This is a genomic window from Tenacibaculum sp. SZ-18 (assembly GCF_002813915.1).
Lineage (GTDB): Bacteria > Bacteroidota > Bacteroidia > Flavobacteriales > Flavobacteriaceae > Polaribacter.
In genome coordinates this window covers 3,930,006-3,987,676 of record NZ_CP019335.1, presented here as the reverse complement: position 1 = coordinate 3,987,676, position 57,671 = coordinate 3,930,006, and the positions used below count along the sequence as shown (strand labels likewise).

At 31.0% G+C, this 57,671-nt stretch carries 43 protein-coding genes and 1 tRNA gene (2 of these 44 cut by a window edge); 6 read left to right on the top strand and 38 right to left on the bottom strand.

What is annotated here, in order from left to right; genetic code table 11:
- A protein-coding gene (locus BTO06_RS18130; protein WP_100926649.1) for a 2-oxoglutarate dehydrogenase E1 component crosses the window boundary here: on the bottom strand, positions 1–163 show its 5' end (the start). Its footprint begins 2,567 nt before the window's first position; 163 of the gene's 2,730 nt are visible here — the first part of the coding sequence; it begins with the start codon at positions 161–163; its stop codon lies beyond the left edge, outside the window.
- Positions 164–355: 192 nt separating this feature from the next.
- On the opposite strand from BTO06_RS18130, the gene BTO06_RS18125 reads away from it, so the two are divergent.
- Positions 356–429, top strand: a tRNA-Asn gene (locus tag BTO06_RS18125).
- 904 nt (positions 430–1,333) lie between these two features.
- Here BTO06_RS18125 and BTO06_RS18120 read toward each other — a convergent pair.
- From BTO06_RS18120 to BTO06_RS17945, 37 genes are all read right to left on the bottom strand, one after another.
- Positions 1,334–2,692: an ATP-binding protein gene (locus BTO06_RS18120; RefSeq protein ID WP_100926648.1), complete on the bottom strand. Its 1,359-nt coding sequence runs from the start codon at positions 2,690–2,692 to the stop codon at positions 1,334–1,336.
- Positions 2,693–2,695: 3 nt separating this feature from the next.
- Complete coding sequence (locus BTO06_RS18115) at positions 2,696–3,514, bottom strand: peptidoglycan-binding protein (RefSeq protein WP_100926647.1); 819 nt, start codon at positions 3,512–3,514, stop codon at positions 2,696–2,698.
- Positions 3,515–3,643: 129 nt separating this feature from the next.
- Positions 3,644–7,873, bottom strand: a complete 4,230-nt coding sequence (locus tag BTO06_RS18110) for a DNA/RNA non-specific endonuclease (protein ID WP_100926646.1) — start codon at positions 7,871–7,873, stop codon at positions 3,644–3,646.
- Positions 7,874–7,876: 3 nt separating this feature from the next.
- Entirely contained in the window at positions 7,877–8,443 is a 567-nt protein-coding gene (locus tag BTO06_RS18105) for a hypothetical protein (RefSeq protein ID WP_100926645.1), read from the bottom strand.
- Positions 8,444–8,451: 8 nt separating this feature from the next.
- A complete protein-coding gene (locus BTO06_RS18100) occupies positions 8,452–9,858 on the bottom strand; it encodes an eCIS core domain-containing protein (RefSeq protein ID WP_100926644.1) in 1,407 nt (468 codons plus the stop codon).
- Positions 9,859–9,861: 3 nt separating this feature from the next.
- Positions 9,862–10,320, bottom strand: a complete 459-nt coding sequence (locus tag BTO06_RS18095; protein WP_100926643.1) for a hypothetical protein — start codon at positions 10,318–10,320, stop codon at positions 9,862–9,864.
- A gap of 43 nt (positions 10,321–10,363) precedes the next feature.
- Positions 10,364–12,571 carry a contractile injection system tape measure protein gene (locus tag BTO06_RS18090; protein WP_100926642.1) on the bottom strand — a complete coding sequence of 736 codons (2,208 nt, stop codon included), beginning with the start codon at positions 12,569–12,571 and terminating at the stop codon, positions 10,364–10,366.
- 21 nt (positions 12,572–12,592) lie between these two features.
- On the bottom strand, positions 12,593–17,749 hold the full coding sequence (locus BTO06_RS18085) for a hypothetical protein (protein ID WP_100926641.1): 5,157 nt from the start codon (positions 17,747–17,749) through the stop codon (positions 12,593–12,595).
- Positions 17,750–17,800: 51 nt separating this feature from the next.
- A complete protein-coding gene (locus BTO06_RS18080; RefSeq protein WP_100926640.1) occupies positions 17,801–20,524 on the bottom strand; it encodes a hypothetical protein in 2,724 nt (907 codons plus the stop codon).
- Positions 20,512–23,703 (bottom strand): baseplate J/gp47 family protein, encoded by a 3,192-nt coding sequence (locus BTO06_RS18075; protein WP_100926639.1) that lies wholly within the window; start codon positions 23,701–23,703, stop codon positions 20,512–20,514. Before BTO06_RS18075 ends, BTO06_RS18080 begins: the two co-directional genes overlap by 13 nt.
- Positions 23,704–23,711: 8 nt before the next feature.
- Complete coding sequence (locus BTO06_RS18070) at positions 23,712–24,125, bottom strand: GPW/gp25 family protein (RefSeq protein ID WP_100926638.1); 414 nt, start codon at positions 24,123–24,125, stop codon at positions 23,712–23,714.
- A 2-nt stretch (positions 24,126–24,127) separates the two neighbouring features.
- Positions 24,128–24,418 (bottom strand): PAAR domain-containing protein, encoded by a 291-nt coding sequence (locus BTO06_RS18065; RefSeq protein WP_100926637.1) that lies wholly within the window; start codon positions 24,416–24,418, stop codon positions 24,128–24,130.
- A gap of 21 nt (positions 24,419–24,439) precedes the next feature.
- Entirely contained in the window at positions 24,440–26,185 is a 1,746-nt protein-coding gene (gene vgrG, locus BTO06_RS18060) for a type VI secretion system tip protein VgrG (protein ID WP_100926636.1), read from the bottom strand.
- Positions 26,186–26,872 (bottom strand): CIS tube protein, encoded by a 687-nt coding sequence (locus tag BTO06_RS18055; protein ID WP_100926635.1) that lies wholly within the window; start codon positions 26,870–26,872, stop codon positions 26,186–26,188.
- The gene (locus BTO06_RS18745) at positions 26,872–27,033 is read right to left on the bottom strand and encodes a DUF5908 family protein (protein ID WP_198517111.1); all 162 of its coding nucleotides are present in this window, start codon (positions 27,031–27,033) and stop codon (positions 26,872–26,874) included. The genes BTO06_RS18055 and BTO06_RS18745 overlap by 1 nt, the downstream gene beginning before the upstream one ends.
- Position 27,034: 1 nt before the next feature.
- Complete coding sequence (locus tag BTO06_RS18050; RefSeq protein ID WP_100926634.1) at positions 27,035–27,475, bottom strand: phage tail protein; 441 nt, start codon at positions 27,473–27,475, stop codon at positions 27,035–27,037.
- Positions 27,475–27,921, bottom strand: coding sequence for a phage tail protein (locus BTO06_RS18045; RefSeq protein WP_100926633.1), 447 nt, complete (start codon positions 27,919–27,921; stop codon positions 27,475–27,477). The genes BTO06_RS18050 and BTO06_RS18045 overlap by 1 nt, the downstream gene beginning before the upstream one ends.
- Before the next feature lie 44 nt (positions 27,922–27,965).
- The gene (locus tag BTO06_RS18040; protein ID WP_232731493.1) at positions 27,966–29,921 is read right to left on the bottom strand and encodes a phage tail sheath family protein; all 1,956 of its coding nucleotides are present in this window, start codon (positions 29,919–29,921) and stop codon (positions 27,966–27,968) included.
- 21 nt (positions 29,922–29,942) lie between these two features.
- On the bottom strand, positions 29,943–31,004 hold the full coding sequence (locus tag BTO06_RS18035) for a hypothetical protein (RefSeq protein WP_100926631.1): 1,062 nt from the start codon (positions 31,002–31,004) through the stop codon (positions 29,943–29,945).
- A gap of 3 nt (positions 31,005–31,007) precedes the next feature.
- Complete coding sequence (locus tag BTO06_RS18030; protein ID WP_100926630.1) at positions 31,008–31,583, bottom strand: DUF4255 domain-containing protein; 576 nt, start codon at positions 31,581–31,583, stop codon at positions 31,008–31,010.
- 258 nt (positions 31,584–31,841) lie between these two features.
- The gene (locus BTO06_RS18025; RefSeq protein ID WP_100926629.1) at positions 31,842–33,044 is read right to left on the bottom strand and encodes a cupin domain-containing protein; all 1,203 of its coding nucleotides are present in this window, start codon (positions 33,042–33,044) and stop codon (positions 31,842–31,844) included.
- Between the two features lie 293 nt (positions 33,045–33,337).
- Complete coding sequence (locus tag BTO06_RS18020; RefSeq protein ID WP_157811918.1) at positions 33,338–33,532, bottom strand: hypothetical protein; 195 nt, start codon at positions 33,530–33,532, stop codon at positions 33,338–33,340.
- Positions 33,533–33,548: 16 nt separating this feature from the next.
- Entirely contained in the window at positions 33,549–33,932 is a 384-nt protein-coding gene (locus tag BTO06_RS18015) for a TOMM propeptide domain-containing protein (RefSeq protein ID WP_100926627.1), read from the bottom strand.
- 26 nt (positions 33,933–33,958) lie between these two features.
- Complete coding sequence (locus BTO06_RS18010; RefSeq protein WP_100926626.1) at positions 33,959–34,342, bottom strand: class IIb bacteriocin, lactobin A/cerein 7B family; 384 nt, start codon at positions 34,340–34,342, stop codon at positions 33,959–33,961.
- 11 nt (positions 34,343–34,353) lie between these two features.
- Entirely contained in the window at positions 34,354–34,719 is a 366-nt protein-coding gene (locus BTO06_RS18005) for a hypothetical protein (protein ID WP_198517110.1), read from the bottom strand.
- A 468-nt stretch (positions 34,720–35,187) separates the two neighbouring features.
- Positions 35,188–35,526 (bottom strand): NHLP leader peptide family RiPP precursor, encoded by a 339-nt coding sequence (locus BTO06_RS18000; protein ID WP_100926625.1) that lies wholly within the window; start codon positions 35,524–35,526, stop codon positions 35,188–35,190.
- A 65-nt stretch (positions 35,527–35,591) separates the two neighbouring features.
- Positions 35,592–35,933 carry an NHLP leader peptide family RiPP precursor gene (locus BTO06_RS17995; RefSeq protein ID WP_100926624.1) on the bottom strand — a complete coding sequence of 114 codons (342 nt, stop codon included), beginning with the start codon at positions 35,931–35,933 and terminating at the stop codon, positions 35,592–35,594.
- A 100-nt stretch (positions 35,934–36,033) separates the two neighbouring features.
- The gene (locus BTO06_RS17990; RefSeq protein ID WP_157811917.1) at positions 36,034–38,013 is read right to left on the bottom strand and encodes an adenylate/guanylate cyclase domain-containing protein; all 1,980 of its coding nucleotides are present in this window, start codon (positions 38,011–38,013) and stop codon (positions 36,034–36,036) included.
- Between the two features lie 19 nt (positions 38,014–38,032).
- Positions 38,033–38,368: an NHLP leader peptide family RiPP precursor gene (locus tag BTO06_RS17985; protein WP_100926622.1), complete on the bottom strand. Its 336-nt coding sequence runs from the start codon at positions 38,366–38,368 to the stop codon at positions 38,033–38,035.
- Between the two features lie 103 nt (positions 38,369–38,471).
- Positions 38,472–40,625: a GAF domain-containing protein gene (locus tag BTO06_RS17980; protein WP_100926621.1), complete on the bottom strand. Its 2,154-nt coding sequence runs from the start codon at positions 40,623–40,625 to the stop codon at positions 38,472–38,474.
- Positions 40,622–41,758 (bottom strand): DUF7005 family protein, encoded by a 1,137-nt coding sequence (locus tag BTO06_RS17975; protein WP_100926620.1) that lies wholly within the window; start codon positions 41,756–41,758, stop codon positions 40,622–40,624. Before BTO06_RS17975 ends, BTO06_RS17980 begins: the two co-directional genes overlap by 4 nt.
- Positions 41,758–44,664, bottom strand: a complete 2,907-nt coding sequence (locus tag BTO06_RS17970) for an NHLP bacteriocin export ABC transporter permease/ATPase subunit (protein ID WP_100926619.1) — start codon at positions 44,662–44,664, stop codon at positions 41,758–41,760. The genes BTO06_RS17975 and BTO06_RS17970 overlap by 1 nt, the downstream gene beginning before the upstream one ends.
- A gap of 8 nt (positions 44,665–44,672) precedes the next feature.
- The gene (locus BTO06_RS17965) at positions 44,673–46,862 is read right to left on the bottom strand and encodes an NHLP family bacteriocin export ABC transporter peptidase/permease/ATPase subunit (protein WP_100926618.1); all 2,190 of its coding nucleotides are present in this window, start codon (positions 46,860–46,862) and stop codon (positions 44,673–44,675) included.
- Positions 46,863–46,875: 13 nt separating this feature from the next.
- Positions 46,876–48,141: an NHLP bacteriocin system secretion protein gene (locus tag BTO06_RS17960; protein WP_100926617.1), complete on the bottom strand. Its 1,266-nt coding sequence runs from the start codon at positions 48,139–48,141 to the stop codon at positions 46,876–46,878.
- 13 nt (positions 48,142–48,154) lie between these two features.
- Positions 48,155–49,708 (bottom strand): TolC family protein, encoded by a 1,554-nt coding sequence (locus tag BTO06_RS17955; protein ID WP_100926616.1) that lies wholly within the window; start codon positions 49,706–49,708, stop codon positions 48,155–48,157.
- Between the two features lie 12 nt (positions 49,709–49,720).
- A complete protein-coding gene (locus BTO06_RS17950; RefSeq protein WP_100926615.1) occupies positions 49,721–50,239 on the bottom strand; it encodes a cyclic nucleotide-binding domain-containing protein in 519 nt (172 codons plus the stop codon).
- A 405-nt stretch (positions 50,240–50,644) separates the two neighbouring features.
- Positions 50,645–51,292 (bottom strand): helix-turn-helix domain-containing protein, encoded by a 648-nt coding sequence (locus BTO06_RS17945; RefSeq protein ID WP_100926614.1) that lies wholly within the window; start codon positions 51,290–51,292, stop codon positions 50,645–50,647.
- Positions 51,293–51,583: 291 nt separating this feature from the next.
- On the opposite strand from BTO06_RS17945, the gene BTO06_RS17940 reads away from it, so the two are divergent.
- From BTO06_RS17940 to BTO06_RS17925, 5 genes are all read left to right on the top strand, one after another.
- Positions 51,584–53,806, top strand: a complete 2,223-nt coding sequence (locus tag BTO06_RS17940) for a lantibiotic dehydratase family protein (RefSeq protein ID WP_100926613.1) — start codon at positions 51,584–51,586, stop codon at positions 53,804–53,806.
- On the top strand, positions 53,806–54,651 hold the full coding sequence (locus BTO06_RS17935) for a thiopeptide-type bacteriocin biosynthesis protein (protein WP_100926612.1): 846 nt from the start codon (positions 53,806–53,808) through the stop codon (positions 54,649–54,651). Before BTO06_RS17940 ends, BTO06_RS17935 begins: the two co-directional genes overlap by 1 nt.
- Positions 54,644–56,374 carry a helix-turn-helix domain-containing protein gene (locus tag BTO06_RS17930; protein ID WP_100926611.1) on the top strand — a complete coding sequence of 577 codons (1,731 nt, stop codon included), beginning with the start codon at positions 54,644–54,646 and terminating at the stop codon, positions 56,372–56,374. Before BTO06_RS17935 ends, BTO06_RS17930 begins: the two co-directional genes overlap by 8 nt.
- Positions 56,375–56,502: 128 nt before the next feature.
- Positions 56,503–56,676 carry a hypothetical protein gene (locus tag BTO06_RS18640; protein ID WP_157811916.1) on the top strand — a complete coding sequence of 58 codons (174 nt, stop codon included), beginning with the start codon at positions 56,503–56,505 and terminating at the stop codon, positions 56,674–56,676.
- A 134-nt stretch (positions 56,677–56,810) separates the two neighbouring features.
- On the top strand, positions 56,811–57,671 hold the 5' portion of the coding sequence (locus BTO06_RS17925; RefSeq protein ID WP_198517109.1) for a prolyl oligopeptidase family serine peptidase. The gene runs 1,242 nt beyond the window's last position; only the first 861 of its 2,103 coding nucleotides appear in the window; its start codon is at positions 56,811–56,813; its stop codon lies off the right edge, out of view.

Sequence of the window (57,671 nt, the reverse complement as noted above, 5' to 3'; positions counted from 1 at the left end):
CTTCTTCCTCATCAGTTAACGAAAAATTCTCGTTAGCCAAATCATAACCTTGGAAAAAACTTCTCCAGCTTGGTTCTACTGCATCTGGGTTTTTTTGGTATTGTTCATACAGCTCACTAATAAAACCTACGTGTGCTGCATTTAAGAACGAAAACTTGTCCATATATACAATTGTACTTTTCTGTAATAAGAATAACAAGGACAAAAATACAATTTTTAGTACAATAGCATTCTATTTTTAAAATTTTAATTCTGATGATCTAAAAATAATTTTCCATTTTTTTTAGAAAAAAGCTTGCAGATTAAAAAAAGGGTGTTATATTTGCACTCGCAAAACACGAAAAGTGTCGCAAACTCCTCCTTAGCTCAGTTGGTTAGAGCATCTGACTGTTAATCAGAGGGTCCTTGGTTCGAGCCCAAGAGGGGGAGCAACAGAAGCATCGCAATCAGCGATGCTTTTTTTTTAATTTTCTTCATAATTTTAAACCAACGTTTACAATCTCTAGCTTTAAGTGTATTTCTATTCTTTTTATTTGACCTCTCATAATCAAGACAATCGATTATGCGATTTTAATACGTAACTAATAGTTTTAACTTTATGGTTACAGGTGTTTTAATTTACACTTTAGTAGAATACATAAATTTCATAACATTTATGACAAAGTAACTTTATTCCATTTTCGGATACTTAATTTTTGTGACTTAAATACAGATACTAACCTACCATTAAAATAACCAGATTTACCTTACAATATCTAACTATAAAAAACTGCTCTAATTACTGATTTCTCGTCATATTTTATAAGGTTAAGACAAATAATGGTTAACTGGCACAAATGATCAATAAAATTTTAACTAGTTACATTTATATAGATTTTAAACGATTCTTTAACACACTTACTGAATACGAAGAAATTAAATACTATATACCGAATTAAAAGATATTTATTTTAACGAACAAAATTAATGGTAGAAATTTATAAGGTTTAGGAAATCAAAAAGTAATATGGAAAGAATTGATGCAAATTTTAAAATAGATAATTGTCAATTGGACAATCATTATCGTTGAATTGTAATTAAAAAACAATTGTAGATGAAAATCAAACTTCCTAAAAACATAGTACTAAAAAAGAAGATTAGTATTATCACCTATATTCAAGGATCATAAATTTAACTATCTGATTATAAACCCCGCAACAAAAAAACATATCAATTTATTTTATCAGTATTTGTTAAAACCTGTCTTATGCTTCTCTTTGGCAGAAAGGTATAATCCAATCGTGGATTAACATAACTTGATTAAACACAAAAATTTAATGATTAAGGATCATTTTTAAAAGCTGATATTAATAGTTTTTCCTTCTTTAGAATATTCTCTTTTTACCCCTTCTAAAATATACTGACGTTGAATTTTATTCTTTTTATTCGCAAGTGTTTTTAGGCAAGCATAATGAATAATATTAACAATATTTGATCCTGTTATATTAAATTTTTTAGCCAAATCCTCAATTGTTAACGAATCCTCAAGTTCGATTCGTTTCGGTAAATTATTTTTCCATAAAATTGACCGTTCTTCATAACCTGGAGGTTTAAATTCAATTATATTATGAAAGCGTCGAGTAAACGCTGCATCAATATTATTTTTAAAATTAGAAGCTAAAATGATAAGTCCAGGGTGCGCTTCTATTCTTTGTAATAAATAAGAAACTTCTTGGTTCGCATATTTATCATGTGCATCTCTAACATTGGTTCTTTTTCCGAAAATAGAATCCGCTTCATCAAAAAACAAAATCCAATTTTTATGAATCGATTTATCAAAAAGTTTTGAAAGATTCTTCTCAGTTTCGCCAATATACTTAGAAACGACCATTGAAAGGTCTACTCGATAAACATCTTTACCTGTATATTTTCCTAGCAAACTCGCTGTTAAAGTTTTTCCTGTACCTGGAACTCCACAGAACAACACACGATATCCTGGTTTAATTTTAGATCGCATTCCCCAATCATTCATTAAAACATCATTGTATTCGAGCCAATTTTCTATTTCTCTTACTTCTGATAATGTTTTGTTACTTAAAACTAGATCATCCCAATTTAAATTAGTAGTAATTAAGCTTGCTGGGAATTCTTGACTTAATTCAGGTTTTATTTCATTTCCTGTTAAAAGTTTTAGCACATACTCTTGATTCAAAATAATTTTACCGCTCATAAAAGGTTCTCCATAAGGCACTCTTTCCATTTCTAAAACGCCATCTCTAAAAAGTACGCTATTATGAATAATTCTATCTAATATTTTTGCTCTTTCAGCAGTATTATTTCCGGCTAAGATATAAACCAAGGTTTCTCCTGTTGGTAATATTCCACGGTGATTTTTGCCTTTTACACCACCAAAACCAGGAAACTCTCCTCCGTTTGGAAAAAAATCTGCAATAATATCAGTGAAAAAACTTGGTAAGATATGAGGAACTAAAGCAATTAATAATACCAATACCTCTTGATAATTCAACTTATACCTCTTTGCAAATATTGAAAACTCAGACTCATCACTAATTACGTGATCAAATACAGGAAATAGTACATCGTCGTTAGCGAACTCCTTTTTTAAACGATAATGAATGACCTCTCTTAAATATGAGAATTTCTGGTCGTAATGCGAAGTATTAGTTAAATTAATGTGCGTTGTTTCTTTCATGTTTTACACTAAAGGTTCAATAGAAAAAACGTCTATTTTTGACTTCTTTAAATTTCTTGTTCTTTTCAATACAGCCACTCCATTTCTTGAACCAGCAATGTTTGTATTTCCTTCAATTGTTTCAATTACATCGTCATTTATCGATATAATTATTCCTGTATGTACCCAATCAAATGAAGATTTCTGAATTAAAAAAATATCTCCTGGTTTGATTAATGAAGTGTCCTTTCTAAGCTTTGTATATCTTGTTAAAAGTCCTTTATTTAAACCTATTGTTCCGACTGTATCACAACTGTAAGTGTTAGGCATTAATGTTTTGAAATTCTTATCTAAAACACTTGCTGCCTGATCGATAATTGCCTGAACAAATCCCATACACCAATACCAAGGAGTTCCATCGTTTCCATCCATGTAAGAACGAACCCAAGGTCCACTATTTGATTCGCCTCCAATAATAAGCTCAAATGGATGATTTTTTAAATGAGCCTCAGCAGCTTCTATAACTAAGTCTCTAAGATTATCACTTAATAAAGGTTTATCAAAGGCATCTTTCAAATTAAAACATAGCAAATCAAACATTTCCTGAGTGACTACTCCATCTTCCACTACGCCTTTTTCTCTTTGAAAATTTTTTACTGCTCTTTCAGTGGCAGGACCAAAATCACCATCAATATCTGTTGCAGTTCCGCTATGTGGATTTTGAATACTGTATAATGTTAACCAAGATTGTATTTTACGAACATCTTTTCGGTTATTGTTATCACCTCTGCGTTTTTGCGTGCTTTTAATAACTAGCTCTTTTTGATACCAGTTTTTTTTCATTGTATTAAGATTTTAAGTTTAATGGTCTTTAAAGTTAGTCAATCGATGTTTCAAATCATAAGGAAAACAATTAAATAAAAAGGGGAAAAGCACTCTTGTATATGTATATAAACGAATGGCAAAAAGCCACTATTTATTCTTAGATGCTAAAAATTGTTTTTTAGTCTCATCAAAACCCTTGTCCTCTCCTACTGTAATTGATTTATCTGATTGTACAGTTGTTGTCGCCTTTTCTTCTCTATCATCTCCTTTCATTGTAGTTTCCAATCCTGATGCAAACTCTTCTCCTAAACTCTCCGATTTATAATTTATACTCATAAATTTAGCAGGTACAGCCTTCATATCTTTATTTATAGCACTCTGAAGTGTACTTATAAGCTGATCTTTTGCCTTTTTATCTTCAGCGTCTTTAACAAACTTTATATTCTTAGAATTATCCTTAGTAAACTCATCATTTAATAGTTTCTTCAAGTGCCCCGTAGACTCTTTATCATCAACTAATTTTGCTTTCGCTGTAAGATTATATTTACCTCCTTTGTTTTTGAAATGAGATGCCATTTGATTTTCCACATTCAACATATCTTTGGTATTGTAATCAGGTGATGAAGGATGAATATTTAATGATGAATTTCTACCTGAACCTCCAAATTGATCTCCAATGATATGCGCATTATGGAAAACGCTAGCACTGTCTGTTTTACCTCTACCAATTCCACTTGGTTTGCTTGATAATTTTTTTGCCTCAACTTCTCTATACTGAACCTTATCTGGAACTCCATCCTCTGCTTGTTCATAAGATATATTCAACTTGAACTCTGGGCCTGCTTTTCCATCTGCAGTTTTTGTTTTATAAGACGCCTCATATTTTCCTTTCTCTGTACTCTTTATTTCTATTTTTCCAGGTATAAAGTTTTCGTGCTCTGGCTTGCTTGATGTACCTGAACCTTCTTTTAAAACTTTCGATGAACTTTCAATCGTTAAAGGTGGATTAGTTTTAGCTTTTCCTGAAGCTCTCTTTATTTGCTTTGCCAAATTAGGATCGTCAACAGTAAAAAATTCATATCCTACTTTTTTCGCTGCCTTTTCAAAAACTTTATTTAACCTTTTTCCAGACTTAATGTATACATTCTGATTCAAATATTTACCTAAGAAAGCTTTAACTTCAGCATCTCCTTCTACCATTATTTCAGACATTAGGACAGATAGCGTATTTAACTTTCGTTGTAAATCTAAATCTTTCTGTTTTTGTTTTGCCCCTTCTACCTTCTCTATTTCTATCTGTAAATTTTCTGTTTCTTTATGCAGATTTATTGCTTGCAGAATTTTTCCTTTCTGAGTATCGTCTGCTGATTTTAATTTATGGTTTAGCATTACCTCGACAACTGTAGGAGTACTAGCAACCATCATTTTAGCAGACTTACCTCTTCCTTTATAATATAAAGTATGCGATTTACCATCTTTAGCTTTGAACTTTTTCTTCTTTTTCCACCATTGTAACAGTCCTTTTACTCCTTTCTTAATTTTTGGTTTTCCATTCTTCAATAATTTTCGGAATACCTTTCTTGCTTTCTTAATTATTTTATTGATGGCTTTGTCTATTTTCTTACGAACCTTCTTTATAATTTTTTGGATTTTCCCTGTAAGCCCTGTAATTCCAACTAATGCTGCTAAGAAACTTATTAGTACAGGTAATGCTTTTGCTAATGCTGTTTCTATTCCTTTTGCTACGGCTTTTACGTTACCGGCTGCTAATGCTTTAATACTATTAATAAATGCTGTTACTAATTCAAATATTTGCGCAGCACGTTCCACGAAGAATTTTACAATATCAATAATCATCATTGCGGCTTTCACAAAAGCTCCTGCTGGACTCAATAATCCCATAATCCATTTAATTCCCGCTTCAATTACTTTAGTAATTACCATATCGCGAATCGCATCCATCACCATTTCTTTCAAATTCGTAAACTGATCTTTGATATATTCCCACAAACCAGTAACCCCATCTTTCTTCACAATCTGGAACACCTCAACAGCTTTTTCCATTCCTTCTACAACTGGTTCTCCTAATAACTTAACTGCCTTACTTCTAAAATAATCCCAGGTTAATCCAAGCATTTGTGCCACTAAACTGAATATTCCTGATAAACTAAATAGATTATCTGGCATTGTAATACCAACATTTCCTAATGAACCTGTTAACCATTCAATCAAACCTTTAATCATGTGTTTCTTGATATTGTTTCCAAAATCAACAAAACCTTGTTTAACTCCACTAATTAAATTACTTAAGAATCCGATAGGATCAGAAATGATTGCACCAATTGCACTAACGGCAGCTGCTAATAAATTCAGAAGTAAATCTTTAATTTTTAAGATTGCTTTTACAACACCCGCTAAAGCATTTAATGCTGCTCCAATCCATCCAGCACTTACTTTTTCTTTGATTTCATCAAACTTTTCTTGAAGTACATCTACATTTTCTTTGTAAGACTGTGCTAAATTAGCGGCTAATTCCTCTTGTTTTTCATATACACTATCTTCTAAATCTGCATATTGATCATTAAAATCATTATACGCATCTTCAGCCAATTTCTTTTGAGATTCATCAAGACTATCAAACTTCTCTTTAGATTTCTTTTTTCCATCTTCAATAGCATCTAGTGCTCCATTCAAGCCATCTGCGATGATTACAGAAATATCATCTAAAACAGTATTCATAGTAGATACGAACTTCCTTTTCTCTGATCTAAATAATCGATCTATTGCTTCTGTATCTTCTCCAAAAATCCAATCATCAATTACCGTCCAACCATAAATTTCACCCAAACCATCTTCTACATTTTTTTCGAATGTTTTCTGAGCACTTTCTGCTTCTTTACTGAACTTTTTATCTACATTTTCAGATAACTTCTCTAAACTTTCTGTCACCTTTTGCTTTGTTTCATTATAAATAGTTTCAAACTCTGCGTAGATTTTTTCCTGCTCGGTTTTATCGTTTGTTTTATTGGTTGTTTGATTCGTTAGAACTGTATTTTCAGAAAGTAATTTAGCCGCTTGCATTTGGTCTAAACCTTCCTTACTTGTAGATGTTGCTGTTTTTTGAGCCGCACCTAATTGTGCTTGTTCCTTTTTTCTATATTTCGTTGGAGCTAATTTCGCTTCAGTTTGCGCTTTATTTTTCTCGTCTAAAGCTCCTGTAAATTTAGGTTCGTTTGATTTTGCTAATTGCTCATCAGTAACCTCGTTTTCGCTCATGTAATCATCAAGAGATTGACTTTCTTTTTCCATAGAAATCTCTTGACTTGTTTTTGGTTTTGGAATTGAAGCTTTTGCATCTAATGGTTTTGGTGGTGCTCCAGCATCTGCAACAGGTAACGGTGTTGCTTCCAATGTTGGTTGTCCACTATCAGGAGCAGGTTTATCCGCTTCTTTTTTCATTGGCCCAGCAAGTTTATCGCTCTCAGCAGTTACTTGTCCTGAAATATTTTCTTTAATTCCATCAATTGGTTTTTCATCTCTAAATTCTTGAGCTTCTTCTGAATTTCTTGGCAACTGATTTTCTAATTCGTCAAGATTTTTCTCTAATAATTTCTTGAAGGATTCAGGTGTAAATGGCTCTCTTTTCTTTTCTTGTTCAGAAGTAGACTCCATAGAAGCTGCATGCGCTTGTTGATTATTCTTAGCCGTTTGAGTTGCAGGAGAAGCGTGACCAGCCTCTTTCTGTTCATTTACTTTTGTATCTGGCTCAGGATGCTGTGATTTTTCTTCCTTTGCTTTTTCAGTAGCATCAATTTGAGTTTGAAAAGCTGGATCATCTTCTGGTTTCGTAGGTGCTTTTGGTATTTTAGCTTCTGCTACTTCACCTTCTTTATTTTGCTCTTTCTCGTTATTTTTTTCCTGACCTTTTTCTCCATCTTTAGCCATTCCTTTGTTAGGAATTGAAGAATTTGAAGAAGCACTAATATTTTTAGGTCCTACAGAAGATATAACTGAACCCTTTCCAATGTTGGATACATCAATATTTACTCCTGTATTTGATACATCATTACGTTTTAAATTTACTTCTGTTTTTGCAACATCATTTTCCTTTGTTTCGTCCTTCTTTTCGTTCTCTTTTTTATCTCCTTTTAATTTTTGAGAGGGAATGACATGTTTTTTTGGTGCAAAGAAAGCAGATGTTTCCTTCTTTACTGGAGAAATCACTTCATTTTTAGACTCTCTAGATGCTTCTTTCCCTAACTCTTCAGCTTTTCTAACATCAGGTTTAATTACTTTCATTTTGGGCTGAATAAAAGAGTTTCCTGATTTCGAGTTACGGGTATTAGGCTTTTTATGTCGAGCTTTCGGTGCAAACATGTTTTACTGCTTTTGTAGTTTTAGTTCTGCAGTAATACCTGCATTAAAATCTTTTACCTGTCCATCTATTATTTTTCCATTATTCGTGATTTTTCCCGTGAATTTTCCATTTGTTCCGACATAGGTTGTATATGGAATATTTACACTCATTGAATTCACCTCTCCTGATCCTTCAGCAGTTGCTATCCATTCTCCAAAAATTAATGAGTATTCAGTAAAAGTTATACCTCTTGAATTATCATGCGTAATTTCATATCTTCCAGTTGGATTATTTATATCTATCCATCTTCCAGTTAAATTAAACTCTTTGACTGCTACTTTTTTTTGAACTTTTAATTCGTCTTTTGTAATTATTTTTACTTCTTTTTCTTCGATGATATTAGGAGTTATTTCTTCTTTAACTACAACCTCCTTAGGAATATTCTTTTGAAGATCTTGACGTTTATCATCTCCTTTATTACCTATAATTCCCACATTAAAAAGTATTGTAATAATACTTCCAATGGCCGTAATTAAACCTGTAATTGCCATTACCGAAGTTGAAAATTTTGTATTGGTTGTGTTTGCCATCTTCTCTTCTATTTAATTATTCTAGGTATTGGCGGAAGTACACTTTTATCGATTACGGAAATATCTTTTTCTACCTCTTTTAATGTAGTAGGATCAAGATATATTCCTTTTGCATGGAAAGCGTAATTTTGTAGTCCATCTCTCATAGAGCTTCCGTAAAACTTAAAAATCTCAGCGACTGCCTCATTTCCTTCATCATACTTAGATGTGAAATTCCCTTCTGCTCCTTCTCCTGGTTCCATATTGTTTACCACATTTCCTTTTTCATCTTTAATCGCATCGATTCCATCTATTGCATCTCCATAATGCGTAAACTCATTAATGAGTACTTGATTTAAACTAATACTTATTGCATTTTTTTGTTCAGCACTTGCATTAGGATTTGACATAATTTCTTCATATTTCTCAACCAATCGATAGTCAAGTTTTATGGTATTTCCTTGATAAAAATATTCTCCATGTTGATTAGGATTCGAGAATTCGACAAGTTCAATTGCAGGTCCATTTCCTTTTTCAAAATCAGTTGTTTCTTTTATCTTTTCCTCAGTTAAAATACCTACAGAATTTTTCAACAATGCTTTTTTAATTTTTTCACTCCCTGTTAAATACTCTCCAAAATGACTTGTCATGTATTTATAGAAATACGGAAATGCTGTTTTGTATTTCTTAAGTTTATTTTTGTCTTTATCTTCAGTTCCTGGAACGACAGATTTTTTTTGAATAGATCTTTCTAACCTTCCTTTTTGCTGAATCGTATGTGTTAATTCATGAGCTAACAAATGCTTACCTTCCTTGCTCTCAGGATTGTATTTTCCCTTATTAAAGTAGATATCATTTCCGTGTGTAAATGCTTGCGCACCAATTTCTCCACTTAATTCTCTAGAGTTCCCATCATTATGAATTCTTACATTTGAAAAATCAACACCAAATCCTGACTCCATTTCTTGTTTGATTGAAATATCCATTTTTTGCCCTCCATTTCCTCTTTTCAATCTACTTTCAAAAGAATTCGAAGTTGTACTTTTTTTTGTGTTATTCTTTTTCGTTTGAACCTCTTCTTCTTTATTCTGAACAGCCTCTTGCTCTTCCATTTTCTGAATCTCTTCCTCTTTACTTTGAACAGCCTCTTCTTCTTCCATTTTTTGAATAGGCTTATCTTCCTCAGAACTTTCTTTCTTTTGAACAAATGTTGTTATCTCGGATGCTAAAGGTTTTTTCTGTACTTCGTCTTCACTTCCTTTTGATTGTATATTTTTATTTCCAGTTGATTTATTTACAACTTTATCAGCCATTTTATCGGCTTCAATTTCATATTTATCTCCGGGTTGTCCCATTTTCAACTTTGGCTGGATAAATGTTTTATTTTCTTTTACCGTTTGGAATTTTCTTCCGTGCTTTTGATCCCTTGTAAACATAGATTACACAGTTTTAGTTGATTTTGTTTCTTCTCTTTTCGACTTTGTAATGTCTCGTATTAAGCCAACTATTTGATGCCAACCATCTGTTCCTCCAGCAATAACCACTGCCGTTAAAATAGTATCTATAAATTTGAAAATGATTACTTGAATTTCAAAAGCTTCCGAAGGAACTTCCATAAACCTTTCTAATATGCGAAAGCCTGCAATTGCTAATAATATTCCAACACTAAAAGATGCCAATGTTGTTTTCCTTATGTTACTATCTCTAGTTTCGGATTTACACACAATAAAAACTTCATTAAATCTTTCTGTTAATGCTAAAATGATTGGAAAAGACATGAATAATGTACTTAGCTCTACTTCTTCAATCGGTTTTAAACTGATTAACTCTAAGTTGATATTTACAAGTACGAAACCTGTAATAATAATTGGAATTAGGTAGGTTAATTTAGTTTTCATTTTTAACTTGGTTAATTATAATGTGCTACTTAGAATGACCGATTTACCAGTCTGTAAACAATAATTTTTTCATCCAAGGAAGTTTGCATAAGCTGTAGTTCCATGGTAATTTATCTAATAAAATATCTTGTGTTTTTCTTTCAATTGTAATTTGTGGGTTTTCCTTTGTTAGATCTAATTTTCCTTGTCTTTGTATAAACTCGTTTCGAATTAAATCTGGCGAAGAACTTTTCAAAATCTCCCAATTAAACACCACCGACTCTAAAAGATTTTCTGCACTTTCTTTCATCTCATCGGTAAGTGTAATATTTCTATCAATAGACTCCTCAATTGGCACATTGCATAAGAACTTTTCAAAAATTAAATTGCTCTCAATTTGCTTTTCTTTTTTTGTTGCAACATAATGCAAAAGATGAACAGCCTCAGTTGTTTTTATAATTTGGTTGTGATCATTAAGTAAATTATTAGAAGCGAAAAACTGTTTGAGAAATGGATGAATTAATATAAGTCCAGCATTATTAATTATGTACGATTTAGACATTGTAAATCCGTTAAATAGTTCTTTCAAGTTTCTCAATGTTGCTGGTTTTTGATTCGTTTGATGTTTCATATTCTTTCTCGAAGAAACCTCAGCTACTTCTTTCATCAACACATTATTTGGCCTTGTTGATTTTGGTGTTGAAACATCAATTCTTTCATTACTCTTAGCAACTTTTTGCGAGTTTGAAATCGATGAATTCTCTTCATTATTTTCTTTTGTAAGCAACTCTTTATCATTTTTGGAAATCAATAATTCCTTTGAAAAATCATCTCCATTTTTTAAATCGAAACTATTATTTGAGGATGGCGAAATTACACTAGCATTTTTTTCATTTTGAATAACTTTATTTTCACTAGATTCTTCTGCAACCTTTTTGACTAACTCTTCATTTTCTGGCTTTTTATTTTCAATATTACTTGAACTATTTGCTATTATAGTAGTTGAATTTCCTTCCAACAATTCAGTTGGTTTTACTGAATATTTCTCTTCAAATTCTGAAAATGTTTGCTCAGAATTTTTTATGTTACTTGTAGAAACTTCCTCATTTCCAGAATCAGATTCAATTCTATCATTCTCTCTCTGTAAATTAAAATCATTATAAAACTGAGCATCAATAATTTCAATATTTTCTAGCTTTTTTTTAGTTTCAAAAGAATTCAAAAGGATTGAATTCTCTTCTGTTTTATTTAATGTCAATTCAGTTTTTTCGATATCTTTTTTTTCTTTAGAATTTCGCTCTAATACAGATTGTAAACTATTTTCTTCTGATAACTCAGTGTTTATTTTTATATCTTGATTCTTATCTGTTTTTTTATACTCAGGTTTTACATTTAAATTGGGTGAACAGAACTTTACTTCTAAAAGATTATCTAGGAAACTTGTTGGCAATAAATTCTTTACTTCAGGTTTATTTTGAAAAATAGACTTTATAAATAAATGAATTGTTTCTTTTTCTATTTGAAGATTATTGTTTTCAAAAAACAATTGATTTTCCAACAATAACTCGAATAATATTTGAATGTTTCCTTGAATTGTTAACTCTATAAAAGCGTTCCATATTTCTTTTCTGAACTCATTGTTAGTTTGATTTTTCTTATTAAACGAGATAATTTCATTTAAAAGAAAAACATATTCTTGTGGCTTTTGAGAAACACCTAAAAACAATAGTTGTAATTCCTCATCTAAAAACTGATTCAACAATCGAATTCTTGCTTTTACCGATTTCAAAAGATTGAAAAAGCTAGAATTGTAATTTACAGTTTCGGTTATTTCAAATAAGTCTTTTCTAGTAAAATTGTAATTCTCCGTATAATTATTCCACCAAGAAAAAGTTCCGTTTTCCATAAAATAAAAGAACGTATCAGCTTTCGATTTCTCTACAGATTTTTCCGTGATTTCAATATTATGAACCTCTGGTTGGTTTATGATTTCTTTTAATTGATCAGAAATATTTCGTTTTACTTCAATTTTAAAACTCTCGGAAGATACCGATGAAGTAAAACCGCTCAAATCAATATTTAAATTAAGTTTAGGAATTAATTTTATGATTTGATCTGTTGTGGAAATAGACTCAAAAAAGGATTCAATAAGAGGAAATATTTCCTCTTTTAAAAAAGTATCTACAGAATTTTTAAGCTCTTCAGCTACCTTTTTAGAACTCGTATTTATATCTACAACAACTTTGTTGATTATGTGTTCTTGAATCCTCATTTGAATCTCCCTCAATTTTTATCAAATAGAATTTTTTAAAGTCTCTACTAATTGTAATTGAATTACTTCTGCTATCAACTTTGAGTTGATTGTTTCAGCACACAGTTCTAAGAAAGTTTGTAAATTACCTCCACCAGAATCGGTTTTAATATCTATTTTAATTCTTCTTTTCTGAAACTCTATTAAATCCGTATCAATTTCGTTTAATACTCTACTTATTTGAAATGTGATAATATTTCCATTATCGCCTTTTGTTTCTAGAGTTTCCGGAGTTTGACAGTGAATAATAGCAAAGTATATTTTCACCTGAGCTCGATAATATTTCTTTAGAGTTTCATTCTCTGGATCTTTTTTAATTGCCTCTGCTGTATTATTTAATAAAGTTGAGAATGGCTTTTCAATTGTAGCATTGTTTTCTCCACTTGAATAATTGGTAAAATTCTTCAGAACTCCGTTATATAAATTGATTGTTGGATTTATAATTGTCTCTACAAATTCAGTAGCAAGTTCTTTATCTTCTGCTAAGAATAACTTTTGTTCTTCGAGTAAGATCTGTTGCATTTCCTCTTCACAAGTTTTTGTAATAATTGTAGGAATTTCAACAACTTCGGTAATAGTATTTGTACCACAATGACTTTGAACAGATAGTGAAACTCTAACCGAACTTCCTGTGAAATCCGATAAATCAACTGTAATTGTTCTTCTCGTAGTTTGAGGTTGTCTCTCAATTCCATTTATACTCCAGATATATTGATTTCCAATTTCTGATGTATTCGTTAATGACAATACTCTTGTTTCTGAATTAAAACTATGAGTAAAACTAGCTTTTGATCTTTCTGTTACTTGAATTATTCCCGTAACATTTGTTCCAACCAAACTAACTGTAATTGTTCCAGCAGAAGACAATCCCGCAGCCGCTGGAATAAATTCCCAAACTCCTCTTTCTTCATTAAACTTAAGTCCGTTTGCTTTCAAAACACTTCCTTGAACTACTGGTTTTATGGAAATTACATGAGGATTTTTATCTTCCAGACAGAAAGTTGCATCTGGAATGTCAATAATAAAATCTGGATAAGAAATTGTAATATCTTTCGTGTCTTCTGAAGTACAGCCTGTTTTTCCTTCAACAGTCACATTTACCTTGATTGTATTTACTGAATCTGGTTCAATAACAAAATTCGGTGTAAACATTTCAGCATTGCTTGTTTGCCCTTCTGCTTCCCATTTAATATTCAATGAATTTGCATCTGTTCCATTAGGTAATTCTACCGAGAAATCAGCACGATAAACTAGTTTCTCATCTTCCCAAACAAAACCTGAATTTTTACCTTCTATAATTTGAATTTGTTGTACTTCATAAATAACAATTCTTGCGTTTGTAGTTTGACCATCTTCATTAAATCTGATTAATTGGTCATATGCATTAAACTCAGCCGCATTAATTACTAATTCACTCCCCTCAATTGAAACGCCAGGAATAGGAACACCATTAATTGTAATTGCGCCACCTACGTTTATAAAAGGAATTCTTGCATTTGAAGTTGTTTCTGAATTTAAACAATATGATGGAACAATGGATAGTTCTGAAGGTGTTTCACTATCAAAAATAATCGGCTCAATAATTATTGATTTTGTACATGGACCTAACGATACTTGCAAAGTTGGTGTGATGATATTCAACTCATTGACTGGTAATGTATACAAGTGCGTAAACTGATTATCAACAGGTGTTTGTTCTTTTTGTAATCCGTTTCCTATAAAATCCCAATTAAACTTTACTTGATTTATAAAATCAGAAGTAATCAATGTATCATCATCCCATTTTAGTGAAAAAGCAACGGTTGCTTCTGTTTTATCCTCATTATAAGAAATTGGTTCTACAACAACACTTAAATTAACATCGGGATATACAATTATTTGACAATCCGTTGGCTCGCCATTTACGGTAAAGTTGATTGTTTTACCAAGGTAATTTTTATCGATTTTAGTGACATCTAATTTCGTTTTATTATCTGTAGGATCCACGAAAATTCCCGATTCAAAATCTTCTGGAATATCCGAACCTATGACTCCATCGATAGGTAACTTATTAAATACTAATGGTTCAATTGAAGTACTATTATCCAAACAAATATAGCTTACCGGTAAGCTTAAGAAAACAGGCTCTTTTGGAACAATAAAGTTTACTGGAGCACAATCTGAACAGCACATATATGGTAAAGAAAAATCAGCCACTACAGTATTTCGTAATGTTTCATTTTTACGTATCACTTCATTATCATCGAAATACAATCTTTTATTTGTTCCTAAAACATTTGGATTGTAGATTTGGAAATAAAATTCGTCTTTAGGAATCAATCGGTCTTTAATTGTGATTCGCATTCCAACTGAACCATCTTTATACATTAAAGTTTCTTCAGCAGAAATAATGTTTCCTAAACCTGCTCTGGACCAAGTTCTATTTAAAAACGCAGTAAAATTTACTACTGTATCTCCCAGTGTTTTTCCAACCAAAACAACATCATCGTCTAAAAATAATCGTTTGGTAAATTCTGGATACTTTGCATCTACAAAAGAGAAATTAATTGTTGAGCTTTTATCCCAAAGACTTATTAATCCTCCATTCTTATAACTAATTAAAGCGTCTTTTGTTAAGAGTTCATCTTTATCTGAAAAAACATCATCCCTAACCGAATCAAAAATACTATCCTCAATAGATTTCCGGTCAGTTGGTTGTTCTCTGAAAATTATGTCTAAAACAACATTATTAAACGTATTTGCATCTGTCGCATTTTCAGTAACGTAAACCATTACAAAAGTTCCCCCTGGAATCACTCCTGCTTTATGTTCTAACCCTGGATGATGTTTAACAAATTCTGATAATTGGATCTTATCCAAAATTTTCTCTTTTCTATTTTCTATTTCCGCAAGTAGTGTTTCTAGTTTTTTACCCGAACAACAAACTATTGATAATTGATTGATCATTAAACCTAGTATTTGCTTTGTAGAATCTGCTAAGTTTGTAACATTATATTTTGCTTGTAGTTTTTTTACTTGTTGACATAACTTTTCGATTGTTAGTTTATAACTCACCAAAATTGTGTCATTAATATCTCGAATATTTAAAGGAACTTTATTATCTAAAACATAAGCATGCACCAATGTTTCTGTAATATCTGTTAAAATAAAATCAGATAACTCTGGTTCTTGAATCCAAACATCTTTATCTCTTATTGGCGCAATTTCTTTTTCAAGCTCTACAATAATATCACTTGAAGAACCACCTTTGTTTTTATCTAAAAAATTTCCAATGATAAATCCTAAAGTTTCATCTTCTTTTGTAAGATTATCTTCTATAATATTTCTTTCATAAGATTTATGAAGTTCTCTTTGATCTTGAAATAGCACGTCGCTTTTACCATATACAACTTCCTCCTTGAAGGTGAATTCTTTATTCTCAATTACACTCTTTGTTGAAAACTCTCTTGCTGCTAAATCGTCTACAGCACCTATAATACCGTCGTTAATTGCATCTTTAACTGTTTTATACTTATCGGCAACAACATTTACTTTTGGATCTGTAAATTTAAAAGCGGAAAATGTTTTACTAACTTCTGAAAGAATACAGTTTTGCTCAGCTTTCCATGCATTCAATAACATTTTTAAATCTTCAAACTCACATTCATAATCATTGATATTAATAGTTTGAGACGTTGCATTTATTGAAAGTGTTTTAACATCAAAACTTAATCCGTGATCTTTTTTAAGTTTTTGAATTTTAGCCAAAGCTTCTCCGTACATTTTACCTTGATGACCTTCAATTCTATAAAAGTCATTCTTATCAATATTGTAGTGTAAAGGTCTTTGAATTGGTAAAGATTTATCTAGATTATCCTTGTGATAACTTAGGTTTTCATCAGACTTATAATTTACTGTTTTGTTATAATTCCAATTTTTCAACAACTCATTATTGACATTATAGTAAAACGGAACCGCTTTTTCACTTAACGAAGCATGCGCCATGGATGGAGTAACTTCAATGTCATCAGTTTTTGATGTACCAATATAATTAGTAGCAATTGAAATTGCTCGCTGAAGTAATATGTGAATTTTACTTAAATTCTCATCTTCGTTACTAATAATCGGTGAATTATAAAAACGATGTCTTAATTCCGGAAACTCTGATTTTTCAATTTTTCCTAGCATTAAATGCTTTGGAAAAGCACCAATATTTGGACAACAATTTACATTGATATGTAATAATAATTGCTTGATTTCATTGTATGTGTCAATCAAATCTTTTAAAGTATCATAACGATATTGGAAATCTAAAGGAATATTTAGCGCGCTAAAACTAAAAAGTGATTTTATCTTATTTGTGATGGTTGGAAGTCCAAATTTATTAAGAATTACTTCGTAACCTAAAATTAAATCAGTTGCAATACTTTCATCTTTAACTGCTGTATTATATAATCCTTTAAGAGAAGAAAATGTTTCTGTATTGTCTTCATTTAAAACAACTCTTCTTGCTTCAACAACAGGTAATGTATCATTGATTTTGAACCAATCATGCTGAGTAAAAATATCATCTTTGGTAGCAATTGCTTCTAGGACTTCATAACTAATTAATAAAACTCGTAAGTTGTTGATTTGCTCGATACCTTGATTATCACAATTCAATTTATTACATAAAGCATCTTCATTCGGATATTGTTCTAGATACAATATCGCAGCCATTTTTTTTATATCACTAAGCTCAACTAAATTCGAATATGTTCCATCGTTATCGGTAAAAACTTCCCATAAATCATATTGATTTGATTGGCTACTAAGAAACTTTGGATACTTAGCTTTATCGTCTTCAAATTTCCTGTAAAACCTAAACTTTTTTGATTTTAAATTCTTCTCAAGTAAATCATGAAACTGAACCAAATCCCCATCAGTTGTAACTCCTACACCTTGCGAAATTATTAAACTTTGAATAGCAGAATTATCAGCATTATATTCTGGAGTAAGTTGAAATCCACAAGCAATTCCAATGCCATTTAGGGCAATTCTTGATAATCGATCTTGATCATCAAAATAATCTATAAAAGCATTTAATTGTTTTGCTGTTAATACCTGGTTGGTATTAAACTTACTATATTCTGTCGTGATATCTTTTAGTTTAGTTTCCATACCGAATGTGTTTTGGCTGTGTCGTTAAACACCTTGTCTTTTTGATTCTATTTAGTTGTTATTCGTGCTTTTTTCTGTGTCTTGTTCAATCATACCAATACTTGATTGACCTAGTATGACCCTTCCGTCAAGTGCTTCATTTTCAGCATTACAATCCGTTAATCTTCCTGCTGGATATACTGTATTTAATTCTTGCATTGCCATTATTACGTTTTTTAATTCCAGAGTAGGCTGTTCTTGTTCAAGTTTGGTTTTTTCGAACAAGTATTCTTTAAATGCTTTTTCGAATCGGAACAAGTCATTATCCTCAGATATTCCTTTTCTCGCTCCAACCCAACAAATTCTAGGAAGTATGTGAGCTGGTAGTTCTTCTCGGATTATATTTTCCATGTATATTCTGAAATCAGGATTTGAGAAACGATATGTAAATCCGGGAAGTACAATACTTACGCGATATGAATACGGATCTATCGTTCCATAATCATCGCAATTATCGGTACAAATTGGAAGAAATTCTTTGGTTGTATTGGTTGTAACATCTGGACGTAACAACATGTGTTCCACTAGAAAAATTCCTTCTTCAGTAAACTCCACTTTCATGAACTTAATGATATTCAATATACCCTCTTTCAATTCATCTAAATTGTCATAATATTTGAACTGTCTAGCGATGATAAAATCTGTACTATCTTCTGATTTTTTAGGATTTATAATGTTAAATGAGTAACGAATTGGGGTTTTAGAATCTTCAGGTTCTGTTTCATTAATTATAAAGAAACCTACTTGAGACCCATCAATAAATGATTCTTCAAAAGCATTTTCAACTTCCTTTTCTGAAGTCTGAACAATTTGTAATGCGGTAAAGTATAATTCTTCGATTGCAAGTGCTGTAGTTGCATAGTCCTCAGTAGCAGATAGTACAATATTTCCTTGATTATCTTTTATTCGCCAGCGATATACAAGTTCATTATCACTGTTAATTAAGTCATATACCTCAACATTAGAATCTGTTAAATGTCTTCTTTTTTCATTAGTTACTCCCATCAATCGCGCAATTCTTTTTTGAAATCCAGAAATATTCGAGGTATTCCAAAGGTTTGCTTTTGATTGATCATAGTAATTGAAAGCTAGACCTCTATTGGCACTTATAACTTTATAATCCTTTAAGAAAGCTTCTTTATTTGCTAATACAATTTCATCAGTAGCTGTTCCGTATAAAGCTTTCATTAAAAATGTATACTCCCCAAATCTTTCAGCAAACCGAGCAATTAAATGATCTAAAACAGTATTTCTTCTTTGAATATTATTATCGAATTGATTTAGTAAAAGATGCGTTAACTCGAAATCATTTGATTGTGGGTATTCATTTACTAAATCATCGAAATCTTTAATATCTTTTATCGCCTGTGTAAAATAAGAGCGAGTTTCAACACCTGATACAGAAAGCATTGTGCTTACCTCAGATAAATGTTTGAAATATGTCGCTAATATTTGATCAAAAAATGTTAAGTAACCTTTTAATTGTTTCGCCTTTGCTCTTCTTTCCTCTGTAACATGTATTGATAAACCTTCTTGCCCTATTCCGTACGTATCAGGAAAATCGTTTTGAATTGTCGTATATTCCTCTGAATTCAAAGGAACTCCATTGGGAATTTCTAGTTCTAAATCATCTGGAGTGATTTCTTGCGCTACAAAAGCGTCCTTTTCTATTTGAGTTTTATATTCATAAACTCGATCGTAATTTAAGTTCAGTGGTAAAAATCCTTTTGTAAAGTTAAACGAACTTTTACTACACAAAACAGGTTTCTTATCAGGATCGATACAAACAACCCACTTATTTTCCTGTACAATAGTTTCGTCACAAAAACCTACTGAAATGTCTTTAATTAATTTGACTCCTTCAACATTCATAATAATTTTCATGATGTCTGAAAGTCTCACCTCTCCTCTCAATTCTGCTTCTTTAAGTTCTTCTGAATCAATAAATCCATGTTCTAAAACTGGACCTTCAAAAATTTCGTCTGTAGTATATTCTTTTTCTTGCATTTCTTTCAACGAGTAGAATTGCAATGAAGGAGATAAATAATTTTCTATTTGATATAAAATATTTGCATATACCCATTCTTCATCAACTTCAGTAAAGACATCGATATTTGCACAAACTGCAATAGGCTGAGTTTTTACCTGTTTAATTTCTACTAAATCTTCACATAAGTTTCGATGATTATGATAAATCGTTTTTATGGTATTAGTAACTTCAGTATTGTCTGTATTATCTTCAAAATCTACCAATAAAGAATACAAACCTTTTAACTTAAAATCCTTTTGAAACTCTTCTGGAATTTCATGGAACTTTTCATAAGACAACAAACTATTTTTGCAATCGACATGTACCGTTTTTTCAAACTTTCTTAACCAACAATTTTTAACTCCAGGAATATCAATGAATAATTTACGATAGTCTAATTCATTTACTGGTTTTGATGGAAAAATCTCTGAAGCTTTATAAAACTGTTGTTGAATTGCCTTTTTAGGATCTTTTGATGCTAATAAATTCTCTAAAGGAGAATCTATTCTCATTCCTAAATCGGTAATTGCATAGCACAGCATTTCTAAAATGGTAATTCCGGGATCATGCGAATTAAAATCGGTCCAAAGTTTACCTCCTAACTTTTCCAAATAACTGATTCCTTCTTGACGTAAAAAATGAAAATCTAGATCGTTATTCGATGTACTATTTTTAGGAATTGTGATATGTTGATTTATAGTTGACATACAGGTTCTATCTTAGTTTTTTTTCCTTTACATGTTGTTAATACGGTACTTATTGAATGTTCTTTCGCTGAAACTAAAATGGACTTGGGATCTGTTGGTACAATTTTGTAAATATCTGCATCCTCATTCATAGTAACATTCTGTAAATAATCGACATACGAAAGTTTTTCTATATAATCGATTAATACACTTTTATGAAGCATTACTCCAAATGTTACTTCTTTTGCATCATCAAAAGCCCAAGGAGATAAGAATTTGGTTATATCTGTTTTGAGTTGTTCTTTGTAAAAGTTCTCGTCATAACCATCGTAGAATTTAGCTTCTAAACCAATGGTTACTTCTTCATAATTTGGATTGATAACTTTTGCTTTTACATGAAGCGTATTTAGTTCATTTACATGATTGCTAATTTTATTCAATAAAGCCATGCTTACTCGTGGTTGATAAATATCAAAAACATTTTTGTTTACCGTATCTGGTACAACAACAATTGTTACATTTCCTGCTGATGTAAAACTTTTATCAGAAGTATGATTTAAACATTTTACTTTATAAATTTCTGGGAACTCTTGTAATATGATATGTTCATAATCCCAAAGAGTTATTGCTCTATTTTTGTGCCGTAAACGTTCACTTATTCTGCGATAAAAATTCTCATCTGTCTCTTCAGAACTTCCTCCGAACGCATTGTAAGGTTGAGTTATTGACTTTACTTGCGGAATTCTTGTCACCATTTTTTTAATAGTCCCTGATGGTAATCCATCTTTTAAGTGACTCACCTCATTGGAATTATTTTCAAAAGTTGCTACGACCGCCTGAGCATGGATATCTATTGCTTGACAAACAGCATCGAATTCTCTATTCATTTGAGCTTTGATCCAAACAAAGCCCTCTGGAAGTAATGTGTTATTGGAAGTTGCTTCTCTCGGAATTGAAATGTTAATAATTCCAGACTTTAAAAAATTATCGGTATCATTTGAGATGATATTACTCTCCAGACTTTTCCATTTATTATCACATAAGACTGACCAGTGTACTTTTTCGGAATCGCTAAAACTAGGAACTAAAGGATTTTCACTCCCTTCTAAAACCTGAATTAACAATGCTACATTTTGTTGATTTACAACATTTTCTAACCCAATAAATAAATGACCTCCTTTACAATATCTTGGAACTAAAAAAGTTTGAATTGTATCTTTATCGAAGACATCTATAATATTTTTCTCTTCTTGTAAAACTTTCTTTTTTGAATAATTCTCTTCGCTTTGTCCGAATGCGTGTTCATGGAACAATTGAATTCTATTTGTCTTACTTGAAGCTTCTGAAAGTACTAAAGATTCCTCAGCTACATAGTCCACAGAAATGCTTTCTATTAAAGGTGTATAAGGTTCATTTGGTAAGTCAATATCCAAATTTTGAGAACTTACAGCAAGCGCGTATAATCTTGGATACAATTCATGTAAGAAAGACTGTTCCAGTGACAATTGCAATGGTCCAGCTTTATCAATCGCGTAAGAATTAGCAACATTTTGAGTCGTAATTTTTGATGAATAGATAACTTCTTTATTGTCTCCATCTTCAATTTCATCTCTTGAAAAAAGATTCATTATTTCACCTGCTGTTTCTTTTGAGACTCCTCCTGTATGTAATAATCTTTTCTCTATTTTAAAATAATCGGAACCTGATACAATTAAGTTTCGACTTTCAATTCCGATGGTATTTTTAATTGCATTTCCATACTCAGTAATAGATGAGAAACTAGAGGAATTGACATAAGCTGCATACCAATTTTGTAAATCATCTGGTACATTTTTCCAATTTAAATTAACTGTGAAGTTCGTCCATTTTTTTGAAAAAGCTTCTTGGTAATTCACTGAAAAATTACTTCCAGAAATTGGTCGAGTTGTAAATGGATTAAAAGGTTTATTTGGTTTTAAACGTCCATTATCATTTTCAATAGTAACTGACTTTACACCTGCTACATCAACATTGATAATGATTTCATTCAAAGTATTTTCCGCTAATATTTTATAAAAATTATAACTTGATGAATTAGACATGTCAAACTCGAAACGAACTAAAGGATGTTTTGTATCATACTTTGTAAGAAATAACTCTTGGTTATAATTAACCAATGGCTCAGTATCATAATCTAACTGAAGCGTGAAGCTAATTTCTTTTATATCAGTATCTAATTCACCAGCACTCGCACCATTTATTAAGGTTAGTTCTGGTTGAATCCACTTTTCACTACCACTTCCAAAAATGGTTATCGTTTCTAGGATTTCATCAATATTTAATTTCTCTTTAGTGAAATTATCATTGAATTTAAAAGTTAGTATTATAGTACGTAAACCCTCTTCTAGAAACAACATTGGAGAAGCAATTGAAAAACCTAAGTTGGCATCTGGTAATTCGTTTACATTCTTGGCTATTGATGGATAACCAAATGGATACCAATATGGTTTATCTTCTTGTAGAGGTTCTTCTAAAACATCTTTTGTTTTTGCATTTGAGCTTACTTTTATTTTTTGTAACTCTTCTTTGTTACTATTGTAAACCGTTTTAATTTGGCTGACCACAGTTTTATTCGCAATTAACTCTTCGTTTGTTTTATAAATTCTTACATTACCAAGAGCATCTTTTTTTGCATCTAAAGAAGTTCCCTCTTGTATTTGTTGCTCTGTGATTTTCTTAGCTAACTCAAAAACAACATGTGCTTGATCAGCAATTGGTTCTCTTTTGTCAACTTGTAGTATTTCTTTGTAATAAAAATCTAAATGACGTTTTGTAAGTTGATTGAATCTCTTTTTAGATAACTCTAATAAATTAAGAAAACATACAAAAAGTGTAAGATGAGGCGTCAATTTAGATTCTTTTGATAATTCCTTTAAATTATCACTTATCGTTTCTTTTAGTTTATCATATTCTCTGGTCCCTCTGAATGGAATAGCATCAGTAGTTAACCTCTTATAAAAGTTTTGCCAATCTCCTGAAGCAACCTCATAGTTATTTGTAGAAAAGTAATTTATGTTTTTAGAAAAATTATAAGCGAATAGTATCCAATCTTCTATAGTAAAATCATGTAATTCGAAATTTTCAGGATGCAAAGCACTTATAAATCGTTGCTCCTGTCCAGCTCCATTACGGGTTAATATATTAGGTAGGATTTTACTCATGATTCTTTTTAGTTTATATCTGTTCCTTCTCCTTTATAAAAAGGAAAAACAACATTTGTTCTACTATTTGTAGCTCTTATTCTGTAATCAATTTTTATCACTAGTTGACCTTCTAAAGGATCTGTTTCTGAGATATCAATTTTAATTACATCAATTCTTGGTTCATGATAAAGAATTGCTGTTTCAATAAGTTCCTTCGTGTAAGTAATTAGGGTTCTGTCTAACTTTTCAAAAAGTAAGTCTTGAAGATTACATCCGTAATTTGGTAACATTACACGCTCTCCCAATCGTGTATTCAATAAAATTTCCAAACTACTTTTTATATCCTCTTCTTCAGAAATCATTACAACCTCATTTAAATCTTCTGAAAACTCAGGAGGGAAACCCCACCCTATTCCTAAAAAAGCTTTTTTGCTTTCCATTTTTAACCTATTAAAACTGTGAATTCTCCTGTTACAATTGTACCTCCATGGGCGGTACTATCTCCTAATCTTGCAGCGGGCATTCCGCCAATTAAAACTGTTCCCGAACCTCCTACAATACTATCTGGTGGACCAGTACATGTTGCCATATCTCCAACCCTGGCTGCCGGCATTCCACCTATTAAAACTGTAGGTTCCCCAGCTGGTAAAATTGGTCCGCCAACATGCGGTACAGTTCCTGATACCATCGGACAAACATGCATATCTGTAACTCTAGCTGCTGGATTTCCCATTTTTTATTTTAATTTTTGACCTTAATTAATTTGAACTAATGAACCTTTTAATACAGCAATTGCACTTGTTGAAACCTCCGCTCCAGCACTTCCTTCCGCTTTAAATTCAGCATTCGCTGCAATGCTTACATTAGTTCCTTCAATATTTACATCCCCTGATGCTTTTATGGCAATATCTCCGGCACTTTCCATTGATATACCATCACTGTTTATAATTATAACATTAGAATTATCATCTTCAATTGTAATTGCTCCTTTATCTTCATCAAGAGAGATAACTTTACCTGCTGGCGTTTCAATTGTGATAACCTTTTTATCATCATCAAATAAAACTTTCATCTCACTTCGTGTAATGATTCCTTTTTCATGATTATCATCTGTGGCAGTTATCGGTGATGGTTTTGCACTGCTGTGGAGCATTCCTAATACAATTGCATCATTTGGATCTTGATTGATAAAACCAACAATGACTTCATCACCAATTTCTGGTCGGAAATAAATACCTCTATTTTCTCCTGCATCCGGGGATGAAACTCTACACCAAATTCCTTCTTCTTCATTATTGATGATTGGAATTTGAACTAGAATTCTATCTTCTCCATCAGGGTCTTCTTCTAATTGTGAAACAATTCCAACTTGTAATCCTTGAATAGCTGGTAATAATCCTGAAGCTGGTTTAGATGAGATATCGAATGTTTCTGAAAACCATTCGGTTGACAAACCAAATTGTGCATTCGCCACCCAGTTTCCATTTGTAATAACGTGCTGTACACCTGTTACATAAATGTTTCCATTAAAACGATCTCCAACACCTTCTAGTTTTAATACAGTATTAGGTTTTACCGATGGAATACCTTGAAATTTAATTCTTCCTCGAACTTTTGCTAATTGTTGAAATAACCATTTTGCATCTGCCCAATCTTGAAGTTCTGTATCCGTAACAACCCCTCCATGTCGAAGTTCTAAATTTTCTAATCCAATAACATCACTTAAATCTCCAGAACTTAAATTTCCATTTAAACTAACACTCGGATCTTTCCCTTCAACTTCGACTAATTCTTGATCGGCATGATTCCATCCATACGCAGCAACTTTAGATACTTGATGACGAGCATCAATTTCAGCATCGAAATCTAATAGTGAACCTCCAAAGGTTACCGTTTCAACTTCTGATTGACCTATATCTGGTTTAGCAATAGTTATGGTTCCATCATCGATAAAACAAAGCTTCCCATTTGCTTGCGCTCTTGACACTAAAAAATCCCAATCAGAAGCATTGTACTGAACAAGTTCTTGATGCGTATGATTTGTATTTTCAATATTGTTCGTTAATCCATAATCCCCAATGATTTCCTCAAAAATGTCACTATCAGAACTCTCATAGAAGTACTTACTTTTTCTTCCTATGGTCATCTTTACAGCTTCATCTTTACACTCAATTATTAATTGAGCTGATTTTGCTCTAATTCTGAGATTATGTTTAATTACAATTCCTTTGAAAATAGTTTCTTCATCAGAGTGATAACCTGCTGTAATTTCAATTTTCTTACCAGGAATTAATAAATCCTCATTACTTAATTTAAAATCTCTTTCTGCAGGATCGCCATCAATCAAAATTATTTGTGCGGTAGGTATTTTATTAACTTCTTTTGAAACCGTAATATTTTTTACTTGATACACTTTCGAAAGTTCCTCCCCTTCAATTAAGATTTTAAAAGTGATTAAATCTGCACTTTTAGAAGTTTTTATGACTCCGGTATTATTCATTTAGGCAAACTTTTGTAATGGTGGAAAAAACAATTCTTGACCTGTTTTTAATTTTCTAAACTGTGTGATATTATTTACTCGAGCTACTTCCAAATAATACTTTGGATCTCCATAAATGCGATGACACATTAAGGGTAATGTTTCTCCTGCTTTTACCTTTCTGTAATGCGTTAAATCTGGTGACTGATTATTCTCTCTTGCAACTCTCAAATCGTCATCAATAGTTCCTTTAAGCTTAAGCTTAGCATTTGCTCTTATGGGAGTTCCATCTGGAGCAAACAATCGGTATTCAATAGACAAGTCGACTAAAGAACCTTTGAAAAGTAATGCGCCCCATTTTACCATTAGATAGTTTGGTTTGTGCTTATCTCCGTCGTACTCAAAAACAATACGTTTAAAATCTTCTATCTTACCAATAATTCCGTCTACATAATCGGCTTCACCATCAATGACTCCTGAGCTATCAAATAGTAAATCTAGATCAATCTCTTGTGGAGCAATTTTAGCAAACTTAGGATGCCAACCACTTGTTCCTTGCCCTTGTTCTTCCGTGTATTCTGGTTTGTAAGCAACCATATACTTTTCAGGATTCACAAGTGTTGTAAACTCACCATCAGCGACTTCGTCATTAAACTTTTCGTCTTTGTAAGCTTTAATTACAAGTTTTTTTAATTCTCCTTGACTCATTATCGATCGTTTTGTCTTTTAAGAATATCCATTACCTCTTCAACACAAGCAGTAATTATTTCATCTTGATTACCTCCTTTTGATCCTCGATTATTTGGTTTATCATTAGATTTTTCATCAACATTAATTTTGATATGTAACTCTTTGATTGTTATTGGCATCTTATACGATTTTAAAGTACTGATAGGTTAATTCGATAGTTTCTATAACAAGTTTGTTCTCTTCGGCATTAAAGTCTCCTACACTCCATTTTATTGGATACGCTTTAACAATGTTCCAAGTTTGCAATGCTTCATGTTTCTCATCAAGTAACATTACATTGATATCAATCGGCTTAATTTCAAAATTTTCTAAAGCTTTTTTACACCATTTTATTACTTCGGAACCCACTAACATTCCTCGTTTTAAAACTAGGTTTGGAAACTTTGAACGTACAGGAATTTTATGCTTGAATCTATTTTCTCCACCTTCAGCAATTTCTTCAGTTTCAAGGTCTACAGTGAGACCTGAAACCGATTGAAAAGAAATATCTTTATCATTAGTAGAAATGCTTTTAAAATCTACCTTAAAATGAAAACCTACAGGTGGATAATAATTTCCCATTAGCTTATCATTGTTAATTTTTCATGAACGAACTCAGCAGTTTCAATTGCAATTTCGTTTCCATCTGCCTTTAAATCTGTTGGAGTAACCTTAGTGATATATGCATTCTGACATTTCCATGTTACTGCTGCATCACCATTTTCATCTAGCATACTAATTGTTAAGTCTCCTCTAAACTGCTCACCTCCTTCCTGGAAGTACACTGTTTTAGCCCACTGATCATAAAACTGCTTACTTTTATCTATAAAAGTTCCTCTTTTAATAGTTACATTAGGATATTCAAACATCCCAGGTTGTTTTGATTTGTGGTATTCGCTGTCTGCTCCTCCACGATACTCAATCATCTTATTTTCAAAAGTTAACCCAGAAACTTCTGTACAGTTAAACTTCGTGTCTCCAAAAGTTACCTCAAACGAAAACTTTGGAAGTGGATATAATTGTGCCATGATTTCTTTATTTTATGTTTTTAAATTTTACTTAACTTATTTAATTATGCTTCTTGCATTTTATGTGAGAACTTAAGAATGATAAATTCTGCTGGACGTACCACAGCCATTCCTATTTCAATAATCATATTACCTTCAAGGATATCTTGTGCTGTCATTGTTTCACCTAAACCTACACTTACATAAAATGCTTTATCTGGTGTTGGCCCTGCTAATGCTCCAGCTCTCCATTGAGTAGTTAAGAAGTTGTCAATCATGGCTTTTACACGAATCCACGTATTTTTGTCATTTGGCTCAAAAACAAACTGTTCAGTTGCTTTTTTAATTGACTCTTCAGCCATATTAAAGAAACGTCTTACAGAAATATATCTCCACTCGTTATCATTTCCAGCTAATGTTCTTGCTCCCCAAACTAAATTTCCTTTTCCAACAAATGTTCTGATTGCATTTACTGATTTTCCGCCATTTTCATCAACATTAAGTTGTCGTTGATCTTCATGAGAAATGTTTAAACTTGGTTCAATAACGTAATTTAGGCTTACGTTCGCAGGAGCTTTCCATACTCCACGATCTTCATCAACGCGTGCATAAATTCCAGCCATAGCACTACTTGGTGGTAATTCTAATGGTAAGTTTGCAATCTCTGCTTTTACTAAATTATATTGAGCATCATTACTTGACTTTAAATCTGCAAGAGTAACTACCGAAGCACTGCTACTTGCTGTTGGAAGATTATCGATTAAATCTTTTAATTCACCAGAAGCTATTAAAGTTGCAATTTTATCAACTATAGAATCTGTTGATGAAGTATGAGTTCCTAGAGATCGTTGTAATGAAGGATCACTCGCTGTTGAATCAGAAATTTCATTTAAAACTTTTGTTTTAGTATCATCATCATTTAAACGATCAATAGCTTTGTTTAAATCTAACTGTAAAGATTCAATTTCATTTGTAACCCAAGTATCAAGAGCATTTGCCTCAGAAACTGCAGTTCCATCAGTTCGTGCTAAATCAATTACTCCTTCTAAATCAGATTTTAAATTCGTTAGGAATGTTTTAATGCTATTAATTTTAGTCACTATATTCGGAATTTCAGCAACTGAATCTGGGTCTTCGTCTGGTCCCGTAATTCCCGCAACTGTAGCCGCTAAGCCTTGAATATCTGTTAAAAAAGTTGCTAAATCAGTGGTGTCGATATTATCAGAAGCCGATTGGGCCTCATTTTGTAAATTTCTTGGAGAAGAGGTACTAATTGTAACGTTCGTAGTACTTTCATCATATTTATAATCAAGTATTGTTTTCAAGAATGGAAAATAAGCTGCTCCATATTTCAATGTATCCTTCTCTGATCCTATTTTACCTCTTAACATATCTACATTAGGAAATGTTCCTCCAGACGCTGCAGGATCATAAGTTCTTGTATCGATAATCGCAAAACGATCTTGTAATTCTCTGCACTGATCTAAGGCTGATTTATATAATTCATAAAAAGTAGTTTCATCTGTTAAGGCTGTTGCATCAGGAAAAACAAGTAACGTTACCTCATCAACTTTTCTAACCTCAGTCAAACCTGTTCTGAAATCAGCATCTGAAGTGATTGCTGTAATTGGTGAATCTAATGAATCTAATAAACTTGAATCTCCGTATCTTCCAACAGAAGTGATATAACAAGGTCCTCCTCCGTTTGCAAAATACAATTGTAAACTATAGTACATTAAGAACGGAGATCTACTAGAGGCATCTGGCACAACAGCAGAAACTAATCCATCTTCTATAGTTGCTTCAATTCCTGTTTCTGGTTTAGCATATCCGAAGAAAGTTTCAAACTCTAACATTGAAGTGATTCGAGTTGGAACACCTTTTAAGTCTCCTTTAATTTTCTTTGTTGCTTTTTCTGTATACCCAATAAATGCAGGTATTGCTGTTTCTACTTGTGCCACCGATGGTGGAAATTTTACGATTTCTTCAACGTAAACTCCTGGTGTTTTGTAAGCTGACATAATTATTAATTTTAGTTTTTATTAAATGAATATTTCCGAATAGTAATCTTGTTCTTCTTGAGTGATACTTTCAATAGTAGGATTTGGAAAAAACAGCGTTCCTTGGGGTTGAGGAGTAACATCAGATTTTTCTATTTCAACTTTCCCGTTTTTGGTAAGTGGATACTCTTGATTTGTTACCATTATTTGATTTTCAGACTGTTGTTTGTATCTCCAATATGTTTTCTTATTTTCAATATAGATTTGAAAATCTGGCGCAGATTTTAAGAGACATTGTTTTTGAACATCAAAGAGTCCGGTTTCTAGATTTTCGGTATCAACAATTTCTGTTAGATCTGAATTAGCTTCACCCGCAACTTTCACTTTTAAAACACCTATTACTCCTGTGTTTTTTAAATGTTGAACAGAATTGTTTAAGTAATTGTAGATATCACTCTCTGATTCAGTCAATGAAGTATCCGCTACTATTTTATCCTCAATACTTTCAATTAAAGATTCATCGATACTAGAAATCGTAACAAGTTTTGGAGAAACTGTATCGAACTCTTGTTCTTTTTCTAACTCATAAACTAGTTTTCTTGATTCTCTTTCCGTGATTAAAAATTCATCCCATTTTTCAATATTTCCATTTGATGTAAATAAGTTGGAAACAGATGAGCTAACATTAGTTAAGAGATAGAGTCTGTTATTTTTCTTATCTGTTATATCTGAATAATTCAGGAAGAATCTATCTTTAATTTTTATGAAGAATGTAAATGTTGTATCATCTGACAATTCGATAATTGGATTATACCTCTCTACAGTATTATTTCCTTCTTCGGAATTAACCTTTAACGAACTTGTTAAAACCCTCAATCCCTTTGAATGATTTCTAATTAAAATTCGATGGTTTTTTGCTAAAATTTTTGTCCTCTTATTTGGTACAACCTCAATGAAATCGAATAAGTTATAAGATCGAATAAGTTCATTTTTCTCCTTATCAGACAATTCATCACTGGCATTTGCAGCGTGGTATTTCTTTTCCCCTCTATCAAGAAAATAAGCATGTAACACATCAATATTAAAAAGTGTTTTATAGACCATTTGTTAATTGTTGATTAAAGAATTTCTTTGCATCTCTGAGATTACTGAACCTTCCTTAGCAATTACCTCTCTTTCGATTTCGAGCAGTGTAATTTTATATAATACAGATGGTTTTTGTTTTCCACCAAGTGTTCCCCAAATGAAGTTGAGTTCTTCAAAAGTTGGAGTGTAGAGTTCTGTAATGAACTTGAAACTTTTTATGTTTTCAATTCCATCAACATTTTGATAATTTGAATTTGCTTGTGTAAAAACTTTCTTTCCTTGGAAGAATGCAATAAGCTTTGTCAAACTTTTTAAAGACTCCGTGTAAGTAGACTTATTAACACTAAAAAGGATGAAAAGGTTTAAATAAACCTTAGGGTTTTTATATGTAACTGAACTATTATTTACGTAATCATTTCGTATGTTTTTAAGAGCAAACTCTTCTTGTAGATTTATCAGTGACAATGCTATGTCTGGAAAATTTCCTGAAGAACTCCCTTCTACGTCAGCATCAGCAATATTTGCCAGCGACACGGCATTTTCATCTAGATAATCATTTAACTCTTCTGAAATGATTTGTAATATCTCATAGATCATTACTAGTAGTTTATTTGGTTGGTGGTCAACCTCAAAACTACTATCGGATTTATTAATTTATCGCAATAAAAAAACGGTTTTAATTATGTTGTTTTCCTTGAATTAATTCAGGGGTTTTGAGAAAGAAAAAAGGGGGAATCCCCCTATTGAAATTGTGTTGAAAACTTTAATACTTAGCTATGAATACTTAGTGTATCTTAATAAAAAAAGCACTCAAAATTTACTCTGAGTGCTTTTTTAAATTTCTATCGAAGATTATTATACTGTTTTTAATAATCCTCCTCTTATAAGTCTTTTCGCTAATTTTAATTTGTTAGCATCATTTACTTTAGGAATATCTCGAACCTCAAAAGTATCCGACTCAGCAATGAATTGGAAAACAGATGAAATTTGTGCAGGTCCTTTAATAACATTTCCAGGAAACAAAATTCTGCTATATTGACCGTTATCAACTACCTTAGTAGGCATATTATCTCTTTTAATAAGTTTAGATTCTAATGTTAGAGAATCAATTTTATCTATTTGAGCAAAATGACCGTCTGACTTGGGTTGTACTTTATTTCTAAATTCATCACTTACAGTAAATAATGTATTCTCTAAATTACCCTCAACTAATATCTTTTCTAATGTATCACTAAATTTAGAAGATATCTCTTTTATAAATTTCCTTTTTTCAACTTCAGTAAAATTTAAAAAACCTACTGGTAGTGCTTTTCTTAAATCTATATCATTTTGCGCCAAAGATTGAACCGCTTTAGACAATAAATCTACATGTTGTGTTGGATAAATGCCTATTGTTAAATGTAGTGAAGATTCATCTGTAGTATAAGCCTCATGAGGTAAACCCCTTGGAATATACATTAAGTCTCCAGCTTCTATAGTAACTTCTTTTTTACCTGATAATTGACCTTCTTGAAATATAGGTTGAAAACTATTTAATAAAGGTGTTTTATAATTGGCATCATCATAAAAATTCCAATGCTTCTTACCAGAAATTTGTAATACAAAAACATCATGGGTATCATAATGAGGTGCCAATGCTTTTTGATTTACAGGTGTTAAGTAAGCATTCGCTGTAACATCATGGCTTAACTCTTGTCTCATATTATGAACCAAGTTATTAATAGGTTTACAATATTTATTAATTTCATTAACCACAATAGTATAGCCATCTGCATAACAAACATAAAGTTGGTTTAAATTCAAACTTCCATCGTTATTTTCATATTTGGAAGATATTAATGGCTCCTGGTTTTTAACCACTCTTAAGTTACTTCCTTTGGGTTGACCATACTCTAAAATCGAATCAAAATCTTGAATAGAGAATATATCTTTAAAATATTCTTTATTTTTCCTTTTATTATATAAAAATTTGTTTTCCCAAAAATCTGATATAAAATCCGCTGATTTTTTTGGTTCTATTAATTTATCAAAATTGAAGTTGTTGTTATCTGTTTTCATTATAATGTGTATATCTTGAGAAATAAAGATAATTTTTATAAGAATGACGATAATGCCAAAAAAAAATAAATATTCTACTTGAATGTTTTTAACTGTTTTACATATTACTTATTATAATTTGTAATTGAATTATAGGAGTTAACAAACTATTTACAAGTTCAGACTTTTCTATTTATTAAAAAATATCACAGAAATTAAAATTGTCAAAAAAACCAAAATAGATAATGGATCTATTTTGGCTTTTTGAGGTATCTGATGAATCTTAAAATATTTATATTGTATGAATTAATCTATTATTTTTTGAATAATTTAAGAATCCAAAAAACTGCATTTATAAAACATATTAAAAGACCGATTGACATTAGAGCATAACCCGTTTTTTTTGATCCCAATTCTTTTACATGAGAACCATAGTACATTAAAATTAATCCTACAATACAAACAATGCCTGCTTTCGTAATATTTATATCATCTTTATTTTTATTCATAAACGAATATATAAATTTATTTTTTATTTGCATAGTAACCTACTACAGCACCTGCACCAGCAGCCACTAGGGATGCTCCAGCTAATACACCTACAACAATAAGTGTGCCTACAACTACATCACCACCAGACACAGTGTCTAATTGCTCATCAGTTAATTCAAATTCATCTACATCTACTTTTCTGGGTATATTTAAATAAATTATATCACGATTAGTTTGATCTTCGACTATAATTTTTCCCTCATCTGCTAATACGTCTGAGTCTAAACCTGTAACTTTCTTAATAGTTTGTTTTGGATTAGTTATTAATTGATTCTTAAATTCTGGACTATCCCATGATTTCTGTATTAGGGTGTTTAAAAATTCTTGCCCTTGATTTATCTGTTCTTGTGTAATCATTTCTTCTGTTAATTTTTAATAATAAACTATTTTGTAGCTATATCTTTACCTACACCATATCCAAAAGAAAATGCAGCTCCGAGCAAAGTAGCTACTGCAACACCAGCTGCAATTGTAGCTCCAGTAATTAAATCGCCTCCACCCGATATAGTTTCTAATTGCTCGTCTGTCAATTCAATTTCATCAACATCAAACTTTCTTGGAATATTAATATAAAAAATATTAGAATCTGTTTGATCTTCCACGACTAACTTAACATCATTAGAAATATTTGCGCCTGTAATTTCAGAAATAGTTTTATAAGGGTTGTTAATTAACTTTTCTTTAAAGGTTGCACTCTCCCATGCTTTTTGCACTAACATTTGGTGTAATTCTTTTCCTTTTTCTTGTTGTTCTAATGTTCTTTTCATAATATTATATTTTAAATTTGAGTTTCTTGTGTTGGATCAAATACGTGTTCAGGTTTCAAAATATTGTAAAAAGGATTTACAACACAACTTCCCCCATTGGGTCCACCAATAACACCTCCCGCTACAACCTCTAACTGGTCTTCGTTTAATTCGACATCCTCTAATTCCTGTTTAGCAGGTATGTTAATATATACTGTACTCTCATCAGTTTGATCTCTCACTACAAAGGTTTTACCTTTTGGAATACTTAACTTTTCTCCTGTTAAATCCTCTATAGCCTCTAATGGATTTGCTATTAATTTTGATTTAAAATCAGCATTTTCCCAAGCTTCGCTTACTACTTGTTGCAGTAATTTTTGTTCTCTTGTAATCTCCATAATATTAAAGTTTAATTGTTATTATTTAATTAATTATTATTCTTATTATTCACATCAATCGTTTAACGAATCGGTTGGTAATGTAAATATTATCCTCCATGTTGGCTGTATAACACCATCGCATGCTATTTACCTATAATTGCTCTTCACTTAGTTCTAAATCTTCCATGTTGGATTATGGTGAGATATTTATATAAACCTTAGAATCATCCCTTTGATATTTTAATATTAAGGTTTTACCTTCATGTGAATTAATACGTTATCTAGTTACCTTTTCAATCGTATCAATAGGGTTTGCTATTAAATCTTGTTTAAAAGTCTCTTCTCCTCACGCTTTTCTTAATATAACTTGAAATTGCTCTTGTGATTTTTGCTGTTTTTCTTTAATTGTTATATGTTTTTATGTGTGAAATATAGCATAAATATGATGTGAAGCATTATGATAAAAATGTCATTAACACTGACTAATTATTTATGACCTCCACCATCTTCACCTGGTACCCAGTTTAAAAAATCAAGATTTATGATTGGAAAAATAATGCCTCCACCAGCAATTACCTCTAATTGTTCCTCATTCAATTCCAAATCATCGATATTAGGTTTAGCAGGAATATTTATATAGATCACAGATTGATCCGTTTGATCTCTTACAATTAAGGTCTTCCCTTCAGGCAAATTAATACGCACTCCAGTTAATTCTTCAATTGCCGCAACTGGATTTGCTACTAATTCCGTTTTAAAATTAGCATTTTCCCATGCTTCCGTTATAACTTGTTGAAATAGCTGACCTTCATTTCTCGATTCCATGATTTCTATTTTATTATTGTTGATATTTATTATAATTTCGTTTTGAGTGATATTGTAATTAAGTCTTACAATATTGTAGGAAATGTTGGTATAGTTGGAGTAAGAATATCTTTTATTACATCTATTAAATCTCCTAAATCAGCACCACCAGCAACTGCTTCTAACTGTTCTTCAGTTAATTGCAAATCTTCTATATTAGGCTTAGCAGGTATATTTATATATACGCTTGATTCATTTGTTTGATCTCTTACCACAATCTTTTTTCCTTCTGGTAAATCAAGCTTTTTACCTGTTAATTTTTCAATAGCATCTACCGGATTTGCGATTAACTCATTCTTGAAGTTTTCGTCTCCCCAAGCTTTTTCTACTAATTGATTAAATAATTGATTTTCTTTTGTAGACTTCATAATATATATTGTTTATTTTTTGATGTTGTAAAGATATTTTATGGAATTATCACAAAAATGTCAAAGAGCCTGAGAAAACTGCATTTGATTGTTTTTTTGCTCATTTTTTTGAAGAAATATTATTTTTTAACGAAACGAAATACATTTCTAAGGCTCCTTTCCCTTTAGCTTCAATTGCTCCTCGGTATTCAAAAACCAAATCTTTTTCATCTTTGACAAGGTTGTATGTAGCACTACTAATGTTCACTTTTTCAATAACTCCATTGCTTTCCATTCTACTAGCTGTATTTACCGTATCTCCCCAAATGTCATATTGGAACTTTTTTACTCCAACAATTCCTGCTACTATAGGTCCCACATGAATACCAACTCTCATGTCAAAAGCTGGTTTGTTTTTCGTTTCATTTTCTATCTTTCTTAATCTGATAAAATCTTGCATTTCAAGTGCAGCATAAATCATTTTCTTTACAGCATTTGCATCTGGTTTTGGCAAACCACCAGCTGCCATATAAGCATCTCCAATAGTTTTTATTTTTTCCAATGCATATTTTTCCATGATTTGGTCAAATGCTTTGAAACACTCATTAATCTCTTGCACCAATTCTTGCGGTGTTAACAATGAAGCAGTTTGAGTAAAAGATTTAAAATCGGTAAATAATATGGCTGCTTTTTCAAAATCTTGAGCTTTAACAAACCCATTTTCTTTGAGTTCATCTGCAACTTCTTCAGGTAAAATATTATGAAGTAAATGTTCTGATCGATCTTTTTCTACTTGTAACCTTGCTTTTGCTTTTTTAGTAAAATTAAGCCTACTCCACAGGGCAACTGCAATTAAAATAATAAATGCCCCCGATACCAATAACATGTTTCTTTGCTTTTCCTTTTTAGCAACCTCTTCTTTGTGCTGCATTTGGAGTTTTCTTTCTTTTTCAACATTGGCAATACTATCTAGTAACATTTCTTTTTCAAACTTCATTTTTAATATTTTATCTGAAGTTTGTTTCAAATTCAAACTATCTTTTAGCAAATGCATTTTTTCTAGATATTTTAATGCATATGAATTTTTGTTAGCTGATTTGTACGCATTATATAAACATTCACAAGCTTCTTCTTGAGTAGATATTACCTTCAATTTCGTTGCAAGCTGAAGTCCTTTTTTACATTTTTTTATCGCAGAAAATATTTCTCCTTTTTTTTGCTGTAAAACCCCAATTGCTATAGTAGCATTGCTTTCGTATAACGTATTATTTTGCTTTGTAGCTTTTATTAAAGATTCATTATAATATGATAATGCAGTACTATAATCTTTTTTTAAATAGTATAATTTCCCTAAGTTGAATAAAACTTCAACTTCTAGTCTCTGATCTTTAAACTTTTTAATTAAATCAAGTGCGCTTTCAAAATTTTCAAGAGCTTCATTAAATTTAGATTCTCTTAAACACATCTCTCCTAAACCATCTAATACTTGTATTAAAGGTTTTTCTTCATTTATTGATTGGTATATTTTTTTTGATAATAAGAAATGTGACTTTGCACTTTTAAAATCTTGTAGCTCTAAATAAATACCTCCAATATTTTTCGTAGTAGCTGCTATTTGAGATTTATTATCTAACTCTTCCTGAATGGTTAAAGCATTTCTATATTTATCTAGAGCTTTAGGATAGTTACCTAAATAATAGTAAATAGCTCCTTGATTATTGAAAGATGAAGACAATCCTTTTTTAAAATTAGATAGTCGATAATATTGAATGCTTTGATCAAAATTTAAAAAAGCTTCATTATATTTTCCTTGATAGTAATAGACTACTGCAATTTTACTATGACAATCTCCTGTACGAGTATTGTTATTTTCTCTATTATATATTTCTAAACTCTCAACATAATCTTTCAATGCTTCTTTAAAAACTCCTTTTCCTAATTTTTTATTTCCCTCTTCGTATAAACTATCTGCCTTGCTCTTATTTATAATAGTTTCATTCTGACCATAAATTGAATTTATCATCAAAACAAAAAAAGGAAGCACCATTCTAAGATACTTCCCCAAAGTAATGTTTCTATAAACTACTAATTGAGCATTCACTCTTTGAGAATTTTGGTCTTTAACTTCCTCCTCCTTGAACTGTTACATCTGAAACTCCATTTACAATAATAATTGGGGAATTAGTACCACTTCCACCTGCTACAATATCAAGTTGTTCGTCATTTAACTCAACATCTTCCATACTAGGTTTAGCAGGAATATTAAAATATATATTAGATTCATCTGATTGATCTTTTACTACAAAGGTTTTACCTTCTGGAATAATTAATTTCTTTCCCGTCAATTCCTCAATTGCATCAAGAGGAGAATTTATTAACTCTTGTTTAAATTCATAGTTTTCCCAAGCCTCTCTAATGATGCGATCAAATACTATTTGTTCTTCTGTTGGTTCCATAAATGATACTTTTTAACATTATATATTGTAAAAATAACATGACTAAAAGTGATAAAAGTGCCAAAAAAACTGACAAAAGTAAAACTAGTTTACCACAAGAATTTTAAACTTTGAACTTTCTCGATTCTAATAAAATACTATTGCATTTTTCAATGAATACAGAAGTAGGTCCATCTTCTTGATTGATTTTTTTTGCCGTTAAAAAATGCGTCGCAGCATTTTGGTAATCTTGCTTTTTATAACAAACTAACCCTTTTGAAAAAGCAGTATTAAAACTTACTTCTTTTTCAGTTAGTTTCTCTCTTTTACTCTTAATTACTGTAAAAATATTTACTGGAAATTGCTTACCTTTCACACAAATAGTATCGATTTGACGGCAATAGAATTCATCTTTGATTTCATTGTAGGTTTCTTCACAAATCAATAAATCGATATCATAAATTTTTGTGGCACTTTCTAAACGTGCGGCTAAATTCACGGAATCGCCGATAACCGTATATTCAAATCTTTTTTCTGAACCAATATTTCCTGAAACAACATTTCCTGTACTTATTCCTAATCCGATATTGATATTTGGAGAAAGTTCGTTTCTTTCATTTAAGCCTCTCAAGCTTTCTAACATTTCAAGAGCACAATAAACGGCATTCTTACTATCCGAAATATTTGCATAAGGAATACCAAAAACCGACATGATTGCGTCTCCTATAAACTTATCTAAGATCCCATCATATTTGTACACTAAAGAAATCATGGCTTCGAAATAGTTGTTCAATAATTTTACTATTTCTATCGCCCCAAATTTTTCGGTTAATGTGGTGAAGTTTCTTATATCTGAAAACAGAATACTACACTTTGAATATTTCCCTTTTAATAAAGACAAATTATCTCTATTCATAACCTCATTTACTAAATGCTGAGGAATATATCTACTTAAGTTTGATTGAATTCTTTTCTCTTTCGTAACATCGTTAAATACAATAATGACACCCACATTATTATCTTTCACATCTTTCATCGGAAGCACACTGATGTTCAGGGTCAATAACTTTTCTTCTGAAAGTTTAAGTTCTACATTCTCATGATATAGTTTCTTCCCAGATTGCAATGTTTCTAAACATAACTCTTCAAATTCCATTCTCAAGAAATAAATATCATTGATTTTATTGTCTATAAATTCAGAACCTTCATTCAATTCAAAGATTTTATAGAATTGATCATTTGCCGTTTTTACTTTCAAAGAATTATCGATCGTAATAATTCCATTATCCAGATTTTGCACCAAAATATTCAGATAGTTCTTCATTCCTTGGATTTGATCGAAAAGCTTTGCATTTTCAATTGCAATTTTAATTTGACTAGCAAAACCGGTTAAAATATCTAAATCTTCCTGATTAAACCCTCCTTTATGTTTATTGATAGATTGAACAACTCCTAAAACTTCATTTTCAGAATTAAAAACGGGAACACTTAAAATAGATTTGGTTACATAGCCCGTTCTTTTATCAACTGCCGAATTAAAATCAGGATGACTATAAGGATCATTAACTATAAGTGGTTTTTTATTCCTAGCAACATTTGCTACAATTCCCTTTTTAGTTCGAACAACATTATTCTCAAGACCTTTTGCGAAAATTGTCCAAAGCTCATTTGTTTCTTCATCTACCAAAAACAAAGAACTTCTATCCGCATTGGTAATTTCTGCCGCTTTATTCATAATAAGCGGAATTAATTTATTCAAATTTAACTCAGAAGAAACTACTTTAAAAACTTCTAACAGTGATGAAAAATTATTTTTCAAATGCTCACTAGCATAGTAGAGTTCGCTATTTTTAACAATTAAGTTTATAGCCGCCGCAAAACTGTTCAGGATTCTAACATCTTTATTCGAAAAAGTCCCATTCTTCTTGTTCAAACATTGTAAAACACCAATAACTTGTTCTTTATCATCAAAAACAGGGACACATAATACCGACTTCGTTACAAATTTTAATTGATTATCAAAACTATTATTGAAATGTGAATTAGTCTGTACATTATTTTCAATAACTGCATCTGCTTTATTAAAGGAATCCCATACAAGACCAGTATTCTTAGGAACAGAAATCACAATATTCTCTACTCCTTGTGCTACCATACTATCGAGTGTTTCTTTTTGTTCGTTTAACAAAAACAAAGTGCTTCTTTCTGCATCAAGTATGGTTGAGATTTTATCTAAAATTGAACTTACCTCTAATAATGTTTTTTCATGTTTCTTCATTCTATCAATTCTTCTTCTGTATGTTTATGATAACTCCTTAACAAGTTCTCTTTTCCATCTTCCATCGACATAGAAAGGAAATCTGTTTCACATAAACTTTTAATTCTGTTTAAAAAATCGTTTGACGATTGAATGCTACCCAGAGTTTTATCGAACTCGGCAATATTGTCAATGGCTTTTACAGTAAAATCTCTCAAAAGTGAAATTGCCTTTTCAGATAAATTTTCATCCAAATAGTTTTGAAACCGTCCCCCTTCGCGGTAACTAGGATAATTCTCCAAACCAAAGAAATGTAGCATCCAATCTTTATCAAACTTCTTTCGGGAACTTACAATACCTGTATAATCTGCAACTAATTCGTCGTATATATTCTTTGAAATAGATCCATAATACTTCTGAGTAAATACATGAGCACACTCATGAGCTTTTCTTATAGCAACCGAAGTTTCTTTCCAGAAACCCTTAGAAACACCTATTGTATTAGCACTTACATTACTGTAAGGTTTTGTACTTAACACGATAAGCTTATCCTTATATAATTCTGGATTAGGGACTATTTTATTTTTAAAAACATTCCCCCAACTTTCAAAAGGCTCTTTATTTTGCCAATACTGTTTTTGTTTTTCTATTCTATGCCAATTATTAATCCCACTAATAAATATTGCTCCCATTGATTTAGCTACATTTGTGGGCTCATTTTTATAGCATAAAGCAGAAATAATTGATACAAAATCATCTGAATCAGGAACAGTCAAAACAGGAACCTTACCTACAAATCCACTTTCATAAACATCCAATTCTATCCCCTCTTTATTGTTAAGTTTTAATCCTTGTACAGGAAAGTCTTTTTTTCCTTTTAAAGTCGTATTTCTGTAACTTTCAGTTTTTGAAATATTCTCTTCAATTGGAAAATTAAACTGAACAATATATTTTTTAAGTGTTTCAAAAACTCCGTTACTCAGTGATTCTTTTTTGTAAAAATCCCAAGCTTCAATATAAGGTTCGTCCTCAACAAAATCGAGGACATTAGAATTACATTTGAATTTACTTTCTGTATAATTCAATAATTCCTCGATTACCTCATCATCTTTAACGAAGTTTTTGATATACTGATATTTCTTTCTTCTTTCCATTAAGCGATTTGTCGTTTCGCTAATTTTGAAAATACTCCATTTTGTTTCATCAATTCACTGTAGGAACCAGACTCTACAATTTTTCCTTTGTCTAAAACGTAAATACGATCTGCATTTATAACGGTACTCAACCTATGAGCAATTACAATACGAGTTGCTTGTAACTTATCTAAACTTTCCGATACTATATTTTGAGTCTTATTATCCAATGCACTTGTCGCTTCATCCATAAATAATAGTCTTGGTTTATGAACAATAGCTCTTGCAATCATTAATCGCTGTCTTTGTCCACCAGAAAAAGTTCCTGCACCTTCACTAATAACGGTATGCATTCCCATTGGCATTTGCTTAATATCTTCTTCCATACCCGCCATTCTAGCAGCTTCCCAAGCATCCTCTAATGTTAATTCTGAATTACCAACAATATTTTTATAAATACTACCAGACATTAAGGCTCCGTTTTGAAGTACAACACCAATTTGACGACGAACTAAATCCTTATTCATAGAATCGTAAGAATTTCCATCGTAATATATTGAACCTGCTTCCGGTTCTTCAAACCCAAGAAGTAATCTCATAATTGTAGATTTCCCTGAACCTGATGTACCTACAAATGCTACCATTTCTCCAGCGTCAATTTTAAAAGAAAGGTCATTCAAGATTAATGGTTGTTCTTCATGATATCTAAAAGAAATTGAGTTTAATTCAATTTCACCCACAAGCTCACCTGGATCTAAACTTTCTCCTTCCGATTCTGGCTTTTCCTCAAGAATTGGCTTTACTCTTTCATATAAAGTAATTATATTCAAAGAAGTGATTAAGGCAATACTCATTTTTAAGCAATCACGTAAAAATTGATTGAATGCGCTTATGAATGCCATAAATGCTCCAACAGAAATCATTGCCCCAACATTAGCGGCATTATTCACTGTATAATAAATAAATCCGAAAAAGAACATATTTGTTAATAATGGATAAGATGCATTAAAAGTTTCAACGTAGTTTTGATAACTTCCTGAGCTAAATCCTAATTTTTTAAGCCTTGCAAATCTATCTGCCCAAAGCGCAAAAATTCTTTTTTCTCCACCAGTGATTCGGATTTTTGTTATTCCCGATAAAAACTCAAACAAAAAACCTTGTAATTCTCCTTGTGCGTCAGAAATTTCTCTATCATACTTCAATTTTGCCATACCAATGATAGTCATAAAAGCGATTGCTGCTACTGCGAGACCTACTCCGATCCATGCCAAGCTTGACTCGTAATAGAATAAAAGAAATAAATTTACAAAAGAGAAAGCTCCACTTAAAACAGCTGTCATAACAGTATTTGATAAAATCTGTCGAATTCCATTAATACTTAACGCTCTGTTTGTAAGGTCTCCTGCAGAAAACTTCTTGTAAAAAGTAACTGGTAACCTCAACAGGTGATCTATAACACCAGCCTGTAAATTAATACTTGATTTCGTTTCTACTCTTAACTGAAGAACTCCTTGAATTAATTGCATACCTGCAGTAACTAAAGCTAACATTACCATAATTACTAACACTTCAATATGCAAAGATTTATCTGCTGTTGGGATTACATCATCAAACATAACTCCTGAAAGTATTGGAACTAAAAGTCCTACTAAACTTCCTATGAAAGCAGCAATCATTAAAAATCGACCATCCTTTTTCACCCCTTGAATAGCAAAATTTCCTATTTCTCTTACTGAAGAAATTGTTCCTTCGAATCCATAAAAAAACATATAAGAAATAGGATCTAATTCTTCTGCAATTTTATAATCCACTACTTCTTCATTTCCTGTAACAACATCTTTCATTACATACGATGTTGGTGTTTGTTGAATTAAAGCAACTGGTGTTTTTTCTTTCTTTTTAAATGCTAAAAGATGACCATTTTCATCTTTCCACCATGAACCTCTTAATATAATTTTTCGAACACGAACTTTTGAAGCTTGCGCAATTGCTTGTAATTGATTTGCTGTGTTCTTTTCATAAGACTCTATATATTTTGGTGCCTCAAATTGAAACCCTATTGCATCTCCAATTAACTTGCAAGTATGAAACAATTCGTTATCCAGATTCGTATGACCACTATCTTCAATTACACCTGCTTTACCAGATATAATTGACTTTAACTTTTCTAAGGTTGAAGTAAGCTTAATTTGCTCCGAAGATACTTTGTCAGCAATTCTCAATCTTTCATTCTCTTTAGCTCGATTAAAATTAGCAATTAACCTATCGTACAAATATTCTTGCAGATTATTCATAGATAGCATGAAAAAGATCTCTTCCTTTAATATATCGTTTGTGCTTTTTACTTCTACCTGTGTTCTATTATCTTCAGCTTTTAACCAAAAATTATTTGAAACTGGCACAGGAAATTTAAACTCATCCTTAAGAGTAACCTTATTTTCTCCGGTATAAACACCTATTGTTCCCTGAACTAATTCTACCCAAACAAGTTTTTTTGATGGATAAGCAGTACTATTCTTCTTTAATTCTACTAAGCCAAATTCATCAAGAGCACTATGAACTCTTGGTGCAAGTTTATTATGAACCGTACTAGCATGTTTTAATATCCATTTATCGATCATACCACTAAGCAAGAAATGATCGATATTTAATAATCTATTTTTATTGACTGCAACTAATGAAGCACCTTTACTCACAACAATTAAGTGCATATCTTTCCTAGCTTCTTTTGAAGTTATTAAACTGAATAATAACTCTCCTTGTTTTGCAGTGTATAAATAGTTTAAACTACTTTTATAAACTCCTTTATCATCAACATTTGTATAGAATACATCTACTTCTCCAGAAGTAATCATCCAGAAACGATCATACTCACTTAAAACTAGTGATTGATTAGAAGCTAATTTTATTTTTTTATTTTCAAACATTTCGATGATTATTTTGCGTCAATTAAACGAGCATATGCTCCTGATTTCTCTAATAATTCCTTGTGTGTTCCTCTTTCTACTATCTTTCCAAACTCCATCACAATAATTTCATCACAATCCATAATTGTACTTAACCTATGTGCCACTATAAGACAGGTACAACCGCGTCTTTTAATATTATCCATCACAATCTTTTCAGATTTTGGATCTAACGCACTAGTAGCTTCATCCATAACCAAAATAGATGGATTTAGCGCTAATGCTCGAGCTATTTCTAATCTTTGACGTTGCCCTCCACTAAAATTTGCCCCTCTCTCAGCAACAGCACTATCATAGGCCTCAGCTCTAGAGGCTACTACATCATGTATTGCTGCATCCTTTGCTGATTGAATAATGCTCTTCTCTGGAATTTTATGATCCCAAAATGCGATATTCTCTTGAATCGATCCTTTAAACATTAAAACTTCTTGGTCTATAACTGCAACAGATTCATTTAATATATGTCTAGGTATTTCTCTCCTAGGAACATCATCGAAAAGAATATCTCCGTTCCATGGATCGTATAAACCAGATGCTAATCGTGCTACTGTAGATTTTCCACTACCAGAACCACCAACTAAGGCAACCCTGCTTCCTGGCTCTACTTTTAAGCTGAAATTCTCAATTAACGGATCCATTGTAGTATTGTATCCAAATGTGATATTTTTCATTTCGAAATGACCAGATAGTTTGTTATGAAACTCTCTCTTGTTTTCTGGTTCATTTTCATCATGTTCAAACTCGCTAGCAACTTCATAGTTTAATACATCATCAATCCTGGCCATATCACTTTCTGTTTCTTGTAGTAAACTACCTACAGAAACCAATTGATTTACAGGACCTATAAAATTGTTCATTAAGTATATAAATGCAACCAACATACCCAAAGTCATTTCTCCATTCATAACTCTAGTTGCTCCAACTCCTAAAATGATTGCGCTATTTAAAGACATTAATAAGGGTGGCACTGTATTTAATCTTGTAGTTAACCATCCCAATTCTTGTTGAGCATTTACAACTTTCGCCAAATAACCAGTCCAATTGGTGAAGAAATCATTTTCTCTTCCTGAAGCTTTTAACGTTTCAATCATACTAATTCCAGATGTAGTAGTACCTAATAACTTGCCGTTTTCACTGGTTAATCTCCTATTTCCATCTTTTCTTGCACGAGAAACATATTGAAGAATTACGATATTTAAACTGGCCATCACAATTCCAATTACTGTTAGAAGGACATCATAAGAGAACATTAATAAAGCATAGAAAACTACCATAATGACATTTAATGCTGAATTAGCTAAATCACCACTTAATAACTTTGCTACTTTATCATTTAAAGAAACACGATTCCCGATTTCTCCGCTATAACGTTGAGTAAAAAAAGCTATTGGTAAATGAAATACATGCCATAAAAACTTACTCGAAGTAGTTAGCGCTAGCTTTGTTTCTAATCTTAATAAATAATATTGTTGTATATATACCAATAACGCATTTACAGCCAACATACCTCCCATTATTAATAATAATGGCATCACGAAACTTGATATTCCATTGATTAAATATTTATCAATAAAAATCTTGGTAAATGATGGAATTACTAATCCTGGAATTACTAAAAACAAACTCGCAAGGACTATATAGGTTAGACTTAATTTTGAATTAGAAACTCTAGAAGCTAAAGAATTAAGCAATCCTTGCTTTTCGTTCCCTTTTTCAAATTTTTCTCCAGGCTTAAAAGTAAGAACCACACCCGTGTATGCATCATCAAACTCTTGATGACTCACATAATACCTTCCTTGAGCTGGATCACTTAAATACACTCTATCTTTTGTGAACCCTTCAATGACTAAAAAGTGATTAAAATTCCAGAAAATAATTGCTGGCATTTCCAACTCTTTCAACTTTTCTATAGATTTTGCATATCCTTTACCCTCAAGACCATATTGTCTTGCAGCTTTTAAAATATTTGTAGCTTTTAAACCATCTCTAGAAACCCCACAAGAGATTCTTAGTTTCTCCAATGGAACAAACTTCCCATAATATCCCAAAATGATACTCAAGGCAGCGGCACCACATTCTACTCCTTCCATCTGCAATACAGTTGGAGTAGTAACTCTTTTAGGTAGTTTGGTTTTTGTATTATCTTTCTTTGTAAACATAACTCAACGGGTATTAATAAAGATCAAAAAACTTCTTAAATGCAGGAACTACTAAGGCTATTGGCGGCTCTGATTTTACCGTAATTTTTCCCATACAAGAAGTTCCTTCATTAATTAAGATCTTAGGTCCTTGAGCTGATGTCCATTTAAACCCACTGTAAGCTGCTTTATCTTTTTCAAACTCAACATACACTTCAAATAATGCTCCTTGCGATAATAAACCTCTAACTAATTGATCATTCTTAACCGTCATCATCATTCCTTTTTGGGTAATTGGGAAATCAGAAACATATGTAATCTTCCCTTTCATAAAACCGAATTCTTGAGGTTGAACGGTTGAAGGAACAACTAAAGCTTGCATCCCTTCTTTGATCTTTTTCCCATCTTGAGAAGGAATATATAACACCCCTCTTAGTTTACTATCATCTTGATTTTGGTTTTGATTTTTCAACTTAAATAAAGGAGAACCTTGTCTTACAATCACACCTATATCAGTTAATATTTCAACCACTTCTCCAGAATAGGAGCTTGTAATTTTTGTTTGTTTTGAGTAACGTTCTTCTAGATGCTTTAATCTTCTTTCTGCTTCCGAAATACGTTGTTTACTCAAATTTATTTTTTGCTGTAAATCAAATCCTAAATTCAGTTTTTGACTTGAAGTTTGAACAAGCTGTGCTTTTAATCTCTCGATTGAATTTTTTGATACTTCAATTTGTTGTTCTGTATTTACGACTTGAGTTCTTGTAATTAATCCTTTCTTCAATAAACCTTGTTCGGTTTCTAATTGATTTCTCAGAAAGTCTAATCTTTTTTGATCAGATTTTATTTGCAACTCGATACTGCTTCTTTGTTGTACAATTAACTCTCCTTGAATTTTTGTATCCTCACTTCCAAATGACAACAATCTTTTTAACTCAAACTCACGTTCTTTTAGAGATGCTTTCACCTCTTCAATCTGCTGAAAAAGTTCTGGTTGCTCTATCAGTCCAACTACTTGTCCCTTTTCAATGTTATCTCCGATATTAATCGTTAGTTGAATTAACTGTCCTTGAGAAGTTGAAACTACCTCATGAATCTCTCCACCTAATAATACTCCCGTTACATTTAATTTTGTTTTTATATTACCAAAGAAAGACCACACAATTCCAGTGGTTAAAGCAATAAATACTGTTACTAACGCAATCCATCCTTTAGGACTTGTTACTTTTATTAACTGATCCAGTTTTTCTGGTGTCGAAAGCTTTTCTAATGCTGCTTTTCTAAAAAATCCTGCTGCCATTTTGTTTTGTTTTTTATTTTTTTGGAATTGAATAAAATAATTCCTTTGATATTTGTGAGTTAGTTTTTCTAAGTAGTGTTCCTGTTTCGTACCTCAGGTTTACAACTGCATTTGCAAAAAGTTGATGTGCTTGTAAATATTCTAACTGAGCGAACGTTAATCTTTCTTGGAAAATAATTAAGTTTAAAAGTGTAGTTAATCCGTTTTGAAACTTTTCTTGCTCATTTTCAAAAACTTGTCTGTAATAACGTAGAGATAATTCCGCTTTTTCGAGAATAGTCACACTATTCTCTAAATTTTGCACAGCGATAGAAACATTTAATGCAACATTTCTTTTTAAGTTTTCATTAGAAATCTGCTGATTTTCAAATAGTGTTTTATTCTTTAAATAATTACCCTGAGCATTATTATTGTTCAACGCAAAAGTGAAGTTTAAACTAAGTCCAAAACCAAGGTTTCTCCCATCTCTTTGAGAAAAAGTTGACAATGCATTACTTAAACCATTCCCAAAATTAAGTCCTCCGTAATTAACAAACCCTGATAAATCCAGCTGAGGTTTTTTACTATTTTCAACTAATGATAATCTTGTTTTTATCGCTTCTTCCGTTTGCAGAGAGGCTTCTATATCACTTCGATTAGCATGAGCTATATCAATATAATCCTGAAGAATCAAATCTTTACTGTAACCTGACGCTAATACTTCTGGAAAGTCATTTGTAGGGTTTGCTAATTTCTTACTCTCGTCTTCACTTAACCCTATTACTCTTCCTAAATTTAATTTTGCAGCATAAAATCGCTGCTCTGCAACCGTTGTTTGTCTTGCTTGATTCGCTAAATCGGCCTGAATTTGAGATAAATCACCAGCTGGTTTTTTATCTGCTTTTACTAATTCATCTGTTATATCAAGTACTCTTCGAACTCTTTTTTCGTTTTCTCTAAAAATCTCTAAACTTTTAAACGAGGCTACATAATCCCAATAAGCACTTGCTAGTTGAAGTACTTCTACAGAGTTTCTAAAATTCAAGTTTGTTTTCTCGCTTTCTAAGTCTAAAAGAGTCGACTTTTCTAAAGCATCAGCAACATTCGCATTCCCTCTTAGTAAAGGTTGAGTTAACGAGAAAGTACTTGAAACTACATGTTCTCTTATATCGGCTCCTACAGTTTGACCGAACCTATCTAGAGGTAAATTATCTTTTGATGATGAATAATCAACAGAAAAATCAGCAACTAAGCCGATTCTAAATCTTTTTTGTAAACCAAGAGTAGTTATAAATCTTGTTGATTCTAAGTCATCGTTTAACACCGAAAACCTTGGATCAAATGTATATAAGTTCGATACGCTTCTATCAGTTGTCACCCCCGATCTTAATTGATAATCGAAAATACTTTGCTGAACTTGATAATCTCCTTCTGCGTTAGTAATTCTTAACTGATTACTTTCCACAATTGGGCTTTTATCCAATGTAAGTTCAGCTAAATTAACAATATCGGACTTACCGATTTGTTGTGCATTTACACAATATAATAGAAAAGTAAAAATAAATGTGATTGTAAACCTATGCCCCATGTTTGCCTTCAATTATACCTCTGAAAATTTTTGTAATATTTGTCCGAATCTTGAACCTCCCATTGATACACCATCTAAAACAGATTCATCAATTAAATCTTCTTCACTAGGATTCCCATATCCTAATTGACTAGTAGTTTTTCTTAATCTATTTGACAGGAATAATGCCAATGCATAATAAAAGTTTGCTTTAAACTCTAAATTCGAAGCTAATCGACTATTCATCAACTCTCTAGAGATAGCATAAACGCTTGTTTCTTCAGTTGCAATTACCGAAACTGAAGGCGGACGTGATTCTAAAAAAGACATCTCTCCAACAATTTCACCTGCACCAATTTCTGCGATTAGCTGGTCATTATTACCATCTGTAATAGATAATTTCCCCGATAAAACAATGTATAAACTATCTATCGTTTTACCTTTTTCTATTAATCTATCTCCTACCTCTAATTCTTCCTTATATCCGTTATTAATCATCCATTCGATATCCAAATCATCAAGATGTCCTAATAAAAAAAGTACTCGTTTCATAATTATATTCTTTTCTGTTATCTATTTATGCTAGCTAAATTAGTTTGATAAAGTCCTAGAAAAAGGACAACATAACAGGTATATCTGCCAAATTCTTAGAAGAAAGAAACTTCTAGTATGTGTCAAATTCGAATTAATATGATCTACAAAACTGAATTTTTCTCTGATAAAAAAGACCATAAAAAACGCGATCTCTATCAAGATCGCGTTACATTTCTCACTTAGTAACAATTAAAAATTTTAATAGCATATCCCTTTAATCTACCCTATTTTGTTAAACGGTTATTGGCTATTAAAACTTCAACCTTCCTAATTCATAGCATGAATGAAAAAAGCTAGAAAGTAGTTAACATAATTGTATAATGAGAAATAAATAGAAATAAAAATCACCACTCCTAGCTTAGTTTATAATTCTCGTGACTTCAATAATTCCTTAGGGTAAACTCCGTATTGTTGATTAAACAACTTTGAAAAATAATGTGTATCATAATATCCAACTGCATATGAGATTTGCGAAACAGTATCGTATAAATAACTATCTATTAAATCTTTCGCTTTCTGAAGTTTTAAAATTCGAATATATTTATTTGGTGTTAGTTTTACCAGGTTTTTAATTTTTCTGTGAAGTTGTCTTTCACTTACTGATAACTTAAACGACAAATCATATAAATTCAAATCTTTGTGTTTAATATTTTTGTGTATTTCCTGTTCCATTTTTTGTAACCAAGAAATATCCTGTTTTGAAAATTTACGAGTATTCACTTCTTCTTTGCACATAGATTGTACTCGTTCGTTTGACCTATATACTTTAAAGAAAACCAAATCTTCAAAGGTAGTTCCGTTTGCTTTTTTTACCACCTCGTCCACAATTCTTTTGATTTCTAAACTATGCGTAAAAATGAGTTCATTTTTTGTCATCTGTTGTACGCCCTCGGTCTCCGATTTCTTGAACTCTTCAATAATTGAAGTTAAAGGAGATTCAATGTCTTTTAGTAATTTGGATAACATTTCCCCGTTAGTTGATCCATTAGTATTTTGCAAACTCAAATTCATAATTCAAAGGTTTAGATTTTAAATACTCATTTACTTTCTGGTTGGTTGATATGTTTAAAAACTTTTACTGCTTTTCCCCGTTAGCAGAAGTATTAACACATCTACAAATCAACTACAGAAATGCTATGAATAAAAACATCATTACTCTGGATTTATAAATCTATAGGTTGGATTTATAAATTAAACTAATGTTAAAAACCAACTTAAACCTTTATTTAACAAGTGTTTAATGTTTTTAACTTTTTGTTTTACAGAAAAAGGCTATTTTTGTATTGAGTCTCAAGAAACCAAATGAAAAAAACTACAAATCCTTATAATTTTTTAAGGAATTTTTGTTTTAGAAGTCCCGTATTGTCATTAAGTTTCTATGAAGAGTTGATTAAAAAATCTTCTCTTGAAGTTAATGATTTAATTACTTTATGGGATAACCCTGTAATTAAAGAAGCTATTTTTTTGGCTTCAAAACCACTCTATGATGAAATTGACAAAAACGTTTCAATTTCAAATTTTGATAAGCTAGCCACTTTAAAACAATCCTTTTTAAAATATCTTTTCAGAGCATCTACAAGATGTACTCCTTTTGGATTATTTTCAGGTATTGAAATTGGAGAAATTTCAGATAGTACTTCTCTAAAATTGAAACCTGTTGATTTATTTACAAGAAGAACAAGTTTTGACACAGGTTATTTATTCAATCTAGCAGCTAAATACTCAAAGGAAGAGTCGATTAAAAAAAATGCTGTGTATTACCCAAACTCTTCCTTATACTCTTACTTTAATCAATACAGATTTATTGATTATTCTTCGGAAAAAAATCAAAGAAGTTATAGTATTGAAGGTGCACACAGAAATTATTATTTAGATGCTATTATTGACAAAAGTAAAACTGGTTCAAGTTATAATGAATTAGTAGCTTCATTAATTTCTGATGAAATTAATGAAGATGAAGCAAGTAACTTTATTGACACGTTAATTGAAAATCAACTTCTAACAAATGAAATAGAGGTTAACATTACCGGAAACGAAGACACTTTTGAAACATTAATAAAACAAATCGAATCCTGTACTGCTTCTGAAGAGCTTTTATCAAGATTGAAATCATTACAAAATTCATTAGATGATTTGGATCTCAACATTGGAAATGAGATCCATTTGTATGATCAAATCATTAAAGCAGTAAAGGATTTAAATATAGACTATAACGCTAACTATTTGTTTCAAACGGATCTAAAGCTAGAATCCGTAAATAATCAATTAGATCGAAAAATTGTTTATCAAATAAAGAAAGTAATTCCGTTTTTATTAAAGCTTGACACCTATAAAGAAAATGGCAACCTCAAAAGCTTTAAAAAAAGTTTTATTAATCGTTATGAAGATCAAGAAGTATCGCTAAATGAAGTATTAGATATTGAAAGTGGAATTGGATATATTCAAAATTCTTTAATATCAGATACTACTCCGTTCCTAAAAGATATTACACCTTCTCAGAAACGAAAAACAACATATCATTTTAAATTAAATGAAGCAGAAAAGATTATTATTGAAAAATTTCTGGAGTGTAAAAACAAAAGTACTTATACATTAAATCTTAAGGACGAAGACTTTATTTCCATTGTCTCTGATATCAGAAATTTACCTGATACATTATCTGCCTTTACTGAAATTATTGAAAATGATAAAGGTAACTTTATTGTTTTACACAACTTAAGTGCTTGTGCTGGTAAATTATTAGGTCGATTTACACATATAAAAGAGATTGAAGAATATGTAAAAAAAATTACTTCAATTGAAGAAAAAATACATTCAGATAAAATCTTAGCAGAAATTGTTCATCTTCCTGAATCAAGAGTGGGAAATATTTTAAGACGTACTCATTTAAGAGATTATGAAATTCCATACATCTCTAAATCTACATTGAGTCAAGAAAATCAAATTCATGTAAACGACTTATTGGTATCTGTTAAAAATGATAGAATAATTTTAAGTTCTAAAAAACTTGAAAGAGAAATCATACCAAAACTTACAAATGCGCATAATTATACTTTAAATGCACTACCGGTGTATGAATTTTTAGCAGATCTAGAATTACAAAATCAAAGAGAGAGCATAAGTTTCACTTGGCCTTCTATTATAGCAAATCATAGCTTTTTACCTAGAGTTATGTACAAGAATATAATTTTATCAAAGGCAACATGGAAACTAAATAAAGATACTATTCCTGGTTTTTTAGAATCATCTGAAAAAGAAACACTTTCTATAATTGAAAAATGGCAAACGGAAAATAATGTACCCGATTATATCCAAATTGTTCAAAGTGATAATACGCTACTTATTAATCTAAAACATTTAGACAGTCTATTAATATTGAAAAATACACTGAAAAAAAGACGTAAAATAGAAATAGAGGAGTTTTTACAAATGAATAATAAGTTTCTACGTAATACTTATGGTGAATACTATACAAATGAATGTTTATTCACTTTCTACAACCAATTAGAACTAAATAAAAACTAATGACACAAAGAAAATTTTTATTTGGTGACAAATGGTTATATTATAAGGTGTATTGTGGAAAGAAAACAGCTGAAACAATTTTAACTAAACTCATCCAACCACTTGTAAAAACTCTTTTTGAGAGACACTTAATAGAAAAATGGTTTTTTATTCGATACGCAGATCCTCAAAGTCATTTAAGAATTCGATTTTTATTATCCAATAATAACTATGTAGGAGAAGTAAATTCATTATTCAATAAATACCTCAAAGAATATTTTGAAAATGGTTTTATTTGGAATATTCAAACAAGTGTATATAATAGAGAATTAGAAAGGTATGGATATTCTACTATTTCGAATGCCGAAGATTTTTTCTTTCTAGATAGCCAAATTTGTTTACAAGCCTTATCAATTGTTCAAAACGATGAAACGCAATTCTTGTTTTCGTTAAAATATATAGATACAATCCTTACTAGTTTTCAGTTCAACCTTAAAAGAAAATTACAATTTGCAAAAGAACATCTTGAATCCTTTAAACATGAATTTAATGCAGATAAACAATTAAACAAACAATTAAATATTAAATATCAAAAGCTACGACCTACTATTTTATCTTTTTTTAGTCTGAATAATGATTCCTTCAAGGGTTATTATGACTTAATTGATATCGACAGCCTGCATAATATTGCAGATTCTGTATTAAAAAAGCTACCAACAGAAAACATTTCGTTGGATGATTTACTATCTAGTTATATACATATGACAGTCAATAGACTATTTAGAGATAAGCAGCGCTTACATGAATTAGTTTGTTATAGTTGTCTCCAAAAATATTATCAATTAAAAATCAGCACCAATGAATAAAAAGTTAACCGTCCTATTCCTACTAATTATTCAGTCTACATTTTCCCAAAATGCTGTTATAGATTCTTTAGTCAATGAAAAGTATGAAAATCTAAAAGTAAGTTTTCAAAAAATAGAGGTTGATTCCATTACAGAATATAATCATGCCCATGCTTATTTAAAAAAGGCAAAAAAAGAAAAAAACTTAATTAGAATTGCTGATGGTTACTATTTCTTATCACGTTTTTATGATGATACTCTTTCTTTACAATACGTAGATAGTATTATTAGTCTTTCAAAGAAATTAAAAAATCACCCAAAATATCCAGCCATCGCATATGAGACTAAAGGATTAGTATTTCATCAAAAAGGAGATTTTGATAATGCTATAAAGTTTTATGTCTTAGCCTTAAATCATACACAAAACAATAGCTTTCGTCATGCAAGTGTTAAATTTGATATTGCTTCATTAAAATACAGATTAGGCTTTAGGGAAGAAGCTAAACAATTATTCAAAAGTTATTTAAATGAATTAGACAAACTCGATTATCCCAACAAAGACTACTATTATAATATAGGTATTTATGCTTATTGTGATGCATTAATTTACACTAAAAAATTAGATTCTGCACAAATCATGATTGATCAGGGAATTAAAAGAACTCTAAATAGCTCTAAAGTTGTTCTTAAGTCACGATTTAAATTAAATAACGGAATAAATTCGTATTACAAAAAAGAATATACTAAAGCTTTAAAAATTCTTAAAGAAATTTTACCTGTTATTAAAACACAAGGTGATGATTTAACAACTGCAATTAATCAATCTTATATCGGTAAAACCTATTTTGAATTAGGTAAAAAAGACAGTGCCATAGCTTATCTAAACAAAGCTCACCTGTTTTTACAAGAAACAAATGATGTTGCTCTTGAAATTTTAGATGGATACCAATATTTAATTAATCATTACAAAACTGAAAAAAAATATGACAAACAGTTACTCTACATAAATGCGTTAATGAAATTCGATTCTGTTTACAACTCAAAATCGCGTAGAGTTTCTCAACAGATTACAAAGAGTTATGAAATACCTTATCTACTATCAGAAAAGGAAAAATTAATTTCTACGCTAAAAGAAAATGAAAATAACAATAATAGTTTAAAAGTTATCTTTTTAATAATTAGTATAATTGCTGTATTCGGAATTATTTTTCTTACTAGAAGAAATTATATACTTAAAAAGCGATTTACACTTGTTGTTGAACAAAATTCAGCTCAACTTGCCTCAAAAAAACAAGATATTGAAGAAATATTAGAAAAAACTTCAATTAAAAATGAAGAAAATTCTTCTGAAAATAAAATTGAAATCACAGGAGTTTCAGAAGAAAATATCCAAAAAATTCTTTCCGATTTACAAAAGTTTGAGGACAAAGAACAATTCTTGAAAAAGAAATACACCTTATCTTCTCTTGCAAAAGAACTAAAAACAAATAGCTCATATTTATCAAAAGTTATAAATTTTAAAAAAGGGACAAACTTTGCAAACTATTTAAACAATTTAAAAATTGACTATGCAATTAATAGATTAACCACTGATAAAAGATTCAGATCATACACTATTAAGGCAATTTCCGAAGAATCGGGATTTAATAGTCAACAGACTTTTTCAATTGCTTTCCACAAGAAAACGAAACTACAACCCTCTTATTTCATAAAACAACTCGAAAAAAAACAACCAACTGAATGACAGCCGCTTAAGCTGTATTTTTTTATAAATCGAGAGCTTTAGATTTATAAATCTAAAGATATAACACTTTTTTTGATAGGTTCTATTATATAGTTTAGCTTCAGAAATAAATCTTAAAATAGAGTATAATGGGAAATCACAAAAAGAGGTTAAAGTTAGACAAGTTTAGAGTAACTAAAATTAAAAATTCAAGCGAAATTTTCGGTGGTGCTGCAAACGGTGGCGAAAACCCAGATTGTTCACTAACTAAACTTACAACTACTGCTAAAGACAAAAACAAAGGAAATAACATTGTAATTTAGTCTTTAAAAAAGAGATTATTGAAATAAACTTAATAATCTCTTTTTTTTTATTTTTACCAAACTAACATCAAATAATGCTAAAAAAAACCCCCTTCATATTAGCGCTCTTTTTTTTTCAGTGCAAAGATTATGACATGTTGAATCAAGAAGTATTAACACCTAGAATCGTTGTTGAAAATCATCATGGTAAAGAATTAACAGATCATTTCAGATATCTTGAAAACGAAAGTGACTCTACAGTTATTAACTGGTATAAAAATCAAACAAACTTTGCGGTAGAAATATTACAAAACATTACAAATAGAGAAAGAATATTTAGTTATTTTGAAAACATCAGTAATGAAGAATCAAAAGAAAAATTATCTAGCCTTTCCATAGTAAACCAGTTATACTTCTATTTAAAAGCTCCAAACTCAAAAACAACTAAAGACTTATTTTATAAGAAAACTAATAATGGAAATGAAATTCTATTATTCTCTCCTTCCGAATCAGAAAAATTTAAAAATCATGTGATTAACTACATAAAACCTAGTCCGAATGGAACAAAAATAGCAGTTAGTCTTACCGAAAATGATAAAGAAATTTCTCAAATGATTGTTGTCGATGTTGCAACCAAAGGAATATCCGCTCAAATAATAGAAAATTGTTGGCCGTCTGCACTAGGCGGAATTAGTTGGCTTCCTGATGATTCAGGCTTTTTTTATATGCATATTCCTGTAACGGATAAAAGCTCTGAGGAGTTTGCTTTAAACACAAGTTCCGTACTTTATAAATTAGGTACAGATCCAACTGACTTAAATATTATTTTATCGAGTAAGACAGGAAGTAACTTTAAAATTAAAGAAGAAGAATTCCCAATTGTTCATCTAAAAGATGATCGATATATTTTTGCTGGTATCTATAATGTGAGTGAATTTGTAGACTATTACTTTGCTCCTATTGAAGAATTAAAAAACAAGAAAATAAATTGGAAACCTCTTTATAAAAGCACCGAT

Coding starts and splice junctions, on each gene's coding strand:
- BTO06_RS18120 (WP_100926648.1), bottom strand. CDS start 2,692: ATGAAAGAAACAACGCACATTAATTTAACTAATACTTCGCATTACGAC.
- BTO06_RS18115 (WP_100926647.1), bottom strand. CDS start 3,514: ATGAAAAAAAACTGGTATCAAAAAGAGCTAGTTATTAAAAGCACGCAA.
- BTO06_RS18110 (WP_100926646.1), bottom strand. CDS start 7,873: ATGTTTGCACCGAAAGCTCGACATAAAAAGCCTAATACCCGTAACTCG.
- BTO06_RS18105 (WP_100926645.1), bottom strand. CDS start 8,443: ATGGCAAACACAACCAATACAAAATTTTCAACTTCGGTAATGGCAATT.
- BTO06_RS18100 (WP_100926644.1), bottom strand. CDS start 9,858: ATGTTTACAAGGGATCAAAAGCACGGAAGAAAATTCCAAACGGTAAAA.
- BTO06_RS18095 (WP_100926643.1), bottom strand. CDS start 10,320: ATGAAAACTAAATTAACCTACCTAATTCCAATTATTATTACAGGTTTC.
- BTO06_RS18090 (WP_100926642.1), bottom strand. CDS start 12,571: ATGAGGATTCAAGAACACATAATCAACAAAGTTGTTGTAGATATAAAT.
- BTO06_RS18085 (WP_100926641.1), bottom strand. CDS start 17,749: ATGGAAACTAAACTAAAAGATATCACGACAGAATATAGTAAGTTTAAT.
- BTO06_RS18080 (WP_100926640.1), bottom strand. CDS start 20,524: ATGTCAACTATAAATCAACATATCACAATTCCTAAAAATAGTACATCG.
- BTO06_RS18075 (WP_100926639.1), bottom strand. CDS start 23,703: ATGAGTAAAATCCTACCTAATATATTAACCCGTAATGGAGCTGGACAG.
- BTO06_RS18070 (WP_100926638.1), bottom strand. CDS start 24,125: ATGGAAAGCAAAAAAGCTTTTTTAGGAATAGGGTGGGGTTTCCCTCCT.
- BTO06_RS18065 (WP_100926637.1), bottom strand. CDS start 24,418: ATGGGAAATCCAGCAGCTAGAGTTACAGATATGCATGTTTGTCCGATG.
- vgrG (WP_100926636.1), bottom strand. CDS start 26,185: ATGAATAATACCGGAGTCATAAAAACTTCTAAAAGTGCAGATTTAATC.
- BTO06_RS18055 (WP_100926635.1), bottom strand. CDS start 26,872: ATGAGTCAAGGAGAATTAAAAAAACTTGTAATTAAAGCTTACAAAGAC.
- BTO06_RS18745 (WP_198517111.1), bottom strand. CDS start 27,033: ATGCCAATAACAATCAAAGAGTTACATATCAAAATTAATGTTGATGAA.
- BTO06_RS18050 (WP_100926634.1), bottom strand. CDS start 27,475: ATGGGAAATTATTATCCACCTGTAGGTTTTCATTTTAAGGTAGATTTT.
- BTO06_RS18045 (WP_100926633.1), bottom strand. CDS start 27,921: ATGGCACAATTATATCCACTTCCAAAGTTTTCGTTTGAGGTAACTTTT.
- BTO06_RS18040 (WP_232731493.1), bottom strand. CDS start 29,921: ATGTCAGCTTACAAAACACCAGGAGTTTACGTTGAAGAAATCGTAAAA.
- BTO06_RS18035 (WP_100926631.1), bottom strand. CDS start 31,004: ATGGTCTATAAAACACTTTTTAATATTGATGTGTTACATGCTTATTTT.
- BTO06_RS18030 (WP_100926630.1), bottom strand. CDS start 31,583: ATGATCTATGAGATATTACAAATCATTTCAGAAGAGTTAAATGATTAT.
- BTO06_RS18025 (WP_100926629.1), bottom strand. CDS start 33,044: ATGAAAACAGATAACAACAACTTCAATTTTGATAAATTAATAGAACCA.
- BTO06_RS18020 (WP_157811918.1), bottom strand. CDS start 33,532: ATGAATAAAAATAAAGATGATATAAATATTACGAAAGCAGGCATTGTT.
- BTO06_RS18015 (WP_100926627.1), bottom strand. CDS start 33,932: ATGATTACACAAGAACAGATAAATCAAGGGCAAGAATTTTTAAACACC.
- BTO06_RS18010 (WP_100926626.1), bottom strand. CDS start 34,342: ATGAAAAGAACATTAGAACAACAAGAAAAAGGAAAAGAATTACACCAA.
- BTO06_RS18005 (WP_198517110.1), bottom strand. CDS start 34,719: ATGGAGATTACAAGAGAACAAAAATTACTGCAACAAGTAGTAAGCGAA.
- BTO06_RS18000 (WP_100926625.1), bottom strand. CDS start 35,526: ATGGAATCGAGAAATGAAGGTCAGCTATTTCAACAAGTTATAACGGAA.
- BTO06_RS17995 (WP_100926624.1), bottom strand. CDS start 35,933: ATGAAGTCTACAAAAGAAAATCAATTATTTAATCAATTAGTAGAAAAA.
- BTO06_RS17985 (WP_100926622.1), bottom strand. CDS start 38,368: ATGGAACCAACAGAAGAACAAATAGTATTTGATCGCATCATTAGAGAG.
- BTO06_RS17980 (WP_100926621.1), bottom strand. CDS start 40,625: ATGAAGAAACATGAAAAAACATTATTAGAGGTAAGTTCAATTTTAGAT.
- BTO06_RS17975 (WP_100926620.1), bottom strand. CDS start 41,758: ATGGAAAGAAGAAAGAAATATCAGTATATCAAAAACTTCGTTAAAGAT.
- BTO06_RS17970 (WP_100926619.1), bottom strand. CDS start 44,664: ATGTTTGAAAATAAAAAAATAAAATTAGCTTCTAATCAATCACTAGTT.
- BTO06_RS17965 (WP_100926618.1), bottom strand. CDS start 46,862: ATGTTTACAAAGAAAGATAATACAAAAACCAAACTACCTAAAAGAGTT.
- BTO06_RS17960 (WP_100926617.1), bottom strand. CDS start 48,141: ATGGCAGCAGGATTTTTTAGAAAAGCAGCATTAGAAAAGCTTTCGACA.
- BTO06_RS17955 (WP_100926616.1), bottom strand. CDS start 49,708: ATGGGGCATAGGTTTACAATCACATTTATTTTTACTTTTCTATTATAT.
- BTO06_RS17950 (WP_100926615.1), bottom strand. CDS start 50,239: ATGAAACGAGTACTTTTTTTATTAGGACATCTTGATGATTTGGATATC.
- BTO06_RS17945 (WP_100926614.1), bottom strand. CDS start 51,292: ATGAATTTGAGTTTGCAAAATACTAATGGATCAACTAACGGGGAAATG.
- BTO06_RS17940 (WP_100926613.1), top strand. CDS start 51,584: ATGAAAAAAACTACAAATCCTTATAATTTTTTAAGGAATTTTTGTTTT.
- BTO06_RS17935 (WP_100926612.1), top strand. CDS start 53,806: ATGACACAAAGAAAATTTTTATTTGGTGACAAATGGTTATATTATAAG.
- BTO06_RS17930 (WP_100926611.1), top strand. CDS start 54,644: ATGAATAAAAAGTTAACCGTCCTATTCCTACTAATTATTCAGTCTACA.
- BTO06_RS18640 (WP_157811916.1), top strand. CDS start 56,503: ATGGGAAATCACAAAAAGAGGTTAAAGTTAGACAAGTTTAGAGTAACT.